The 57,386-nt window shown below is 68.1% G+C and carries 50 protein-coding genes; 20 read left to right on the top strand and 30 right to left on the bottom strand.

Features of this window, described 5'->3' with window-relative positions; genetic code table 11:
• Window positions 1–450: 450 nt before the first annotated feature.
• Window positions 451–1,329 (top strand): cytochrome P450, encoded by an 879-nt coding sequence (locus tag AC07FN_RS11425; RefSeq protein ID WP_478395543.1) that lies wholly within the window; start codon window positions 451–453, stop codon window positions 1,327–1,329.
• A 414-nt stretch (window positions 1,330–1,743) separates the two neighbouring features.
• Window positions 1,744–1,992 carry a hypothetical protein gene (locus tag AC07FN_RS11420; RefSeq protein ID WP_478395542.1) on the top strand — a complete coding sequence of 83 codons (249 nt, stop codon included), beginning with the start codon at window positions 1,744–1,746 and terminating at the stop codon, window positions 1,990–1,992.
• Window positions 1,993–2,098: 106 nt separating this feature from the next.
• Here AC07FN_RS11420 and AC07FN_RS11415 read toward each other — a convergent pair whose 3' ends face one another.
• Window positions 2,099–3,001: a LysR family transcriptional regulator gene (locus AC07FN_RS11415; RefSeq protein ID WP_478395541.1), complete on the bottom strand. Its 903-nt coding sequence runs from the start codon at window positions 2,999–3,001 to the stop codon at window positions 2,099–2,101.
• A 109-nt stretch (window positions 3,002–3,110) separates the two neighbouring features.
• Between AC07FN_RS11415 and kdgD the strand changes: the two genes are divergently transcribed.
• The 8 genes from kdgD (at window position 3,111) to AC07FN_RS11375 (ending at window position 11,448) form a co-directional block, all read left to right on the top strand.
• Window positions 3,111–4,037 (top strand): 5-dehydro-4-deoxyglucarate dehydratase, encoded by a 927-nt coding sequence (kdgD, locus tag AC07FN_RS11410; RefSeq protein ID WP_478395540.1) that lies wholly within the window; start codon window positions 3,111–3,113, stop codon window positions 4,035–4,037.
• A gap of 30 nt (window positions 4,038–4,067) precedes the next feature.
• Window positions 4,068–5,711, top strand: coding sequence for an aldehyde dehydrogenase (NADP(+)) (locus AC07FN_RS11405; RefSeq protein ID WP_478395539.1), 1,644 nt, complete (start codon window positions 4,068–4,070; stop codon window positions 5,709–5,711).
• A 247-nt stretch (window positions 5,712–5,958) separates the two neighbouring features.
• Window positions 5,959–6,810, top strand: coding sequence for an ABC transporter permease (locus tag AC07FN_RS11400; RefSeq protein WP_478395538.1), 852 nt, complete (start codon window positions 5,959–5,961; stop codon window positions 6,808–6,810).
• 21 nt (window positions 6,811–6,831) lie between these two features.
• A complete protein-coding gene (locus tag AC07FN_RS11395) occupies window positions 6,832–7,857 on the top strand; it encodes an ABC transporter substrate-binding protein (RefSeq protein WP_478395537.1) in 1,026 nt (341 codons plus the stop codon).
• A gap of 19 nt (window positions 7,858–7,876) precedes the next feature.
• Entirely contained in the window at window positions 7,877–8,656 is a 780-nt protein-coding gene (locus tag AC07FN_RS11390; protein ID WP_478395536.1) for an ABC transporter ATP-binding protein, read from the top strand.
• A 48-nt stretch (window positions 8,657–8,704) separates the two neighbouring features.
• Complete coding sequence (locus AC07FN_RS11385; RefSeq protein ID WP_478395535.1) at window positions 8,705–10,354, top strand: M24 family metallopeptidase; 1,650 nt, start codon at window positions 8,705–8,707, stop codon at window positions 10,352–10,354.
• A 103-nt stretch (window positions 10,355–10,457) separates the two neighbouring features.
• Window positions 10,458–10,919, top strand: coding sequence for a RidA family protein (locus tag AC07FN_RS11380; protein WP_478395534.1), 462 nt, complete (start codon window positions 10,458–10,460; stop codon window positions 10,917–10,919).
• 298 nt (window positions 10,920–11,217) lie between these two features.
• Window positions 11,218–11,448, top strand: coding sequence for a hypothetical protein (locus AC07FN_RS11375; protein ID WP_358611271.1), 231 nt, complete (start codon window positions 11,218–11,220; stop codon window positions 11,446–11,448).
• Between the two features lie 333 nt (window positions 11,449–11,781).
• Here AC07FN_RS11375 and AC07FN_RS11370 read toward each other — a convergent pair whose 3' ends face one another.
• On the bottom strand, window positions 11,782–12,507 hold the full coding sequence (locus AC07FN_RS11370) for an SDR family NAD(P)-dependent oxidoreductase (RefSeq protein WP_358390250.1): 726 nt from the start codon (window positions 12,505–12,507) through the stop codon (window positions 11,782–11,784).
• Window positions 12,508–12,602: 95 nt separating this feature from the next.
• Here AC07FN_RS11370 and AC07FN_RS11365 point away from each other — a divergent pair, with 95 nt between their 5' ends.
• Window positions 12,603–13,439, top strand: coding sequence for a LysR family transcriptional regulator (locus tag AC07FN_RS11365; RefSeq protein ID WP_478395533.1), 837 nt, complete (start codon window positions 12,603–12,605; stop codon window positions 13,437–13,439).
• A 223-nt stretch (window positions 13,440–13,662) separates the two neighbouring features.
• Here AC07FN_RS11365 and AC07FN_RS11360 read toward each other — a convergent pair whose 3' ends face one another.
• Entirely contained in the window at window positions 13,663–14,436 is a 774-nt protein-coding gene (locus AC07FN_RS11360; RefSeq protein WP_478395532.1) for a tRNA-dependent cyclodipeptide synthase, read from the bottom strand.
• Between the two features lie 51 nt (window positions 14,437–14,487).
• Between AC07FN_RS11360 and AC07FN_RS11355 the strand changes: the two genes are divergently transcribed.
• Window positions 14,488–14,781: a DUF4232 domain-containing protein gene (locus AC07FN_RS11355; RefSeq protein WP_478395531.1), complete on the top strand. Its 294-nt coding sequence runs from the start codon at window positions 14,488–14,490 to the stop codon at window positions 14,779–14,781.
• Between the two features lie 87 nt (window positions 14,782–14,868).
• On the opposite strand, the gene AC07FN_RS11350 is transcribed toward AC07FN_RS11355, so the two are convergent.
• From AC07FN_RS11350 to AC07FN_RS11340, 3 genes are all read right to left on the bottom strand, one after another.
• Window positions 14,869–16,164, bottom strand: a complete 1,296-nt coding sequence (locus tag AC07FN_RS11350; protein WP_478395578.1) for a D-arabinono-1,4-lactone oxidase — start codon at window positions 16,162–16,164, stop codon at window positions 14,869–14,871.
• Between the two features lie 32 nt (window positions 16,165–16,196).
• Window positions 16,197–17,222 (bottom strand): NAD-dependent epimerase/dehydratase family protein, encoded by a 1,026-nt coding sequence (locus tag AC07FN_RS11345; protein ID WP_245761843.1) that lies wholly within the window; start codon window positions 17,220–17,222, stop codon window positions 16,197–16,199.
• An 83-nt stretch (window positions 17,223–17,305) separates the two neighbouring features.
• Window positions 17,306–18,439 (bottom strand): glycosyltransferase family 4 protein, encoded by a 1,134-nt coding sequence (locus tag AC07FN_RS11340; protein ID WP_478395530.1) that lies wholly within the window; start codon window positions 18,437–18,439, stop codon window positions 17,306–17,308.
• A 185-nt stretch (window positions 18,440–18,624) separates the two neighbouring features.
• Between AC07FN_RS11340 and AC07FN_RS11335 the strand changes: the two genes are divergently transcribed.
• Both AC07FN_RS11335 and AC07FN_RS11330 read left to right on the top strand, forming a co-directional pair.
• Window positions 18,625–20,172, top strand: coding sequence for an MFS transporter (locus AC07FN_RS11335; protein WP_478395529.1), 1,548 nt, complete (start codon window positions 18,625–18,627; stop codon window positions 20,170–20,172).
• Window positions 20,173–20,821: 649 nt separating this feature from the next.
• Window positions 20,822–21,550, top strand: a complete 729-nt coding sequence (locus AC07FN_RS11330; protein ID WP_478395528.1) for an alpha/beta hydrolase — start codon at window positions 20,822–20,824, stop codon at window positions 21,548–21,550.
• Window positions 21,551–21,623: 73 nt separating this feature from the next.
• On the opposite strand, the gene AC07FN_RS11325 is transcribed toward AC07FN_RS11330, so the two are convergent.
• The 7 genes from AC07FN_RS11325 to AC07FN_RS11295 all read right to left on the bottom strand — a co-directional run bounded on the left by AC07FN_RS11325 (window position 21,624) and on the right by AC07FN_RS11295 (window position 30,366).
• Window positions 21,624–22,625, bottom strand: a complete 1,002-nt coding sequence (locus AC07FN_RS11325) for a hypothetical protein (RefSeq protein WP_478395527.1) — start codon at window positions 22,623–22,625, stop codon at window positions 21,624–21,626.
• A gap of 27 nt (window positions 22,626–22,652) precedes the next feature.
• A complete protein-coding gene (locus AC07FN_RS11320; RefSeq protein WP_478395526.1) occupies window positions 22,653–23,921 on the bottom strand; it encodes a TRAP transporter large permease subunit in 1,269 nt (422 codons plus the stop codon).
• A 31-nt stretch (window positions 23,922–23,952) separates the two neighbouring features.
• Window positions 23,953–24,606: a hypothetical protein gene (locus AC07FN_RS11315; RefSeq protein WP_478395525.1), complete on the bottom strand. Its 654-nt coding sequence runs from the start codon at window positions 24,604–24,606 to the stop codon at window positions 23,953–23,955.
• Window positions 24,603–26,732 carry a hydantoinase/oxoprolinase family protein gene (locus AC07FN_RS11310; RefSeq protein WP_478395524.1) on the bottom strand — a complete coding sequence of 710 codons (2,130 nt, stop codon included), beginning with the start codon at window positions 26,730–26,732 and terminating at the stop codon, window positions 24,603–24,605. Before AC07FN_RS11310 ends, AC07FN_RS11315 begins: the two co-directional genes overlap by 4 nt.
• 88 nt (window positions 26,733–26,820) lie before the next feature.
• Window positions 26,821–28,449 (bottom strand): FAD-dependent oxidoreductase, encoded by a 1,629-nt coding sequence (locus tag AC07FN_RS11305; protein ID WP_478395523.1) that lies wholly within the window; start codon window positions 28,447–28,449, stop codon window positions 26,821–26,823.
• Window positions 28,450–28,500: 51 nt separating this feature from the next.
• On the bottom strand, window positions 28,501–29,568 hold the full coding sequence (locus tag AC07FN_RS11300) for a LacI family DNA-binding transcriptional regulator (RefSeq protein WP_478395522.1): 1,068 nt from the start codon (window positions 29,566–29,568) through the stop codon (window positions 28,501–28,503).
• A gap of 381 nt (window positions 29,569–29,949) precedes the next feature.
• Window positions 29,950–30,366: a hypothetical protein gene (locus tag AC07FN_RS11295; protein WP_478395521.1), complete on the bottom strand. Its 417-nt coding sequence runs from the start codon at window positions 30,364–30,366 to the stop codon at window positions 29,950–29,952.
• Between the two features lie 189 nt (window positions 30,367–30,555).
• On the opposite strand from AC07FN_RS11295, the gene AC07FN_RS11290 reads away from it, so the two are divergent.
• From AC07FN_RS11290 to AC07FN_RS11280, 3 genes are all read left to right on the top strand, one after another.
• Window positions 30,556–31,212 (top strand): response regulator transcription factor, encoded by a 657-nt coding sequence (locus AC07FN_RS11290; RefSeq protein WP_478395520.1) that lies wholly within the window; start codon window positions 30,556–30,558, stop codon window positions 31,210–31,212.
• Complete coding sequence (locus tag AC07FN_RS11285; RefSeq protein ID WP_478395519.1) at window positions 31,209–32,372, top strand: sensor histidine kinase; 1,164 nt, start codon at window positions 31,209–31,211, stop codon at window positions 32,370–32,372. Before AC07FN_RS11290 ends, AC07FN_RS11285 begins: the two co-directional genes overlap by 4 nt.
• 378 nt (window positions 32,373–32,750) lie before the next feature.
• Window positions 32,751–33,086 (top strand): transposase, encoded by a 336-nt coding sequence (locus AC07FN_RS11280; RefSeq protein WP_478395577.1) that lies wholly within the window; start codon window positions 32,751–32,753, stop codon window positions 33,084–33,086.
• Here AC07FN_RS11280 and AC07FN_RS11275 read toward each other — a convergent pair.
• The 17 genes from AC07FN_RS11275 to mftA all read right to left on the bottom strand — a co-directional run bounded on the left by AC07FN_RS11275 (window position 33,079) and on the right by mftA (window position 53,060).
• The gene (locus AC07FN_RS11275) at window positions 33,079–34,626 is read right to left on the bottom strand and encodes a DUF6924 domain-containing protein (RefSeq protein ID WP_478395518.1); all 1,548 of its coding nucleotides are present in this window, start codon (window positions 34,624–34,626) and stop codon (window positions 33,079–33,081) included. The genes AC07FN_RS11280 and AC07FN_RS11275 overlap by 8 nt on opposite strands.
• Window positions 34,627–34,982: 356 nt before the next feature.
• Window positions 34,983–37,082: an ATP-binding protein gene (locus AC07FN_RS11270; RefSeq protein ID WP_478395517.1), complete on the bottom strand. Its 2,100-nt coding sequence runs from the start codon at window positions 37,080–37,082 to the stop codon at window positions 34,983–34,985.
• Between the two features lie 17 nt (window positions 37,083–37,099).
• Window positions 37,100–39,451 carry an ATP-binding protein gene (locus AC07FN_RS11265; protein WP_478395516.1) on the bottom strand — a complete coding sequence of 784 codons (2,352 nt, stop codon included), beginning with the start codon at window positions 39,449–39,451 and terminating at the stop codon, window positions 37,100–37,102.
• On the bottom strand, window positions 39,403–39,858 hold the full coding sequence (locus AC07FN_RS11260; protein WP_478395515.1) for a hypothetical protein: 456 nt from the start codon (window positions 39,856–39,858) through the stop codon (window positions 39,403–39,405). The genes AC07FN_RS11265 and AC07FN_RS11260 overlap by 49 nt, the downstream gene beginning before the upstream one ends.
• Window positions 39,859–40,274: 416 nt before the next feature.
• Window positions 40,275–40,883, bottom strand: a complete 609-nt coding sequence (locus AC07FN_RS11255) for a GNAT family N-acetyltransferase (protein WP_478395514.1) — start codon at window positions 40,881–40,883, stop codon at window positions 40,275–40,277.
• Between the two features lie 82 nt (window positions 40,884–40,965).
• On the bottom strand, window positions 40,966–42,432 hold the full coding sequence (gene mftF / locus AC07FN_RS11250) for a mycofactocin biosynthesis glycosyltransferase MftF (protein ID WP_478395513.1): 1,467 nt from the start codon (window positions 42,430–42,432) through the stop codon (window positions 40,966–40,968).
• Window positions 42,429–43,208, bottom strand: a complete 780-nt coding sequence (locus tag AC07FN_RS11245) for a mycofactocin-coupled SDR family oxidoreductase (protein ID WP_478395512.1) — start codon at window positions 43,206–43,208, stop codon at window positions 42,429–42,431. The genes mftF and AC07FN_RS11245 overlap by 4 nt, the downstream gene beginning before the upstream one ends.
• Window positions 43,205–43,933 (bottom strand): mycofactocin biosynthesis peptidyl-dipeptidase MftE, encoded by a 729-nt coding sequence (mftE, locus tag AC07FN_RS11240; protein ID WP_132493443.1) that lies wholly within the window; start codon window positions 43,931–43,933, stop codon window positions 43,205–43,207. The genes AC07FN_RS11245 and mftE overlap by 4 nt, the downstream gene beginning before the upstream one ends.
• Window positions 43,930–44,829, bottom strand: a complete 900-nt coding sequence (locus tag AC07FN_RS11235; RefSeq protein WP_478395511.1) for a mycofactocin-associated electron transfer flavoprotein beta subunit — start codon at window positions 44,827–44,829, stop codon at window positions 43,930–43,932. Before AC07FN_RS11235 ends, mftE begins: the two co-directional genes overlap by 4 nt.
• Window positions 44,830–44,937: 108 nt before the next feature.
• Entirely contained in the window at window positions 44,938–45,240 is a 303-nt protein-coding gene (locus tag AC07FN_RS11230; RefSeq protein ID WP_363816748.1) for a ferredoxin family protein, read from the bottom strand.
• Between the two features lie 13 nt (window positions 45,241–45,253).
• The gene (locus AC07FN_RS11225) at window positions 45,254–46,567 is read right to left on the bottom strand and encodes an FAD-dependent oxidoreductase (RefSeq protein ID WP_478395510.1); all 1,314 of its coding nucleotides are present in this window, start codon (window positions 46,565–46,567) and stop codon (window positions 45,254–45,256) included.
• Window positions 46,557–47,510, bottom strand: a complete 954-nt coding sequence (locus AC07FN_RS11220) for a mycofactocin-associated electron transfer flavoprotein alpha subunit (RefSeq protein WP_478395509.1) — start codon at window positions 47,508–47,510, stop codon at window positions 46,557–46,559. Before AC07FN_RS11220 ends, AC07FN_RS11225 begins: the two co-directional genes overlap by 11 nt.
• Window positions 47,507–49,471, bottom strand: a complete 1,965-nt coding sequence (locus AC07FN_RS11215; RefSeq protein ID WP_478395508.1) for a mycofactocin system FadH/OYE family oxidoreductase 2 — start codon at window positions 49,469–49,471, stop codon at window positions 47,507–47,509. The genes AC07FN_RS11220 and AC07FN_RS11215 overlap by 4 nt, the downstream gene beginning before the upstream one ends.
• A complete protein-coding gene (locus tag AC07FN_RS11210; protein WP_478395507.1) occupies window positions 49,468–51,432 on the bottom strand; it encodes a mycofactocin system FadH/OYE family oxidoreductase 1 in 1,965 nt (654 codons plus the stop codon). Before AC07FN_RS11210 ends, AC07FN_RS11215 begins: the two co-directional genes overlap by 4 nt.
• Complete coding sequence (mftC, locus tag AC07FN_RS11205) at window positions 51,429–52,622, bottom strand: mycofactocin radical SAM maturase (RefSeq protein WP_478395506.1); 1,194 nt, start codon at window positions 52,620–52,622, stop codon at window positions 51,429–51,431. The genes AC07FN_RS11210 and mftC overlap by 4 nt, the downstream gene beginning before the upstream one ends.
• Before the next feature lie 14 nt (window positions 52,623–52,636).
• Window positions 52,637–52,963: a mycofactocin biosynthesis chaperone MftB gene (gene mftB, locus AC07FN_RS11200; RefSeq protein ID WP_435876213.1), complete on the bottom strand. Its 327-nt coding sequence runs from the start codon at window positions 52,961–52,963 to the stop codon at window positions 52,637–52,639.
• Window positions 52,953–53,060 (bottom strand): mycofactocin precursor MftA, encoded by a 108-nt coding sequence (mftA, locus tag AC07FN_RS11195; protein ID WP_478395505.1) that lies wholly within the window; start codon window positions 53,058–53,060, stop codon window positions 52,953–52,955. The genes mftB and mftA overlap by 11 nt, the downstream gene beginning before the upstream one ends.
• Window positions 53,061–53,606: 546 nt before the next feature.
• Between mftA and mdo the strand changes: the two genes are divergently transcribed.
• The 3 genes from mdo to AC07FN_RS11180 all read left to right on the top strand — a co-directional run.
• Entirely contained in the window at window positions 53,607–54,899 is a 1,293-nt protein-coding gene (mdo, locus tag AC07FN_RS11190; protein ID WP_132493451.1) for an NDMA-dependent methanol dehydrogenase, read from the top strand.
• Window positions 54,900–54,952: 53 nt separating this feature from the next.
• Entirely contained in the window at window positions 54,953–56,116 is a 1,164-nt protein-coding gene (locus tag AC07FN_RS11185) for an AAA family ATPase (protein WP_478395504.1), read from the top strand.
• Between the two features lie 476 nt (window positions 56,117–56,592).
• Window positions 56,593–57,386 (top strand): PAS domain-containing protein (locus AC07FN_RS11180; protein ID WP_478395503.1); only part of this gene is annotated, 794 nt, incomplete at its 3' end.

The raw sequence follows: 57,386 nt of genomic DNA, 5'->3' as shown, positions 1-57,386 counted from the left end.
CCACTCTCAAGGAGCCCATATAGCACGCTGTGGCGTCATCTCCCCTATCCCATGCTGCCATGACGGAGTGAACAACCGATGCTGCAACACCCATCCGACAGGCCTCCACAATCCGAGCACAGAAACCTTTTTCCTGCAGGGTTCCCCCAGGGCCTCACACAACTCCGTGACCTCCACCAGTTGCTGTCCGAAATACGCAGCACAGGCGCTGTGAACCGGATCTCCGACAGCACCTGGTTTGTAGCCCGGTATCGAGAAACCGTACAGGCCCTCACAGACACTCGGCTCAGCAGCGACCCCTCCAAGGGCAGGTGCCCAGCCGACTCCGACCTACAGCAGCACATTTCGCGCGTCGCGTTCCCCCAGAGTCTGTTCACAACGGATCCGCCCAAGCACACTCGCCTGCGCAAGAGCGTCGCCCGCTACTTGACCCACCGCCAAGCCGAACTCATGCGCCCGTTCATCGACCACACAACGCGCTCACTGATCAGCACCGTCACGAAGCGCGGGGTGGTCGATGCCGTAGCGGAGATCGCGGAACCGATCTCCGCCTTGACTATCGGCAAACTTCTCGGCGTGCCCGAGGCCGATCTAGACAAGATCGCGCGTTGGTCCCATGACCTCATGACCGAGCAACTGGACGATAACGCGCGCTGCGTCAGCGCCAATGGCCATAAAGCGCTGCGCGAATACACCGCCTGGCTCCTGCAGAACCCCGAACAAGCAACGACCGACGGACTAATCGGCAAACTCCTGGCCGCCGATACCAACCGACTACACGCGACCGAGATCCTGACCATGGTGATGCTGCTTCTTGTTGCAGGCCTTGATACCAGCATCAGCCTGATCTCCAGCACCCTCCTGCATCTTCTGTGTCACGCAGACCGCCGCCGACTCCTCTACCAATCTCCGGGCACGATACCCAAAGCGATAGAGGAAATACTGCGCTACGAGGGCCCGGCCCTGGCCCCCGTCCACCGTGTGGCAACCGAAGAACTCACCTTGGGAGACAACACCATCAAAGAGGGCGATCGCGTCTTTCTGTGCCTGGCCAGCGCCAACCGGGACGAGCGACGCTTCACACAACCCGACACTGTCCTTATAGACAGACACCCCAACCTCCACCTCGGGTTCGGCCATGGAATCCACCGGTGTCCCGGCGCCCCGCTCGCCAGATTGTTGACACAGACCGCCGTGACTGCGCTGCTACACGCACCGATCAACATCGAACTTGCAGTCCATCCCCGCGAGTTGCAATGGCGTCAGGGGAAAGTGCGCTGCCTCAGGAGCCTCCCGGTGCGCTTCAAGAGCGCGACCCACAGCGGGTAGCGGACTCCGTCCGTAACTGCCTGCTGTCGTACCGATCTTGGGACAATTTGCAGAAACTGATGCCACACCCCTCGGCCTGGCGAACCTGACGATCCTCGTCCTCGGCGCGCTCGGATAACCGAAGCCACCGCAGCTCAAGCCACCCCCATCCTATTCAACGAGACCGTCCAGACCAGCAAAGCTACCGCTACGCAACGGCGAAACTTCAGGAAATACGGAAGGTGAACTTCCGGCGAACGCTGGAGAAAAATCGTGCATTCGGACTTCAGAGGTCCTGATCCGCTCTCAACGGGGACGGCGAGTTTCGGTGCGGAGGCCGTGAGCCGCAACCTGGACATTCTCACCGAGCGTGAACAAGCGGTACTCCGGGCCGCGACCGTGCTGGTGGCCGGCTGAGGCAGCGTGGGTGGTGCCGTGGTCGAACCGCTGGCGCGAATGGGCGTCACTGAGACGTTGATGCGACTGTGGCTGGCCCTGGTTGAGCAGGGATACGCGGCTCAACCGTTGCTGGGAGAATTCGGCGGACTCGGGATCCCTTCGACCAAAGACACCTCCGGCGACAGTGCCGTGCTGGCGGTCCTGCGTGTCGGCAAGGGAACCAGACCACCGACCACGAGAGTGGCGCGCTGTCCGCTGGCGACGTCGGTGAAGTGGGTCGAATAGCAAACTCACGCTGAACTCAGGCCCCGGGCGCCGCCTGCGGCGGCGCGGGCCGTGCGGCCTGGCAGCCGTTCGCGCGCCGGGGTCCCCACATAGTCGATCGGCTAGATCAGGAGAAGCCTCGGCTGGCCACGTCGATCACCAGGTCCCGGACGGCGCGCAAAGCGGGGTTGTCGTCGTTCGCCCGCCAGGCTGCGACGAGTTCGACCGGCTCGCCGTCGATCCCGACCACCGGGCGCAGCGCGACGCCGTCCAGCCCGAGCGCCTCGGCTGCTTGCGGTACGAGCGCCAAGCCGAGCCCGGCCCGCACCAGGGCCAGGATCGTGTGCACCTGGGTTAGGTGGTGAACGTACCGGGGCACGATTCCTGCGCTGCGGAACACGCCAACCAGCACCTCGTGGAAGTAGCGGGCCTCAGTCGGCGAGTACATGACGAACGGTTGGCCGTCGAGGTCGCGCACGTGCAGCACCCGGCCCGGCGCGGCCAGCGGATGTCCGGCCGGGATCGCGGCCAGCAGGGCCTCGCGGTGCAACGGGAGGTGCTCCAGCTCCCGGCCGGAGACCGGCGGACGGACCAGGCCCAGGTCGAGCTCCCCGGACCGCAGCTCCTCCAGCTGTATTCCGGACACTCGCTCGCGCAGCACCAGGTCGACGCCCGGCAGTCGGGTGCGAATGGCGCCGACGACGGCGTCGAGCACCGAGTGCGCCGACGACGCCGTGAAACCCAGCGCCACCGTCCCGATCTCACCCGCGGGTACCCGACGCACCGACAGCGCCGCCTGCTCGGACAGCCCGAGGATGCGCCGGGCGTCGCTCAGGAATGCCCGTCCGGCAGCGGTGAGCCGGACGGCCCGGCCGGTCCGGTCGAACAGCTCGACGTCCAGCTCGCGCTCCAGCAGCTGGATCCGCCGGGACAGCGGGGGCTGGGTCATCGACAGTCGTTCCGCCGCGCGGCCGTAGTGCAGGGTCTCGGCGACAGCGACGAAGCTCTCCAGCTGGCTCAGCGTAAACACGGATTCATTATAGGTATCAGTCAATGCTGAAACAGTGTTGGACGCGCATCGTTTTGGTTCTTACGGTGGATCCCAATCGCCCTAGCGGATGCCCCCAGGAGGAATGTTGATGCCCGCCTTCACCCCGACCGAGCTCGCCGAGCGCCTCGGCTCCGGGCTGCTTTCGTTCCCGGTCACCCACTTCACCCGGGATCTGGCGTTCGACGAGCCCGCCTACCGGGAGAACATCATCCGCCTCGGCAAGTACGAGGTCGCCGGCCTGTTCGCCGCTGGCGGGACTGGGGAGTTCTTCTCCCTGACCCCGAAGGAGGTCGGCAACGTCGTCCGGGCGGCCGTCGGCAGCGCGCCGGAGGGCACCCCGATCCTCGCTCCGGCCGGGCACGGCACCGCGCAGGCGGTCGAGATGGCCCGCGACGCCGAGGCGGCCGGCGCCGACGGCCTACTGTTGTTCCCGCCCTACCTCACTGAGTCCTCCCCCGACGGCCTCGCCGCTCATGTGCGCGCGGTCTGCGAATCCACGTCGCTGGGCGTGGTGCTCTATAGCCGGGCGAACGCTGTGTACACATCGGAGACGGTGGCCGCGCTTGCTGACGCCTGCCCGAACCTGGTCGGGTTCAAGGACGGTGTCGGTGACCTGGAGGAGATCACGCGGATCCACTCGCGTCTCGGCGACCGCTTGGTGTACATCGGTGGGCTGCCGACGGCGGAGACGTTCGCGCTGCCGTACCTGGAGTTGGGTGTCACGACCTACAGCTCGGCGATCTTCAACTTCCTGCCCGAGTTCGCCCTGACCTTCTACCGCGCGGTGCGGGCAGGAAACAGGGAGACCGTGCGCCGACTGCTTGACAACGTCGTGCTGCCCTACACCGCGATTCGCGACCGAAAGGCGGGTTACGCGGTCAGCATCGTCAAGGCCGGCATGAATCTCATCGGACACCCGGCCGGCCCGGTACGTCCGCCCCTGACCGACCTTGATGACGCCGAAAATGCGCTGTTGGTCGACGTCGTCGAGATGTCACGCACCGCCGCCAGCTGAGCACCGGCTGACATTTCGCTACCGACCGCGATGCAGCTGAAGGAGACACCCGTGCCCGCTCCCCCACAGACCTGCCCGACCGGCGCCATGATGATCGGAGCCGAACCCGTCATCGGCACGGGCGAGGAAGTCCGGTCCGCCGATCCCCGTACTGGCGCGGCTCTCGGCCCCGCCTACCCGGCGGCGTCGGTCGAGCAGGTCGAGCGAGCCTGCGCGCTAGCAGCGCAGGCGTTTCCGGTGTTTCGGGCGACCACCGCCCAGCGACGTGCCGAGTTCCTCGAGTGCATCGCCGATCTGCTCGACGAGCGCCGGGAGGCACTGGTCGAGCGCGCTCACCTCGAGACCGCGCTGCCCCGTCCGCGGCTCACCGGCGAGGTCGGTCGCACCAGCGGTCAGCTGCGCCTGTTCGCCGCGGAGCTGCGGGCCGGGACCTGGCAGGCCGCCCGGATCGATCCGGCACGGCCCGGCCGCGCCCCGCTGCCACGCCCCGATATCCGGCAGCGCCGGATCGCGCTCGGCCCGGTCGCGGTGTTCGGCGCGAGCAATTTTCCGTTGGCCTTCTCCACCGCTGGAGGCGACACGGCGTCGGCGCTGGCCGCGGGGTGCCCGGTCGTTGTCAAGGCGCATCCGGCACATCTGGGTACCGCGGAGCTGGCGGCACGGGCGATCGCCGACGCAGCGGCCGAGACGGGGATGCCTGAGGGCGTGTTCTCCCAGCTCGTCGGCGGCGGGACCGAAATCGGTGCCCGGCTCGTCAGCGATCCGCGGATTCGTGCCGTGGGCTTCACCGGGTCCCGCGGCGGCGGGCTTGCGATCGCGGCCGCAGCTGCGGCGCGGCCAGTGCCGATCCCGGTCTACGCCGAGATGAGCAGCATCAATCCGGTGCTGCTGCTACCCGCAGCGCTCGGATCCCGCGGCGCCGAGCTGGGCGACGCGTTCGCCCGATCCCTGACGCTCGGCGCCGGGCAGTTCTGCACCAACCCTGGCTTGGTGCTTGCCGTCGACGGACCGGGCCTCGACGCGTTCACCAGGGCCGCGGCCGACGCCGTAGCCACCAACGCCGGAGCCACCATGCTCACCACCGGTATCGCCGGCCACTACGCCACCGCCGGTGACACCCTTACCGCCCGGGACGGCGTCGATGAGCTCGCACGCGGCAGCCGACCCGGCGATGCGGCCGGGGGCTGCGCCAGGCTGCTGACCGTAGCCGGCGCCCGTTTCGTCGCCGATCCGAAGCTGCAGGCCGAGGTCTTCGGTGCGACGTCGCTGCTCGTCCGATGCGCAGACACCACCGAGTTGACCGCAGCCGTATGCGCGCTGGAAGGTCAGCTCACCGCCACCGTGCACGCAGATGAGGCCGATTACCCGCTCGCCGCGAAGCTGCTACCGCTCTTAGAGGAGCGGGCCGGTCGCATCCTGTTCGATGGCTGGCCCACCGGAGTCGAGGTGGGACACGCAATGGTGCACGGTGGCCCGTTCCCGGCCACGACAGACCCGCGCAGCACCTCGGTCGGGACACTCGCGATCGAGCGCTTCCTGCGACCCGTCGCCTATCAGGACGTTCCGGCGGGTCTGTTGCCGGCCGAGGTTCGCGACGACAATCCGGTTGGCGTATGGCGTCGACTCGACGGTGAACCCGGTCGAGACGCGCTCGCCGCCGACAGCGCCGATTAACCAGTGTCGGCCATGTGACGGGTTACCCCCGGCCAGATCCGGCCCTCGCCGACCATTCCCGCGACCGCCCGGTCGCAACCCTTCCAATGTTGTGAGGACCTAATGACACCGCGATCGTTCACGTCGTCACTGCCACCTCTCCCCGCCACGGGCCCCCACTGGCGTACACACCCGCAGTCGGCAGTCGTCGATGCTCAACCCGCGGCGCTGTCCGCGCACGGCACGCCTTTCGATGGGAGCTCCCGCCATGGCCACTCCTGAAGTCAGTTCGGACGGCCTGCGCCAGTCCTCGCCCGAGGCAGCGCTCGGTGGGCAGGCAGCACCCCGGCCGAGAAGACCCAGCCGTGACTCGATCGCGGCCGGTGTGAAGGCAGCCGCGGGAATCTTCGGGCTCTTCGCCGTCTGGCAGCTGCTGGTGATCATCTTCAATCCGCCGGAATACCTGCTCGTCGGGCCGATCTCGGCCTTCGCCGAGCTGATCGAGCGGCCCGGGTACTTCGCGAGCAACACCTTCGTCACGCTGCAGGAGGCGCTTGCCGGTTTTGCGCTCGGCACCGCGCTCGGGGTTCTGTGCGGCGCGGCGCTGCACTACTCGACGACCGTGCGCAGTTTCCTCTACCCCGCGCTCATCGCGATCGACACCATCCCCAAGGTCGCGCTCGCACCGCTGTTCATCGTGTGGTTCGGGTTCGGCTTCGAGTCCAAGGCGTTCGTCGCGATGGCCATCGCGTTCTTCCCGCTGGTGATCAACACCTATGACGGCCTGAGCTCGGTACCCCACGAACTGCAGGAGCTCGCACGGATCAACAAGGCGTCGCAGTGGAAGAAGATGACGAAGATCGAGTTCATCTACGCGATCCCATCGATCTTCTCCGGAGCGAAGATCTCCATCTCGCTCGCGGTGGGTGGGGCGGTCGTCGGTGAGTTCATCGCCGGCTCGAAGGGGTTGGGATATGTCATCCTCCTCGCCAACAGCCAGGTCGACCTGCCGTCGATGTTCGCGGCCTTCATCGTGCTCGCCGCCATCGCCCTGGCGTTGTTCTTCATCGTCGACTTCGCGGGACGAAAGCTGGTCCCGTGGAAGAACCACGCGAAGTGACCGCGGGGATCGGAGACTCGAATGCGGAACTCCACTCGTAAGATCGCCGCGATCGTCGGGGCGGTGCTACTCGTGGCCCTGTCGGGCTGCACGAGCGGCAGCGGAAAGAACTCGATGACCCTCATGCTCGACGTGGCGTACCTGCCAAAGCACGCCCCGTTCATCTCGGCCGTCGAGCGGGGCTTCTTCAAAGCGGAAGGCATCGACCTTACGGTCATGCCGGGGTCGGGTTCGACCAACACCGTCACCTCCGTCGACACCGGCAAGGTCGACGCCGGCTGGGCGGACTTCGGCGCCACGGTCACCAGCCAGGGCAGGGGCGCCAAAGTCAAACAGGTCAACCTCCTGCAGGCCAGGTCCGCCTATGCGGTCGTCGCCCTCGCGGGCACCGGAATCAACGGATGGGCCGATCTCCCGGGCAAGACAGTCGCCACCGAGGGCGCGGGTGCGATGACCGCGATGTGGCCGTTCGCGATGAGCAAGCTGGGACTCAAGGAAGGCGATGTCAACGTCGTCCACGCCTCGAGCGGATCGAAGATCCCCGGACTGCTGGCCGGTCAGTGGGACGCCAACCTCGCCCTGTACGTCTCTGACGAGCCCGCCATCGACGCGCTCGACCGGCAGGCCGTGGTGCTGAAGTGGTCCGACCTCGGCATCGACCTCTACGGCAACGGGATCGTCGTCTCCGACGAGAAGCTCAGAACCGATCCCGAGCAGGTGCGGCGGTTCAACCGGGCGATGCAGAAGGGCTTCCTGTGGGCGTGCCAGCACCCGGCCGAGGCCGCGCAGGACTTCCAGAAAGAGGTCTCGGGCTACGAAACCAAGACCATCACCCTCGCCATCGGCGAGCAATGCGCCCTCAACTGGGGCACCGGCGAGTCGGCGAACCAATTCGGCGTCATGGACGACACCGGCGCCCAGAAAATGATCGACGTCGCCCGCCAGTTCCTCGGCCTGAACCCGGCGAGCAACCTCACCCCAGTCGACGTGTACAGCAACGCCTACCTCGAGCCGCTGCACCACAACGAGACCATCCAGGCGCCGTGACGGCCGGACGGAGAGTCACATGAACAACGAGTACGCCATCTCGGTCAACAACGTGGGGAAGACCTACCGATCCCGGGACGGCCAGCACAACACGGTGCTCAAAGGGCTGGACTTCCACGTGAAGCCGGGACAGTTCGTCTCGATCGTCGGCCAGTCGGGAAGCGGGAAGACCACGCTGCTCAAGACGATCTCCGGCCTGCAGGAGCCCACCGAGGGCGAAATCCTGGTCAAGGGGCGGCCGATCCGCGACGGGATCGAGGACATCGCGATGGTGTTCCAAAGCCCCGTGCTCCTGCCGTGGCGCAACAACATCGACAACGTGCTCCTGCCGCTGGAGTTCCGCGGCACCCGCACCGACGAGTCACGCCGCTACGCCCAGGAACTGCTCGAAATGGTCGGGCTGGGCGGCAAAACCGAGCACTACTCCTACGAGCTCAGCGGCGGGATGCAGCAGCGGGTGGCCATCTGCCGTGCGCTGGTCTCCCACCCCGAGCTGCTGCTCATGGACGAGCCCTTCGGCGCACTCGACGCCATGACCCGCGACTCGATGAACTTCGAGATCCAGCGCATCTGGCAGACCACGGGGTGCAGCGTCCTGTTCGTGACACACAGCATCTCCGAGGCGGTCTGGCTCGGGGACCGAGTGGTCGTCGTCGGCGGCCGCCCCGGCCGGATCGTCGCCGACATCGCGATCGACCTCCCTCGGCCCCGGGGCAAGGAGCACCGGTACTCCGCAGCCTTCTCCGACTACACAACGGAAATCGAATCCCACATCGGTGTCATGACCGGAATCAGCTGACCGCCGCCAGCCCGGCCTCCGACCCGAAATCGACATCAGGGAAACCCAATGCTGAGCCTCACCGCAGACGCCTCGCAGGTCGAACGGACCTACGGACTCAATGCACGCAAGAGCCTGCTGTTCTCCGCGATCCGCCTCGACTCCCACCCGCTCGTCGCACCACTGATCGCACGGACCGGCAACGGCCAGTACCTGCTCGTGCGCCAACAAGAGCAGGGCAACGCCCTCTCGGCCGGGGTCCCGAAGGACCAGATCAAGTTCTACGCACCCTGGGTCACGATCGACCCCCGAATCGTCGCCGACACCCCCGCCTCGGCGTCGCTGACCAGCCTGGTGCGGGAACTCGCCGACGGCGCTGCGGTGAGCCTCGCGGCCGACGTCGTCTACAGCCACTACCGCACGCTCTCCGGCTCCGTCGAACTCGTCGTCTCCGACCAGGACCCCACCCCGGTCACCGCATACGAACTCGACCTCGAGGAGGTCCTGACGAGGTTCGCGGCCTGGCGCGAGACGGGCGTCCACACCGCGCGGCGGCTGATCGAGGGCGTCGCACACCTTTCGGGCCTGGCGGAGGAGTTCACCGCCGGCGAGGACAGCCGGTTCTCGGCGCTGAAGACGCTCGTCGCCGACCGCTCCCTCGACGCGCTGCTCCTCGCTGCACCGCCCAACTTCACCGAGGCGACCGGGTTCGCGCAGCCGGACGGAACAGTCGCCCTGTGGCTTGCCGGTTCGGACAGGCTGGTCGTGCTGGCACCCGACGGAGCCTCCGGGGTCTCCGCGTCTCCCGCCGGCCGGTTCCCGTCCATCGGCGCCGCCGTCCAAGCGCTGGCCCGCGGCATGCGGACCGGCGTCGAGGACGAGTGGATCAGCGTCGGTCTTGCCCGCGAGCTCGAGCGCGAGGGAGCGGAACTGATTCCGGTCTCGACAGACCTCGGCCACTGGCGGGACGTCCGCGACCACGAGGACCTCGCGTTCCAGGTCGTCGCCGCCCGGGCGAGCGTGTTCGCCATTGAGGAGGCCCTGGCCTGGGCGGAGAAGGGCCTCGACGCCGGCCGCTCGTTCTCCGAACTCGACATCAACGCCGTGTACCTCGACAAGATCGCCGAATTCCGCACGGTGAACGAGATCCCCTTCGGCATCGAGCCCTACTTCACCAACCTGCACTCGTCCAACCGGATGCTCTTCCCCGGCCCGCCCGTTGACTACCCGATCAACGACGAGACGACCTGCATCCAGCTCGACGCCGGGGTGCGCATCGTCGTCGACGGGGTCACCGTCGCCACCTCCGACATGGCCCGCTCCCTGCCCCGCACCGCGGCGGCGAAGGAGGCGTACAGCTTCTTCTTCGACGTGGTGCGCGAGGGCATCATCGGGCAGCTCAAGCCCGGCGTGGTGTGCGAGGACGTGCACGAGGGAGCCTTGCGCTACCTGGCGCCCCACCTGGACCGGATGGTCGCGATCGGAATGCTCGGAACGGACGTCGACTTCAACGGCGAATACCGCAAGCGCAACGTCGGCCACCTCATGGGCAAGCAGGAGTCGTTCGCCAACGAACTCCGGCCTGGCTACAAGCACGTCCTCGAAGTCGGCTCGTATGGTGCCGCCGAAATCCCGTGGCGCTACGAGAACGCGGCCATCGGCACCGAGGACCTCTGGTACATCGGACGCGACCGGACCTACATCGTGAGCAAACGATGACGCCCGAACAGCCAGATCGTGCGTGCGGAGCGGGTGCAACGCGGGGCCGAGACGCGCGATCCAACCCGCATCGCTTGCCCGGCATATCGAATTGGGATGCAACATGACTGACGTGCAAGAGCGTCTCAAAGCGCTGTCCATCGAGCTCCCTGCGCTCAGTGCGCCCCGCTACGCGTATGAGGCGACCGTACGATGCGGCGATCTCCTCTATGTGTCCGGCCAAATCTCACGGACCGCCTCGGGCGAGATCCTGCAAGGCTGTCTGGGAGACGATGCGACCGTGGCTGACGGAGTGACCGCCGCGAGAACCTCCGCGCTCAATCTACTGGCGCGCATACATGACGCAGTCGGCCTCGGCAACGTACGGCAGGTACTGAAGCTCAATGCCTGGGCCACGAGTTCACGAGACTTCGTGGACCAGCCGACCGTGATCGATGGGGCTTCGCAGCTGTTGCTCGACGTTCTGGGCGACGCGGGTCGCCACGCACGAACCGCCCTGCCAGCCCACGTGCTCCCCCAAGGTGCGCTCGTGGAACTCGACGCCACGATCGCCCTTCGCGGCTAGACCGTAAGAGGTGAGCGTCTCGACGTCTTAGTTGACGAGTGATCGCACAGGAATCGTGCTGGTCAGCACCCAATACGTTGCTCACCGCGAAAAGTCCGGGTCACCACGTGCGAGCTCAACTGGCACGCCCACATCCAAAAATACTCAACTTGCGCCTTTGGGCAACATTCACGGGTCGCGCACGCCCCACCGCCTCGGATGACCTGGTCACGACTTGATGCCGCTGCTTAGGCTCACAGGCACTGCGTCGAATCTCCCCTTTTCGACGCCACCTCCGTCTCGATGCGAATGGAGCTTGATGATGATGATTCGAAAGCTGGCCGCGGCCGCCCTGCTCACCCTGGGGGTCGCCGCCGCCACCCAGGGCGTGGCGTCCGCAGCCACGTGGGTCCCGGCCGGGGTCTACCCGTCGAGCAGTGCCTGCGCCAGCGCGGGCAACGCGGGCTTCCCGCAGGGCCGCTGGGTCGGCTGGCGCTGCGAGAACCTGCACGACGGCCAGTACCAGCTGTGGGTGCAGCCGAAGTACTGATCCGGTGCGTGGTGCGGGGGCGCGTCCGTTGTGGACGCGCCCCCGTTTCGCTGCGGTTTCCAGGGTTCTGAAGGAATCCCGCGGGGACCGCAACGCATGGTGCTGCCATGAGATCAGCGCGTTTTCTCCGCACGGCCGCGATGCTGCCCGTCGTGGTCATGCCGCCACTGGCCGCCGTGAGCCTCGCGGTGGCGAGGAGCCATCTGCAGGCCCACCCAGCCTCACGTTCCCAACGAGGAACCGCCGCACCACGGGATGCCGCACATTCGTTCGCGTCCCGCTGCGCGACACCCATACGAGGTCTTCGACAGCCCAGAGACTTCGTGGGACGTCTCACCAGGACACAATCCCGGCGTCGTCGAACAGCCCTCCGGTCGGGCCGTCGTCCGGCAGCGTGGCGAGCCGAATGGCGATCTTGGCGCCTTCTGCGGGCGTGCTGGTTCCGTGGAAGCCGTTGAGATCGGTCGCGACGTAGCCGGGGCAGGCGTTGTTGATTTTGATGTTGGTGCCGCTCAGCTCCTTGGCGTACTGGATGGTGACCGCGTTGAGGAACGTCTTCGACGGTGAGTAGGCCCCGCTGACCCCGCCGAGGTCGATGCCCGGCGTGGTCTGCAAGGTCAGGGAAGCGACGTGGCTGGACTGGTTCACGATCCGCGGACGCTCGGAGCGGCGCAGGAGCGGCAGCATCGCGTTGATGACCCGGACGACGCCGATCACGTTGGTCTCCACCACCGCCCGCATGCTCTCCGGCGTGACGGTCGAGGGCTCCTCCGGCCATGCCCCAGCGATACCGGCGTTGTTGACCAGCACGTCGAGCCGCCCAGCGCGCTCCTCGATCAGTGCGGCGGCGGCCGAAACGCTCGCGTCGTCGGTCACGTCGAGAAGCACACCGAACGCGTCGACGCCGGCCGCGCGGAGCTTCGCCACGGCATCCTCCCGGCGCTGCTCGTCCCGTGCCCCGATTCCGACGCTCCAGCCCAGCGCGCCGAGCCCGGCCGCGATCTCGTATCCGATTCCCTTGTTCGCGCCGGTGACCAGCGCAATCGTCTGTTCGCTCATGCCTTTGATCGTGGCCGGGCACTGGCGGGGAACCAACACCGTCTGAGTCACGCAACGATACCCAGCTGATATGGATCGGGCGGTAGCCTGAACGGGTGGAGACGCGGGAGTTGCGGTACTTCGTTGCGGTCGCCGAGGAGTTGCACTTCGGCCGGGCCGCCCAGCGCCTGGGCATCGCCCAGCCGCCGCTGTCGCGGACGATCACTCAGCTTGAGCGACGGCTCGGAGTCGCGTTGCTGGAACGCACCAGCCGCAAAGTCTCGCTCACCGAAGCCGGATCAGTGCTGCTGGCCGAAGGCCGGGCGATCCTCGGCGCGCTGGCCGCAGCCGAGCGGCGCACCCAGCGTGCCGCGACGAGTAAGCCCTCGCTCGTCCTGGCCACCAAGGCCGGCGCCTCCGGCGAACTGCTGGCAAAGTTGCTCGACGCGTACGCCGCCGAACCGGGTGCCGTCGCCGTCGACCTGCTGCTCTGCGAATCCCAGCCCCAGCAAACGCTGCATGACGGCCAGGCCGACGTGGCGCTGCTGCATCAACCCTTCGACTCGACGGCCGAACTCGACACCGAAATTCTGAACACCGAGGGACAGGTCGCCATTCTTCCCACCTCGCATCCGCTCGCTGGCAGATCCCACGTCCGGATGGCGGATGTCAGTTCACTGCCGGACCTCCCGCTTGCCCGCTGGCCCGGCCCCGACGGCGCCTACCCCGAGGGCCCCGGCGCGGAAGTACGCAACCAGACGCAGCTCTTCCAGCTGATCGCGCTCGGCCGCACCACCGTGGTCATGCCCGAATCCTGCCGCGCCAACCTGCTCGAAGACCTGGCCGCCGTGCCGGTTCTAGACGCGCCGACCGTGACGACAGTCATCGCCTGGCCGCCACACAGCCGCTCCCGAGCACTCGCCGATCTAGTCCGCGTAGCCACACGCCTCTGAGCCTTCGCTCCCGCAGCCCCGTCCCTCCGTTCGCGGAGTTCCTGTTGTGGCACCGCAATCGCCCGGTGGCATACCGATAATCGTTGCTATCCATACGGATTTTTGTGCTGCGCATGGTTGGCGCACGGTGTTCAGCGGGGCTCTGCTGCTCGCCGGATGCGGCCAGCCGACGTCGCCCCCCGCCCGCCACCCGTGACCGGGCAATCGGCCCTATCGGCGCCGTTCACAGCGCACCTCCGGCACGTGGTCGCGGCAGGGACCCGGCCGCGGCACCGGCGTTAACCATTTCCGAAGAAGCGGACTCGACCACGACCCAGCCTTGCCGAGGCACTGCTTTCACCGCGAACGCGCCGCGGTACAGGTCACGTTCAAACGGTTCGATGCGGTGGTAGCAGAACACAGTCTCGGGCATGCCAAGTATGGCGGGAGCGTTTACGAAAAGCGGGATCTCGGCTAGCAAGTACCGTGCCGCCATGTTCAGCTCTTCCTCCGTGAGACTGCCGTCGGTTCTCCGCCTGCTCCTCGCGACTGACTCAGACTCGGCCAGACAGGCTTTCCTGAAGTCTTCATCCGACCCGAAGACCTCCGCAACCTCGTCCCTCGTGCGCAGGTACTCCTCGTTCTCGTTGAGCCAGGCGAAGTCGATGATCATCTGCTCGGGGGACGCGACGCCGAGCATGGCAAGCGACCCGCTTATCTTCCCGCGCAGCCTTCGTGCCTCGCGTCGCGTCTTCCGTTCTGCTTCCACCGCCGGATAGCCGCGGGCCTGCATCGTGAAAGCGGTGGTCGTGTCAGGGAGGAACACATGCAGCGACTCGAACTCGGTTACCGCCCACCGCAGGAGCTCGTCCAGTCGTGCTTGTTTGAAGTAGCCGTTGAAAAGAGCTGTGCCAACAAGGGCGTGTCGACGCCGCTGGAAAATCCGGGCGCTCTCCTCGGTCGCAGGTTCATGCCGCATCACAGGCTGGCGATCTGCGTTCACACTTCCAGTCGTCATGGGTGTAATCACGTTGTGTGCACCTTTTGTTTGAAAACTGTTTCCAGCGAAGTGCCCGTTCCGAAGGTCAAGATGCCGGGCGGCCCGACGGAGGTCACGCTCAACCCGGGCGAGACCGCGTTCGCCGGCGTGCTCGTCGAGCGCGGCGACAAGGCGGACCCGAACACCGTGGTCGCCACCGGTTTCAGCGTCAGCGCGCCGGGCGTCGACGGCCCGGTGAACGCCAACATCATCGGCACCGACGGCACCAGCACCGAGAACGGCTGTCTCTACGCCGAGTTCCCGCTCAAGTCGATGAAGGCCGGCACCCTGCAACCCACCACCCAAGGCGTCACCGTCTTCTGATCCGGTGAACGTCAGTGAGGAGCACCCGTGACCGGATACTTGGTCCCGGGTGCCCCCGACCGCATCGCCCGCGGGGTCAGCCCGGGGTTATGCACTCGTGCCAGTGAGGACCTGCTCCAAGTAGGGGTTGATCAGGATTCCTTCTGGATCAAGAGATCGGCGGATCCGCTGTACATCATGCCAGCGTGGATAGCGGGGTGCGAGGCTGCGCGCGGTCTGGGAGTGCAGCTTCGCCCAGTGCGGGCGACCATCAAAGTCGCCGAGAACCCTTTCGGCGCAATGAAATATCTTGTCGTGCGGGCTGTGCGCATCGGTCGCCAAGTTGACGTAACCGGTTGGGCGCCCGTAAGCCGGACTGAGCGGGATGTCATTTCCGGGCGCTACCCGAATCTCCAGGGGCAGCGAAACCACCTCGCCGGCCGACGGTAGTGCTCGACGCAATTCTTGCAACGCCTGCCCCAACGCCTCGAGTGGCACGGCGTACTCCATCGCCACCACCCGGACGCGTTGTGGGAACGTGAAAACCCGATGGCTCACGTCGACGAACGACCGAAGCGGCCGGCGCGTCAGGACTTTGGAAGCAAATGGCACGAGCGCGGCATTGCGCCGGTGGGTCTGGAGCACGCCATGCAGCCCGACATGGCCCGCCAGATAGTGATCTCGCCAGGCCTGCCACCGCGACGGGGGCCTGCGCGGCGCCGTCGTGCGCGACATGGCCCGGATGTGCACCGAGTCGCTCCACATCGGCCAGAAGAAGATTGGGTGATCAACGTTCGCGATGAGTTCGGGCAGTTGCCCGATCAGCCGGGCGAAGGGCTCCGTTCTCTCCTCAAGGCCGAGCGAAAATGCCGGTACGCAACGAAATGTGATCGTGGAGATAACCCCCAGTGCGCCCAAGCCCAGACGAGCGGCCGAGAACACGTCTGGTTCGGACGTCGCCGAGCACTCCACGAGTTCCCCGTGTCCTGTGATGAGCCGCATACTCGCGATCTGACTCGACAGGCAGCCATACCGGGTGCCCGAACCGTGCGTCCCCGTCGAGACCAGGCCGGCCGCGGTTTGAACGTTGATGGTCCCCATGTTCTCGAGCGCGAGTCCGTACCGGTCCAACTCGGCGTTGATGCGCCAGAGCGGTGTGCCGGCTTGGACCGTGACCGTCATGCCGACGGGGTCCACCGCGACGACATCGGCGTACTCGTGCAGATCAACGAGGGTGCTATCCGTGCTGACCAGAGGCGCGAAGGAGTGCCCGGATCCGGCGAGGCGCAGCGGCTGACCGGTGGCACATGCGTCTCGCACGTACTGGGCCAACTCGTCCTCACTACGCGGACTGACGCGACGGGCCGGGGTGCATCGGGCGGACCCAGCCCAGTTTGTCCACATCGATCGGGTGTCGGGGCGCTCTGCGATGCCAGTCATGGCAGGAACCTGTGCGAGGCGTAGCCGACCTGCTTGTAAATCCAACTGTAAGTCTCGGCCATTCCCTCCCGCAGCGAGACGGACGGTGCCCAGCCGAGCTGTTCGCGGATCAGCGTGTTGTCGCTGTTTCGTCCCCGCACACCTTGGGCAGCGGAAAGGTTGTAGCGCCGTTTCAGCGAGCTGCCAGCGATTTCCTGGACCAGATCGACGAGTTCGTTGATGGTGACAAGCTCGTCGCTACCCAGGTTGAGCGGCTGGTCGCAGTCGCTGCGCATGATGCGGCGAATGCCCTCGACGCAGTCGTCTATGTAGGTGAAACTCCTGGACTGCTCCCCGTCGCCCCAGATCTCGATCTTGTCGTCGTTGTTGATGACCGCAGCGGCAACTTTCCGGCAGATCGCGGCCGGGGCTTTCTCGCGCCCGCCGTCCCACGTTCCGTGCGGGCCGTAGATGTTGTGGAAGCGGGCTACCCGGGTGCGCAGGCCGAAGTCCTCAGCGAAGTGCCGGCACATGCGCTCGTCGAAGAGCTTCTCCCACCCGTAACCGTCTTCGGGCATCGCCGGATAAGCCATCTCTTCCCGCAATGGTTCGAGATCCGGGGCGGCCTGGTGGGCGGCGGCGTAGACGCAGGCGGAGGAGGAGAAGAAGAACCGGTCCACGCCGGCATCGCGGCTGGCCATGAGCAGGTGCGTGTTGATCAGCACGGACAACATGCAGCGCGCCTTGTTGCCTTCGATGAAGCCGATGCCGCCCATGTCGGCGGCTAGGTTGTAAACCTCGTCCATCCCGTCGACCGCCGCACGTGCCGCGTCGAGAAGCGATAGGTCGGCCACGACGTTTTCCGCGTCGGGATGCACCTGGAACCACTCGTCAACCGGTTTGCAGTCGACCACTCGTACGCGGTAGCCCTCGCTCAGCAGTCGAGCGGCCAAGTGCCCGCCGATGAAACCTCCCCCGCCAGCTACGAGGGCTGAACTCCTGTGGTCACTCATGGCAACCAACTCCCTGGTCAGGATGAACATGTGTAATCGATCTGGACAAGTGGGACTACTTCGACAGGTCGACCGGCCACCCGCATGCCTGTCTGGCGAGTTTCGCTGGGCCGTCAGGGCACGAGAACCTCCTCGAAGCGGGTGGCTATGGGTTCGATCGCAAAAGCGCGGCGGGCGTACTGCTGTCCCGCCTCACCCATGCGCTGACGACGTGCGGAGTCAGCGAGCAGGGCGAACGCTGCCGCCACGTACTCATCCGGGTCATCTGGGTTGACTACGAGCCCAGCTCCAGTTTCCTCCAGCAGCTGCGCGGCACGATTCGTCGAAGGGATGGCGGCGAGCACCGGGCGCCCGGCGCAAAGGTAGGCCAGCACCTTCGAGGGAACCGACATCTGACCCGCTTCTGTGCTGAGCCCAGCGAGCAGCACGTCAGCTGCTGCGAACATGGACGGGACCCGGTCGTAGGGCTGGAAGTCGTACAACCGCAGCCGACGTATTCCCAGTTGGCGCGCCCTTTCCAAGGCAAGGCGGCCAGTTCCCTCGCTGACGACGTACACGACGCCGCTGTTCCGGGCGTCGCAGGCCTTCGCCAGCCGCACCAGCAGGTCTGCGCCGTGGCGATCGTCCAGCGTGCCGGAGTAGAGGAAGATGTGCTCTCCGGAGCTGCGGTCGGACCTCGCCGGTGCCCAGTCGTCGCTGTCGCATTCCATTTCTGCAAGCGGCGCCCAGTTCTCGATCACCGTGATGTTCTCCGACGGCACCCCGCACTGGCGAACGAAAGCCGCGAACGGCTCGGCGATGGCAACAACCGCATCGCTGCTCAGCAAAGTGGCTTTCTCGCACCGTGCGGTGCGTTCCCACTCGTCGTGGTGGCCGGTCTCGCCGCTGGGTGCACGCGCGGAGTAGACATCCTGCAACCAGTACACGAACCGGATCCCCCGCTCAGCGCAGGTTTGCTGGATGTCCCGCTGAACCGGGACCGGGCTATTCCCCGAAATCACCACGTGGGGCGCGAACTCTCTGATGAGTCCGCCGACGTCCTGCCCGTACGTGCCGGGACCCGAACCGCGGTGTCCTTGCCGAGGCATGCCGATGATCGACAGGCGGTCGGAGTCCGTTTCGCCGACCCGCAACTTCCCTTGTCCGACTGCGATCGTCGAGCAGTACACGTGGCGGACACAATGCCCTCGCCGGGCCAGTTCGCGGCTGAGTTCGGCTTGGAAGGGATGTCCCAGGTAATCGTGCACAACTATGCGTGCGGCGCGTTGACTGGCGATGATGACCTCCGGATGCCGTGCGGCCCAGGAGCGCTGCGGTCGGCGTCCTCACTTCCTACTCGGGAGCAGCGCATTGAGCCCAGTGGGTCAGGCAAAAAGTGCACGATTCTCTGCCCTTTTCCACCGGATCTCTGTCGTGCCCGACTCGCGCCGTGTTGTCTGTCTCCCCGACAGGGCCGGACAGTGTGATGTCACGGTCAGCACCGAGGCTCGTGAGCGGATCGAGGCGCGGTGCGCGTTCGCCATCCCATGAAAATGCACGCCTGAGGACTCGGACAGCCATGATCGACGCCCGCCACCGGAATACCGCATTCCTGGTTGCCGGCTGCTTCTTCATGGAGAACCTGGACGGCACGATCGTCACCACGGCCGCCCCGAGCATCGGCGAGTCGCTCGGTGTCCCACCGACCGCAGTCGGCCTGGTGATGACGGCCTATCTGCTCACCCTCTCCGTGCTGATCCCGCTGAGCGCCTGGCTGACCAGCAGATTGGGTGTCCGGCTGGTATTCCTGGCCGCCATAGCGATCTTCACGCTGGCCTCGCTCGGTTGCGCGGCGAGCGGCAGCCTTCCGGTGCTGGTGGCCATGCGGGTGGTGCAGGGCGTCGGCGGCGCGATGATGGTGCCGGTCGGGCGAATGGTGGTGCTGTCCAGGACGGATAAACCGGACCTGTTGCGGGTGATGGCCTACATCGTGTGGCCCGGTCTGCTGGCACCGGTCGTCGCACCGCTGGCCGGCGCACTGATCACCACGTATGCGTCCTGGCAGTGGCTGTTCCTGATCAACGTGCCACTAGGTGTGTTCGCCTTTGCCGTGGCCTGGAAGCTGATCGGGGAAGCCGACAGCGGCACCGCCCGGAGGCCGCTGGACTGGCTCGGCCTGCTGCTCACCTGCGGCGCGCTCGGCGGGATCACCTATGCCGCGCACCTGATTTCGGACACGGACGCAGGCTGGCCGGTAACCGCCACTCTGACCGCGCTGTGCCTCGCCGTGCTCGCCGTTGCCGGCTGGCACCTGCTGCGCACCCCGAGCCCGTTGGTCACCCTGCACACGCTGCGCGTGCCGACCTTCCGGCTCTCCCAGTCCAGTGGGTTCCTGTTCTGGATCGTGGTCGGAGCCGCACCGTTCTTGTTTTCGCTGATGTGCCAGGAGGTGTTCGGCTACAGCGCGACCAGCTCGGGCGCATTGGTGCTGTTCATCTTCGTCGGTAATCTGGCGATCAAACCGGCGACCACTCCGCTGCTCAACCGCTTCGGCTTCCGGCCGGTGCTGCTCGCCGCCACGATCACCCTCGCTCTGTGCATGACCGGTCTCGGTTTCACCACCTCGTCCACCCCGTGGCCGATGCTCGCCGGGCTGGCCCTGCTGTCCGGGGTCGCCCGCTCGGTAGGGCTGACCGCTTACGCCACGATCGGGCTCAGCGATGTCCCGCCCGAGCAGATGCGCGATGCCAACACGCTGGCCGCCACCACGCAGCAGCTGTCTACCGGGCTGGCTATCGCGGTGGCCACGGTGACCCTGCGGCTCGGCGAGCCCTTGGGTGAGCTGGTATTCGGTGTCCGCGCCGGAGCCGCCTACACCGTGGCCTTCACCCTGCTCGGGCTGACCGCGCTGATCGCCACCGCCGGGGCGTTACGCCTCCACCCCCATGCCGGCAACGCCGTGCGCACAATCCGCCCGCCGCGCCCTGCAGGTGTCGGCTGAAGCAGGGATTCCCCAATTTTAGGCAAAATCGGGAACCCCTACCGCCGGACGAGGCGGCGGCACTGGGGTGCCCCGGCCTTCCATCGGATTCGCCCTTCCCACCGTTGATATTCGGCCGCTCTCGTCTCCGGACGCCGAGAGGTAGCGTTTTTTCAGCCTGGTCGGCCCGCAGCCGCGGGTCGTGAAGCTGCAACGTCGACGGGCTGTCGCATGCGCCGCAGGCGCATAGCCCACCTACGACACCCGCGCTGGCGCGGGTTCACTGCGCCCGTGCCCCTGGGGCACTCCTGGGCGAGGACGGCCCCTCCGCCGTGTATTGGACATACATCAGGAGGGGCACCCACAGACCAGGAAGCCTCTGTAACTCCCGCAGGGGGCCGCCACCCGCACCGCCACGCAGAACGAGGATGGAAAAACTCAATACTAGTCCTGTTGGACAAAAAATCGACCAGGGGCTTGATCCACGCGGCAGGTGTCATTCAGTCTCGGTGCCTGATCCGCGTTTTCGGCAGGGAGGTACTGCAGTGGCAGCGAGGCTCAGCGTACGACAGGCGGGCATCGCCCGGATCGCGACCACAGAAGACTTCTCCATCCTTGCCTGCACGAGGGTGGTCGCTGCGGCCAGTCCAATCCGGGCCCGGGTTCACCTGTGATCACCACGTCCGACGGTGTCCGCCTTGAGGCTGTGTGGCATCAGGGCGGTGCGGATGCTGTGGTACTGGCACACGGAATCACCGCCGACCTCGGCGAGCAAGGACTGTTCCCGATTCTGGCGGATCGGCTTGCGACTGCGGGGTTCTCGGTGCTGCGGTTCTCTTTCCGTGGGCACGGCCGCAGCGAGGGCAGGCCACGCGACATGACGATCGCGGGAGAGCGGTTGGATTTGCGGGCGGCCGTGGAGGCGGCGGGGCACCCGGTGTCGGTGGTGGCGTCGAGCTTCGGCGCGGTGAGCACCACGCTCTCCTTGAGCGAGTTGCCCATCGACTCGGTTGTGCTGTGGCAGCCGGTGCTCGATCTACGTCGGACTTTCCTGCAACCGGAGCTGCCGCGCGGGCGGCAGCTCTACGGCGACTCGACCTCCTTGCGGCAGCAGGGTTTCCTCGACATCGAGGGACGGTTCGAACTGGGCGCGCGGCTCTTCGAGGAGTTCGCGGAGCTCGACCCGCGAGCTGCCTTTCTCGCGAGCGACATACCGGCGCTCGTCGTGCATGGCGATGCGGATGAGCACGTCTCCTACGAGGTGGCCCATGAAGTGGCAGCCCGGCGGCTGCGCACGGACTGGCACCGCGTTCAAGGCGGCGGACATGGCTTCCGGGACATGGGGAGCGAAGTCATCGACGTGACAGTGTCGTGGCTTCTCGGCCAGGCTGCCCAGTAAGAACCGGAACCTGATCGGCAACTCCGCTTGACGAAATGTCGTCAAGCGGAGTTGCCCGCCATGCGGGCTGCAGTCAACCGCGGGCCATGGCGATAACGCCGGACAACCGCTCCCCGGCCTCGTAGATCATGTACGGCACTCCCCTGTCCGTCCCGAAGGACGGCGCGGCCGCGCGGCCGTTTTCCGGCGCGGCGGAACGCGAGTCGTAGAAGACACCGAGGTGGTTGCGCCGGGAGAAGTCGTTGCCGACCTCCGTGATGAGGATGTTGCCGCCGCTCTCCTTGTCGCTGTTGTAGACGACGTACGTGCTGCCGTTCTTGTGCAGCAAGTGCGGGCCGCCGACGTTGACCGCGCCGACCTTGGCGTGGTCGATCAGCGGCTCGTGGTCGAAGGTCCAGTTCCGGCCCTCGGGCGACCAGCCCCAGCAGATGTCGCGGTGGTTGGCGGTGGTGTTGCGCATGAAGACCATCACGTAGCGGGCACCCCGGGAGGGCAGGTGGTGGCGGAAGACCCTGGCATAGGAGGTCTCGGTGGTGCCCGCGGGCATCATCGAGGTGGTCAGCACGGCTTTGTCATAGGTGAAGTGGATGCCGTCTTTCGAGCGTGCGAGGCGAGTCGTGTTGTTGTCGCCGTGGAAGTACAGCCACATCTCCCGGGCCTCGCGGTGCCACAGCACGTGCGGGGACGAGACGTGCTTGACGCTGTAGTGCGGCTGCCACTCGTTGGCGACGATCGGGTTGTGCGGGTACTCGGTGAACGGGCCCTCCAGCGAATCGGCGTAGGCCAGGCAGATGCCACCAGGGGCGTCGTGTGGGGCGTAGTAGAGGTAGTAGCGGCCGATCCGGTTGCTCAGCAGGTCGTAGACGCCGCGGACGCAAGGGAAGATGATTTCGCCGGTGGGGTTGTACTTGAGCTGCTCCGGCCTGAGAAGGGTACGCCCGTAGCGGTAGTCGGGGAAGCCGCCGGGGGCAGCGGATGCGGGCAGGGCGGCGGATGCGGGCAGGGCGCCGCCAACTGCGAGCAGGGCGCCGCCCGCCGTCGCGGTGCGCAGGAAACTACGACGGTCCAGTTCCATGAAGGAGACTCCATTTCGGACGGTGAGTTAGAGGTAGGTGGCGGCGGTGACGCACAAGCCGCCGAGCGCGACGCACCACACGTAGGGCAGGGTGCGCAGCATCACCCGCTGCGGGCTGACGCCGGCGTACTGCGCCGCCCACACCGTCTGGGTGCTCGTCGGGTCGGAAACGCCGAAGACCTGGTTGTACGAGGCGGTCAGGCCCAGCACGGCGACCGCCGGGTAGATGCCCGCCGCGATCAGCACACCCGCGATCCCGGCGCCGAGGCCGAAGACGTTGAGCGGCCCCCGGTACAGGCACAGCGGCACCAGCAGCGTGAAGACCAGCACGAAGACGACCGGGTGCCCCGGGGCGACGGCCCCGACCAGCGGGTTGAGCGCCTCGATCGCGCCAGGCAGCTTGACCGCCGCAAGCAGGATGCCGATGGCGACGAACAGCACGATGGGTGGAGCAGCGACCTCGAAGGCGGCGTAGAGCGTACGCAGCATCCGCTGGTTCATCTCGGCCGGGCGTGTCGTCGTCACCAGCGCGTAGAGCACACCGGCGAGCATCGACGGGATGATCGCGAGGTCGAAGCCGAGCGCCAGGACCAGCGGGATGGCAGGGGCGAGCAGCGCGTACCAGGGCGCGTCGCCCATGCGGCGGGCGCGCCCGCGCCCACGGCGCTCCGGCCGATCCACGCCCGAGGTCAGCGACCAGGAGTGCTCCACCCCCTTCCGCCGGGTCTCCACGAGCACGAACAGAACTGCGAACAGCAGGGCGAAGGGGAACAGCTTGACCATGAAGCCGCGCACGGTGTCGATCGGCAGTTCCAGGGCGGTGGCGAAGAACTGCCAGACTGGCAGCTCGAACGGCACGCCGACCGCGATCCCCATGAGGATGGTCCCGGCCGCGGTCGTCTTGGGCACCCCTACGGCGATCATCGCGGGGATGCCGACGATGCCCGCCATCATCGCGGCGGGAGCCGAGCCGGTGACCGTACCGACGAGCGCGGAGACGGCCAGCACTCCGAGCGCGACGATGGTCGGGTGGTCGCCGCCGAACTCGACGATCTTGCGGACGAGGGTCGCGGCAATGCCGGTTTCCTCCATGAGCTTGCCCAGCCACGAGCCGATCAGCACGGCGAGCATGGTGGAGGCCAGCGCCACCGAGCCCTTCTGGAACACGGTGTCGATGATGCTGCCGTCGCCGGTGAACGGGGCGCCCGCGGCGATCGCGATGCCCACCCCGAGCAGGACGAGAGCAAAAGCGGTGGGCAGCTTGCGGGCGAGCATCAGCCCTACGCCGGCAAGCATGAGCACAAGGATGACGACTCCCATGTGAGCCTCAGTCCTCTCCGAGGGCCAGGACCGCGCCGGTCAGCGCGGCGGTGAGCAGGATCGGGGTCCGGCCCAGGCCGACGGCGGCGCCGGCGTACCCGTGCGCGGCGACCTCATCGGCACCCGCGACGTGGCCGAGGATGCGGAAGCGGCCGAGGCGCAGGGAGATGTGCCCCAGGCGGTGGCGAAGCGCTCGGCGGACTGCAGTGTCGTGCAGGCGCGCGTGCGCCTCTTCGTGGGCCAGCGCGGTCGCGCGCAACGAGCCGGGCGGAAACCACGCCTGCCAACCGAGGAACACGACCAGTTCCTCGCCGAGTGCGAGCGCGTCGACGTAAAGCTCCACAGTGGACACTGGACGGGACCGGTAGCGGGCCATCAGCCGGCGGTCCAGCCCGCCGTCGCGCTCGATCACCCTCGGCGGGTCCTCAAGCCCGGCGCCGGAGCGGGCGAGTTCGGCACCGAACCCGGTGGACACCTCCGCCCAGCGGGCCAGCAGTGCCGAGTCGCGCGCCTCGTGAGTGGGAGTGCCGGCCAGCAGCCGGGCGGCGAGTTCGGCGTCGGTGAGCGCTGCCAGCCGCTCGCACTCCGCGGCCAGCGAATCCCGGCGTGCGGCGGACAAATCGGCCAGGTGCGAGCCGCGGGGCGCGGTTCGGGCGGTCATGAGCGTACCTCCAGCACCGCCACCACCGGCTCGTCAGCCGTGCGCGAGCGCAGCTCGCTGCGGGCCAGGGCCAGCAGCGGCCCCGCCTCGAGCACGCCGGAGAGATCGGCTATCCGCGAGCCGAGCAGCAGGCGCAGCGACGGCGCTCGGACACCGCCATCCCCGTAGGTCGTGGTCTCGCGGATCAGCTCCGCCAGCAGCTCCGGCGCCTGCCCCACGGTAGTCGTGGCAACACGGGCGTTGGCGGCGTGCAGGCGCACGACGCCGTCGGCGTCGAGGACGCGCACTGGGTGGTGCGGTTTCCGGAAGCGGCGACGTTGCAAGGTTCCGTAGACGGTGTGGGCGTCGGTGGCGGCAAGCACCTCGACCTTCTGCGGATCAGCCTTGAGGCTGGCCGCGGCGATGGAGAGGAGTTCGCTGTCGTCGGCGCGGCGGGCGCGGTCCTGAGTGCGCAGTTCGGTGGCGCCGGTGGCGATGGCCCGCACGGTGCTGGTCTGCGGGTCGACGGTCACTTCCACTTCGACCGCGCCGGGTGCGGCCCCCTGCGCGACGACGGCCGCTTCGGCTTCGTTGCGCACGCCGAGGATGTGTTCCTGGGTGGCGCCGGGGATGATCCGTTCGATCTGCTCCCGGACCAGCGCGAGAGCCACACCGACCGGGCTGATCACTTCGTTGTGCTTGGCGATCCGGCCGGTCAGCCCGGTGCTGGCAGCCAGGTGCGGGGTGACGGCGGCCGCGCCCCCTCCCCCACCGACGAGGACGGCGGTGTCGCGGTCGAGGCGGTAGTCGCGGACCACCGCGTCCACGACGGTGTGAACCTGCTTTACCCCCGCATCCAAGACCCGCATCGCGGCACCCGCCACGTCGGTGTCCAATGCCTCGGCAAGCGGTGCCAACGCAGTGTGAGCCACCTCCGGTTCGCACGCGGCGAAGTCGCCTTCTGGGACCCGGCCCAGCGCGTTGGCCGCGCAGGTCATGGTGATGGCGAAGCGGCCGCCCGCGGCTTCGAGGACCACGTAGTCGCCCGGGTCGCCGTCCAACGGGCTGATGGCGACGAGCTTCGCGTCCCGCAAATCCTCTGGAGTCGCATAGCAGGCGTACGGCAACCCGGCGATGTGGGCGCTGCGCGGCCCGACCGCGCGCACCACGCCACCGGCGAGCCGCACCATCGAGCCGCCGCCGACACCGACGGTGCGGACGTCCAATGCGGACAGGTACGAGGACTTGCCCAGGATGGTGGCATGCTGGACCGCGACCTTGCCGCGGCGGATGACGCTGATGTCGGTGGAGGTGCCACCCGTTTCCAGGAACACGCCATCGCTGACCCGCTCCTGCATCAGAGCACCGGCCACTCCGGCGGCGGGGCCCGAGAGCACGGTCAGCAGCGGACGCCGCCGCATCTCCTCCAGCGACATCACCCCGCCATCGCAACGCATCACCATCAGCGGGGCGGTCATGCCGGACGCGGCGATGCTCGAGTCGACCAGGTCCGCGGTGGCCAGCATCTTCGGCAGGATGGCCGCGTTGACCACAGCGGTGCGGGTGCGCTTGCGCAGCCCGTACAGCGACGTGATCTCGTTCGCGGCGGTCATGGGCAGCCCGTAGGAGCCCGCGACCGCCAGCACCGCCTGTTCGCCGTCGGGCAGGTCGACGCTGAACGGCTCGCTGGCGACCAGCACTTCGGCTCCGGCGGCGGTGACCTGCTCGACGGCGGCGCGGACCCCCGCGGGATCGTCGGGATCCCGGACGTGCGCGTAGTGCAACGGCAGCCGTTTACCCGGGGTGAGTTCGAGGTTTCCGAGGGCGGCGAGGCGCTTGGTGGAGACCGCGCCCGGGCCGGTGCCGATGCCGAGCAGCCCGACCGGGGCCACATCGCCCTCGAGCAGGGCGTTAGTCGCCTGAGTGGTGCCGTGCGCGAGAAAAGCGACGTCCTCGGGGACGCAGCCGACGTCTTCGAGCAGCCGATTCAGCGCCGCCACGATGCCGTGCGCGACGCCGTCGGGATGGTGGTGGGTGGTGGGGACCTTGACCTGGGCGACGAGCGCCAGCGTGGCCGAGTCGACCGCCACGGCGTCGGTGAAGGTTCCACCCACATCGATGCCGACGCGGATGCGGTGCCGGGTCATAGGGACACCTCCTTGTGTCGTACGCAGGTCGAGCGAATGACGCGGGTGGGGTGCTTCCGGGCGGAAAGAACTGTCCCGACCGGTCTTTTCAGTAGCCGCGGACGTCGGGCCAGTGACGCTGGACACCTGCCCTGTCGAGCACGCGGGCGAACTCCTCGAACCTCTTCTCCTCCTCCTGCACCTGGTGCGGCCGCACGCCCTCGTCCAGGCAGTGCGCGGCGAGCGCGCCCGCGACCTCGCCGACGTTCCACTCCACGGGGTGCAGGCGGAAGCAGCCGTTGGTGATGTGGGTGGTGCCGATGTTCTTGCCAGCAGGCAACAAATTGCGGATGCGGCGCGGCAGCAACGCACCCAGCGGAATCTCGAACGGCACCGACCCGATGTCGATGTAGTTGTCGCCGCCGGTGGACGGGTGCAGGTCGATGCGGTAGCCACCGATACCGACGGAGTCGGCGTGGCGGGTGCCGCCGTAGGGGCCGACCAGCTCGATGGCGACGTCGCGCTCGGTAACGGTGGTGACGGCCTTGATCCGGCGGGATTCGCGGATGTAGGCGGCCTTGGCCAGACCGTCCGCGGTGCCGGTGACGTCGGGCCGGAGCTTCAGGCCGGGGAAACCCGTTCCCCCGTCTGGACGCGGCGCCTCGGTCTGCAACCAGTACAGGACGGAAAGGGACAACTGCCGGGCTTCGGCGAGCGCCTGCCGGGCGGTCTCCTCGCCGGCCCCGAGCAGCGGCTTGAGCCAGTAGTCGTTGAGCGGCCAGTTGACCAGGGTGATGTCGGAGTCGAAGGCCCCGGGCCGGTGCAAGTTGCGGGCGAGGATACGCCGGAATGCCCAGAGCTCCTTGTCGCCCGCGTCCGCGCTCTGGTCGGCGTCGACGTCGAGCGGATCATCGTCCGGGTTCGGCTGGAACGTGCGCGGCACGGCTTCGAGGGTGCGCGGGTCCGGGGCGAGGAAGCCGATCAGCGGACCGGGCCAGAAGTCCGGCCGGTAGGAGCGCCAGAATTCGTAGTTGGCGGGCTGGTCGATGGTGTGGTCCTCGCCGTCATAATGCGAGAGCGCGAAGCAGACGGTGATGCCCTGCTGGTTGAGGGGATCGGCGATCTCGGGGGCGTGCGGCTCGGCGTGTTCGCTGCGCGCCTCGGCGCCGATCGCGTGCTCGACACCGGCCAGCTCCAGCAGATCGCCTGTCTCGGTGGCGTCGATGATGTACGGTGCCGCGATGGTCTGGCGGGTGCCGTCACGGACGTCCTCGACGGTGACTGCCCGGACCACATCGCCTTCGGTCTCGGCGGCGACGGGCCGGTGCTCGGTGAGCACGGTCAGCCGCCCGGCGGCGCGGTGCGGCGCGAGCATCGCCTCGATCACGGCGAGCGCGACACGCGGCTCGTGGCAGAGCTTGCTGACCCGCCCGGCGCCGGGGTTGAGGCGCACCAGGTCTCTGGCCTGCGCCCGCAGCGGGTACCACTGGCGGTAGTGGGCGCGGATGCCCTCGCGCAGCGCCCGGTAGGAGGCGGTGACGCCGAACTGCTCGACCCACGGGTGTTCGTCGGGCGGCACGGCCTGGGCGGTGAGCTGGCCACCGACCCAGTCGGTCTCCTCGGTCAGAACGGCAGTCCGCCCTGCCCGGCAGACTGCCAGGGCGGCAGCCACACCGCCGAGTCCGCCGCCCACGATCAGGACTTCGGTCTCCGCAGGGGTAGCGATGGGAGTGGGCATGTGTGGTGCTGCCTCCTCGGGCACGTGTGATGTGTCGGATGTGGTTGCGGCTCAAGGCCGCACGGTCGCCCGGCCGGCCGTGCGACCCGGGCGGAAGGTGCAGGCCACCCGGGGCTCGGCGGCCTCCTCGCCGGCTAGCAGCGCGGTGGCCATCCGCACCGCGGCCGATCCGAGCTCGGCGCGGGGAACGTCGAAGCCGGTGGGCTGCGGTCGTCCGGCGAGGTCGGCCGGCGGAGAACCGAGCAGTGCCAGGGAGACCTCGCCCGGCACGTCGAGCCCGGCGCCCTCGACGGCTGCGAGCAATTGCCGCCACGCGGCGCCCGTGTCCGTCTCCTCGGCGACGAACGCGGTGACCCCCTCGGCAATCCGGGCTCGCACCCAGGTCGGCGTGATGTCGGCGCCGGGCCGGGCGGTGCGCACGACCGCGCCGGCCGAACCGCCCCGCTCGGCGAGCGCCATGCGGAATCCGCGCTCGCGATCGGCGGAGGCTGGAGCGTCATCGGCCTCGCGGACCAGTACGATCCGCCGGTGCCCGAGACCGGCCAGATGGCGCACGACCTCGGCGCTGGCGCTGACGTAGTCGACACCCACCCAAGCCAGGCCCTCGAGCTCGTCGCGGCGTCCGATGTGCACGGCCGGGTAGTCGTCCTCCACCAAGCGGCGCAGTTCGCCTTCCGGGATGTGCCGGCCGAGAAACAGGCAACCGTCGGCCATCCGCACCCGCTGCAGCGCGCCGGGCGCGACGTCTTGCGCGGCTCCCGAGCTGGATCCGGTGAACAGCACCAGGTCGTAGCCGCGGGCCACTGCCTCCCGCTCGACGCCGACCAAGATCGGGTAGTAGGAGTGCTCGACGTCGACCGGGAAGGTCGCGGTGAAGCTGAAGACGCCGAGCAGGTTGTTACGGGCCCTGGCCATCCGCCGGGCTGCCGGATCGGGCACGTAACCGAGTTCGCGGGCGGCGGCGAGCACCCGGGCCCGGGTGTCCTTGTGCAGCGCGATGCCCTGCTTGTTGCCGCCGAGCACCAACGACACCGTCGTCTGCGACACCCCGGCCAGTCGGGCGACCTCCGCCTGCCTCGGCCTTGCTCTGCGCCCTGGTGTGGATGCCTTTCCCGCCATGATTGCTCCTGAGTAATACGCATTAGCCGTTGACTGCGTCAGACGATCTGGCTGTGAATGCGGATTAGCGAGCACACTGCGCGAAGTTTCCGGCACCGTCAAGAGCTGCCGACGACTAATATCCAGCTAATTTAGGGAATTCCGGTGGGCGGCGGCCTCTTCGGGGCGGGGCGCGGCGGGCCGTGCTCGGGCAGATCCAGCCGACCCTCCACCACGGACGCCACCGTGGTGCACGCTGCACCACGGTGGCGAAGGGGCCAGGTCGGCGATGCCGCTGCGGGGTTGCCCACGGACCGGGTCGGATCAGCTTGCCGCGATGAGCCGGATGAGTTGTTGCCGGGCGGTCGGGGCCCGCCCGGCAACAACTGACCTATCCGCGTGTCATGCCGCCGGCAGGGGCGGAACGCCCGGCTCTCCGGCGGGCACGCAGTCGATGGGGTCGCCGGCCGGAACACCCGGCTCACCGGCGGGGTCGCCGGCGGGGATGCCGGCAGTGGGCAGCGTCGGTGCCGGCACGCCGTCCGGCGTGCAGTCGACAGGCGGAACGCCTGGGTCTCCAGCCGGCACGCAGTCGATGGGGTCGCCGGCCGGAACACCCGGCTCACCGGCGGGGACACCAGAGGTGGACAGGGTCGGCACGGTCGGCGCCGGCACGCCGTCCGGCGTGCAGGTGATGGGCAGGGTCGGCGCGGGGCTCTCAGTAGCGCCTCCGGCGAGAGCGGCTGCCGACGTGGTGACGAGACCGGCAACGGCCAGGCCGGCCAGCGTGAGTGACTGCACGATTCGAATTGCCTTCATGTGAAAATCTCCGAATGTGTTGCGGTTTATTCCGAATGTCCATCGGAACGAGCACTAGCGTGTCCGATCTGGCGTCAGTGGAGCGTCAGGCGGCGCCTTATCTTTTCTTTAGAGCGGAAAGTGCAGACCGTGTTGCCCGTATGTACTTTTCGCTCGCCGAGGGCGCGCGCGGTGGGATATAGAAGCACTATGCGCGTGCTGGTGGCCGAGGACGAGAAAATGATGGCGGACGCGGTGGGTGAGGGTTTGCGGGATAGCGGGCTCGCCGTGGACGTCGTCTATGACGGTGCCGCCGCGCTTGATCGATGCGTCAGCACCGACTACGACGTAGTTGTACTCGACCGCGGACTACCGCTGGTGCACGGTGACGAAGTGTGCCGCTCGCTCATCGCGGAGCGTCGCGAGACCCGGATCCTGCTGCTCACCGCTGCGTCCGAGGTCGCCGACCGAGTCGCCGGACTCGAACTGGGTGCGGATGACTATCTGCCCAAACCGTTCGCCTTCACCGAACTCGTCGCCAGGGTGCGCTCGCTGGGACGGCGAAGCAGGCCGGCTGTACCGCCGATACTGCAACGCGCAGGCATCGCCTTGGACCCGGCAAGGCACCGGGTCACGCGTCACGATCACCCGGTTTCCCTGAGCAAGAAGGAATTCACCGTCCTCGAAGAGTTGCTACGTGCGGATGGTGCGGTCGTTTCGGCTGAGAAACTGCTGGAAACGGCATGGGACGAGAACATCGATCCCTTTACCAACGTCGTGCGCGTAACCATGGCAACACTGCGGCGCAAGCTGGGCGACCCGTCACCTGTCGAGACCGTTTCCGGTGTTGGGTACCGGATCCCGTGAAACGCTGGCCGCTGCGGGTCAAGCTGACCCTCGCGTACGTGATGCTGACAGCGGTCACGGGCGCGATACTGCTCGGCCTGATCCTGCTGATGACGCAGCCGGTAATCCCGGTGGGTACCGCGAGCGAACCCTCGGTTCCTGCCTCGTCGCCATCGGATGTCGCCCCTGAGCTTCCGGTGACGCCGGCTGCCCCAGGAGACCCGGAACTCGTCGACGCTGGAGAACCGGAACTCGTCGACGTTGCAGGCACCGTGACCTATTCGTCCGTACTCGAAAGCGGTGTCGTCGCCCTGGTGGTCGTCATGGCGGTGGCCGCTGTCCTCGGGTGGTTGACGGCCCGGCGTGCGCTGCGCCCGATCCGGTCCATCACGAGCGCAGCTCAACGGGCCGCTGACCAGGAGTTGAGCACCCGCATCCGGCTGTCCGGGCCCAACGACGAGATCAAGGAACTCGCCGATGCCTTCGACCACATGCTGGCGCGGCTGGAACGATCGTTCGCCAGCCAGCGCAGATTCCTCGCGAACGCCGCTCACGAGCTGAAAACCCCCGTAGCGGCGCAGCGAGCGGTCACCGAGGTGGCGATGACCCGACCTGACGCCGGAATCGGGACCAAGGAATTGGGCCGCAAACTCCTCGCCAGCCTGGACCATCAACAGCGCGTACTCACCGGCCTGTTCGCGTTGGCCCAGAACGCTGAAACCGTCGAGAGGAAAGACACCGTCAACCTGGCCGACCTCACCGACGACATCCTGCACGAGCGAATCGCCCGCAACGACGAACAGATCAAGCCCACCTCGGAACTCGACGTGGCCAAGGTCCGTGGTGACGCCGCCCTGCTCGAGCAACTGATCCGCAACCTCATCGACAACGCTTTCGTCCACAATGAACCCTGCGGCTGGGTATCAGTACGCACCATCGGCACGACGACCGAATCCGTCCTGGAAATCGCGAACGGCGGCAACCACATCGACACCACCAAGGCCGGCCAGTTGTTCGAACCGTTCAGGCGGTTGTGCTTCAACAGGGCAGACCCACCCCCGGGCAGCGGCCTCGGCCTCTCGGTAGTGCGAGCGATCGCCGAAGCACATGGCGGTTCCGTCACTGCTCGGCCACGTGACGAGGGCGGGCTCGTGGTCCGGGTTTGCTTGCCGGCTGCATGACACATCTGCGCGATGGAGGACCCAGTGAGGTCTTTCCATCCTCGTTCTGCGTGGCGGTGCGGGTGGCGGCCCCCCTGCGGGAGTTACAGCGCCCGCCTGGACTGTGGGTGCCCTGACTGATGTATGTCCAATACGCGGCGTCAGGGCCGTCCTCGCCGGGAGGAACCCCAGAGGGGTGGGCTCCGTGAACCCGCGGCGGTGCCAGCTGCGTAGGTGGGCTATGCGCCTGCGGCGCATGCGACTGCTTTCGGGATACGGTCCGTTGGCTGTCGCGGCTGCGGTCACCAGCCAAGATGAAAACCGCTCAGTTGATCAGGAACGCAGCCCTTGATTGAACATTCTTCTCAACACAGAAAGAAGATCGATCCAAGGGCTGCGATGGGTAGTGTGCACGATGGCGATCGTGAGGGTGCGTTCGGGGAGTTGGTCAGGTTCCGCCAAGAGTTCTACGAGTGCCTGACCGCTCGGGCGGATGCGTTGTTCGAGCTGGGCGAGGCGGTGTTGTGTACCGACGGCCCGATCCGGTCTTTGGTGGGGCTATCGTTGGCGCCGGAGCACCGGGGGCACGGCGCTTTGTACGATGCGATGAACTCCGGCCGCACCCCGCGCGGCTTGCACGGATCGACCAGAGTGCCCAGCATCTTCACCAGCTTGTGTTCCGGCAGTTGTCGCCGAGCAACTATCGCCGCGGACCGTTCAATACCCATTAGGTAACGGGGGAATCTGGTTCGTGGCAGAAGTCCCGGAATACACCGTCGGGGTCGACGGAGTCGCTGAAGTCTTCCCAGCCCATGTTGTCGATCGAGAGTTGGATTTCGACGTCTACCAGGGCATTCGGGATGGCGCGAAAGAACCGTGGTTGTTCGCGTGCGACCTCCATGACGAGCACGGGGTGTTCTGGGGAGGCGAGTGTGACCGCGTCGGCAACCAAGACCCGCACCTGAGTGGTGTGTGGCAGCAGTGTGGCGAGTTCTTCGCCTGTCCAGCCTTCGAACTCGAGCCGGTCGACCAGTGTGACGTCGAGGACGACGTCGCCATCGTGGTACTCGCGGTGCGTGGTGATGTCGCGCCAGGCGGTCTCCCAGGCTTGGTCGTCGGAGAAGTCTGTGCGCACGATCGGGGTGGAAGCGGCGTTGAGCAGTATCTCGAGGGCGGCGTGCGGAACCGCACGTGGGAGGCGGGTGCCCGAAGGCGACACCAACTCCGCCTCAGCAGGAAGCGGGTGGAACTCCTCCAGTCGGCGCATGCACCTGTCGGCCAACTTTCCGGGCAACGGCGCGGTCGGCACATCCGTCGACTCCCGCACTATGCGGGTGCCCCGGTAGGCGATGGGGGTGTGGCCTGTGCCTTGGCGGTAGCCGACGAAACCGCTGCCGTCGGCGAAGAACCGGACGGCTTCGAGTTGCAGGTCCGGGGAGCCGTTGTTGTCGGTGATGTCGAGGCGGTAGTGGTCATAGGATCCTGGCTCGGGGATCCGGTAGGTCCTGGACTGGTGCCGGTCGGCGAACGACTGGCCGGTGCGGGTGTCGAGGGTCCGCCACACGTTCCCGTCGGTTGAGCCGGACAGTGTCCATGCCGCCGGGTCACGATCAGGGGCGTCATCGGCGGAGGTGAGAACGTACCGATCAACCGCGACCGGCTGGGACAGCTGGAATTCAAGGGACGCACGGTTGTTTGGTGCGAACCACTTGCTGGTCGATCCTTCTGCGAGGTTCACGGCGACCTCACCCGCGTCGGGGTGCTCGGCACTGGTCCACACGACGGCCACCAGGTCGGTGACATCTGCTTTGCCAGAAGGACTTTCCGAACGCAAGGCGACCGAATAGGCGTTTCCTAACCGGTCACGCCAGGCCACCCACCGAAGGGGCGCCTCGCCACCGTCGTCGATCAGCAACCGTAGCCGTCCCGCCGGATGCCCACCACCAGCGTCCTTGACCTCCGTGTCGAACTCGTACCCACGAGCACCGTCAGCGCCCTCCGAGTAGTCTCGCTGGCCGTCGAGTTCGCCCCGCATCTCCACCACACCGCCGTCGGCGGTGCGGCGATGGCCGTAACACCACGCCATATCCGGAGAGAAGCCGACTGCGGACTGCGCACCGTCCTCCGTACCCCAGGACAGCTGCTCCAGCCCCGCGATCCCCCCGCCGGCCACGTGCACCAGCAGCCGTGATCGCGGCAGCCACTCCGCGCGGTCCCACGCGCGCTGCCGCAGACGAAAGATGAACACAGACCCGTCATCCGACACCGGCCGCACAAAGCCTCCTCGCCCACCACAGCACCAAAGACGGATGCTGGCGACACACGACGAGACGACGGTAGCCGCCTCGCCACTCCCGGCTCGCCGCATCCAAGGACAACTGCCTCGATTTACCTCAGCGGACGGCCAAAGGGGCAGCGATGTGGCGCCCCCGTGGCTCGGCTACGACGCCGACGGAAGCCCCATGAGCCGCGAAGCCACCGTGGCGGCCAACGCGGCCGGATACCTCGTCGGCCCTTAAGGAAAGTCCAAGCAGGACAAGGAAGCCTGGGGCGGGTACTGGCCGGCAGAAAGGCCCGGGGCGTTCTTCAAGCCGGCCGAACGCCCCTCTGTGCCCTGACGAGCTGTAGCGCTCAGGCGACTGGATGCTCGCTTTCCTGAAGCGCGTAGGCCACGGCCTGGTCAAGGGTGAGCTTGCATCCGTCATCGAAGGCAACGTCGAATTCATGCGAGCCGAGGCTCCCACGGGCGTGTTCCGCGCTGACCTGATGCCGGGAAACGTAGGGCTGGAAACCGAACAACGGCATGCCTATCTCTTGCCACATGGTGTGGCTCGCGCCCAGCAGCCGCGCGGCGCGTTCGGCGTCCTGATCCGTCGCGGACCAGGCGAGCAGGTCGATGGACAGGGCAACGCCCACCAGGTCATCGAGCTCGTGCTTGATCCGCAGGCATTCCCGAGCGTAGGAACCGGCCTGCTGGGCATCGCCGTCAGTCCACGCGGCAACCCCCAGGACCCACAGCGCCCAGGAGTGGGACCAGGGCGCGCGGTACTCCTCACGCATCGCCAGACACTCCTCGCAGAGAAGACGAGCTCGCCGACTGTCACCGAGGAGCAACATGGTGTTGGCCAGGATGGGGCGGCTCACCACGGTGACCGCGCTAGGCCGGCCGCGGGTCTTCTCCAGTTCCAGGGCTTCTTCCAAGTACGCCACCGCAAGCCGCTGGTTGTCGCGCATGTGCTCGGCGTAGCCGGACACGCACAGCGCGGAGGCCAGTTCGGATTCCTCTCCCATGCGGCGTGCCAGGTCACGACCTTCAGCCAGCATCCTTAGTGCAGGGGCGACATCGCCCTGGATGGTGGCGATCCAACCGTTCGCCCACAGCGCCTTGGCTCGCGCCGGGCTCGGCTCCGTTGCGAGTGCCAGCAGGTGATCGAGCCAGTAACGGCCCTCCTTGACCCAGCCGCCTGCGACCCAGCAGAACCACAGCGCTCCGGCCAGCCTCAGTCCGGCCGACGCCTCACGGGGCTCGGTCAGGCAGAACTCCAGCGCAGTTCGCAGGTTGGCGTGCTCGGCGCGCATGCGTTCGAACCAGGACACCTGTTCGGGACCGAACCATCTGCGCTCGGCCTGGTCGGTCAACCGGCGGTAGTGGTCCCGGTGCCGCCGGCGCACGAGTTCGTCCTCTCCGAATTCGTGCAGGCGCAGATTCCCGTACTGACGGGTCGGGGCGAGCAACCGGTATCGCGTGCGTCCGGCATGGACCTGTCGACTCAGAACAGACTTGTCCACCAGGCCGGCCACCAGCCCGATGACGTCCTCAGGCAGCAGCACCTCGTCGGTGCAGACCGCCTCAGCGCTCTCCAGGTCGAAATCCCCGGCGAACACCGAGGACCGTGCCCACAGTCTCCGCTCGGCCGCGGAACACAGTTCGAAGCTCCAATCGAAGGTCGCCCGCAGCGTCCGGTGGTGGCTCACCACCTGGGGCGACGGCGCGGGCAACGAACGCTTGCCGGGCGACTCGGGCCACTGGTCCAGGATCGCGAGGATCTCCTCGACCGCCAGCGTCCGCATCCATGTCGCCGCCAACTCGATCGCCAGTGGAAGACCCTCCAACCGGCGGCAGATCCCGGTCACCTGCTCGCTGTTGGCGGCGGTGACGGAAAAGCCCGGTAGCACGCGCGCGGCACGCGCGGCGAGCAGTTGCACCGATGCGCAGTCCGACACCACTGCGGCCGACAGTGGCTCCTCGGGAACCGGTAGTGGGGAGAGCGTCACCACGTGCTCGCCGTCGGCGCCGAGCACCTGGCGGCTGGTGATCAGGATTCGCAACCCTGGTGCCCCCCGCAGCAGCGTGTTCACCAGCGCCGCGCAGTCGTCCACGAGGTGCTCGCAGTTGTCCAGCACCAACAGCAGCCGTCGGGGCGCCAGGTACTTGGTGAGTGCGTCGCTCGGCCGCCGCACCGACCGGTCCCCAACGCCGAGGGCATCCATCACGGTGTGTGGCAACAGCGCACCGTCGTCCAGATCGGCCAAGCCCACCAGCCAGACGCCATCGGGGAACCTCCGCCGTACCTGCGCGGCGACGCGCACACCCAGGCGTGTCTTGCCCACGCCCGGAGCGCCGGTGATGGTCAGCAATCTCGCGCGGGACAGGATCCGTTTGCTGTCGGCCACTTCCTGTTGACGACCAACGAAGCTGCTGGCTTCGTCCGGTAGGTTCCCAGCACCCATGCTCGTCACCTTCCAGCTCATCCGCCGGTGTCCCGGCTGTGCTCGGCGGCTGCCCGTTCGGCCATCCAGGCCGCGACCTGGGTCCGCGAGTTGAGGCCGAGCTTGGTGAAGATGTGCTCCACGTGCGCGTCGACGGTGCGTTTCGCGATGACCAGCTTGGTGGCGATCTCCCTGTTCGACAGCCCCGCGGTGATCAGTTCGGCGATCTCGCGCTCGCGCCGTGTCAGCAGTGAGCGCAACGCGGGCGTGGCAGGACCCTGCGCCTTGGATTTCTCGCCCAGCGCATAGGCAACGGCCTCATCGAGGGTGACTCGTCGGCCGGCCTGGTAGGCGTTGTCGAACGCCTCGTCGCAGAGGGACGCGCGCGATCTGGTCTCGGCCTCATCGTGCCAGCCGAGGTAGTAGGTGAATCCGAACAGGTACTCACCGAGCGGCTCGAAGAGCTTGCGACTGACTCCGAACAGCTTGGCGGCACGCTCCGGCTTGCCTCCGGCCGCCGCGGCCCAGCCCAGAACCTCGACGCACAGGGCGATGCTGATCGGATCTCGCAGGACCCGCTCGATCCGCAGGGACTCGCGCACGTGCTCGGCCGCCATCCGCCGCTCCCCCTGAGCCCATCGGGTGAGGCTGAGGACCCAGAGCGTGCGGGACAGACTCCAACGCTCACCGCGGGAGTCGCACATCGCCCGGCACTCCTCGCAGAGCGCGACCGCGCGATCCAGGTCGCCGCGGGTGCAGACCGCCAGGGCGAGGTAGAACATCGTGGTCGCCAGGGCGGTGTCGGGTTCACCGGTATCCCGTTGCTGGGCGAGGGCTTCCTCCAGCAGCTCGACACCTCGAACGTGGTCACCGTGCATCAGCTCCGCCAGCCCAGTCATCTGGAGTCCGCGCACCCATGCCGTCTGATCTCCCAGTTGCCGCGCGAGGTCCTGGCATTCCGCCAGCATGGCCAGGGCCGCGTCGACGTCCCCTTGCCGGGTGGCGATGTAGCCGTTGGCCCACAGCGCTTTGACCCGCGCCGCGCTCGGCTCCTGGTCATCCGCCAAGGCGCGATCCAGCCAGTGCCGCCCCTCGGTGAGGAAGCCGCACGCGATCCAGTAGAACCACAGCGCCGCCGCCATGCGGAGCCCGGCCCGCGCCTGCCCGGGCTCGGTGACGCAGAGTTCCAGCGCGGCCTGAATGTTCGGATGCTCCGCGCGCAGGCGAGCCAGCCAGTCGAGCTGGCGGGGACCGAACCAGTCAGCCTCGGCCTCCTCGGCCAGATGCAGATAGTAATCCCGGTGCCGCAGGCGTAGCGATCTCTCATCGCCGGATTCACGCAGTCGCCAAAGCCCGTACTGCCGCAATGTTTCGAGCACCCTGTAGTGAACGGTGGAACCGGTTTCGTCGCGCGTCAGCACGGACTGGTCCATGAGCCCTTCCACACACCCCAGGACTTCGTGCCTGGCCAGGATCTCGTCCGTGCAGACCGCCTCGGCCGCGTCCAGGGTGAACACGTCGACGAACACCGACATCCGTCGCCACAGTGTTTGCTGCTGCCTCGAGCACAGATCGAAGCTCCAGTCAAACGTCGCACGCAGCGTCCGGTGGTGGGACGGCTCGGTGCGCCTGCCGCCTGCGGGCAACTGGAAGCGATCGTCGAGCCTGCGCTCGATCTGCTCCATCGACAGCGCACGTATCTGCACGGCAGCCAACTCGATCGCGAGTGGCAGCCCTTCCAGGCGCCGGCACAACCGAGCCGCCGTCGCCAGGTTGCCCGGTTTGACCGCAAACCCCGGAAGCACCGCCTTGGCCCGCTGCTCGAACAGCGCGAGCGCCTCGAACCGGACTTCCTGCAGCGAGAGCTGCTCGTCCGTATCACCCACTTCCCAAATCATCAGCGGTGGTACCGGCCAGATGCGCTCCCCCTCTACACCGAGGGATCCGCGGCTGGTGGCCAGGATCCGAAGCTCAGGTGCCGCCGGTAACAACCTGCACACCAGCTCACCGCACTCGTTCACCACGTGTTCGCAGTTGTCGAGCACCAGCAGCAGCTGCTTGTCAGACAGGTACTCCGCCAGCACGATCTCGGGCTCACGCCTGGACTGCTCACGCAACCCGAACTCCGCTGCGACTGTGGATGCCAGCAACGAGGGCTCCTGCAACCGGGCGAGTTCAACCAGCCACACCCCGTCCCGGAACGCCCGCTGCAGCCCTCTCGCCACGCGCAACGCCAGTCGAGACTTGCCTACCCCGCCCACTCCGGTCAGTGTCGTCAGCCGTGACGACGACACCATGGCCCTGACCTTGGCTATCTCCTGTCGCCGCCCCACGAAACTTGTCACATCGGCAGGAAGCCCCCCTTGCCTCCCCCGCGACGACGCGCCCATGGCACCACTCTACGACTGCCGCCTGACGAGGGCTCCACCTCGAACCGAGCCCTCTGGACAGGACGCAGGACTGCCTGGCAACCGCTGGAGGACTCACCTGCCTCATTGGTCTCAGCGCTGACCGGGCGGTAGAAGCATCGGCAGTCAGGGATGGCGTGGAGTCCGGACTCCAGAATCTTTTTCGTCAGACCTGCCAGCACCGAATTCTCCCCGGTCAGCTGCAGCCCCTGCGCCCGGGCGGTGGCGACCAACTGCCCGACGATCTGATCGTCGATCACTGGCACCCATTGGCTCCAATTGGTTCCCAGCGGACGCTTGTGGTGTTCGGTGTCGACCCGGGTCGTGATGCCCGTCTCGACGATCGTGCGGGTGGCTTCGACCGAGGCGTGGGTCCACAGGATGCGCATCGGGGCGGTGTCCCCTGATTTTGACGGGCTGAAAGCATGACGGGCATGGCCGCAAGGAACGGCCATGCCCGTGCTGCCATCCTCTCATCGAGCGGATCTGGGGCCAATTCGCCGCGCTGCTGCCGGAAAAACCAGAGTTCAGCCGCTGACCGTGCCGGTGGGATCGGTGGTGTTGGCTGTGGTTGTCGGCGATTCGGTTCGGGTGGTCGCCCGGAGGAGATCAGTCAGGCAGCCGCCCGCGGCGCTTGGGATCGGTTCGATCGGCTCGGCTATGGGTGCAGCCTCGCGGCGCTGGTGGTCGACGGTCCGCCGCCGATCGCCCCGGACGAACCCTGTACGTCGCTGCGGCATCGAGCCCTCCCCGGAAACGACGGTCCCGCCCCCGCGTCCGGGGACTCTGCGGGAAAGTATGTCGATCACAACCTGGTGTAGGCCTCGATGTCCTGCTCGAACTCGGTGATGGCTTCGGCAGTCAGCGTCGGCCGGGTGTCGGAGATCGCCCGCAGGTAGTCCTTCGTCGTAGCCAGCCCGCCGTCGTCGTGCAGCACGTCGCGCTCGAAGGCCGCCTGGGCGCCTTGGCGCGCGGCGAACTCGATGTCGGCCGGGTCGAGGTCCTCGACCTTCTCGAAGTAGGTCAGGTCGGTGCGCGGCCGGTAGCCGGAGTTGACCATCGCCCGAAACCCCGCGGCCCCCTCGGGGACCAGGCTCGCGATGCGGTGCACCCCCTGCCCGCGCAGCTTCTTCTCCAGCTCGGTCAGCAGCGCGCTGCCGATGCCGCGGTTGCGCCACCGGGCGTCGAGGGCGAACAGCGCCAACCAGGCCCGCTCGCCCTCCACCTTCGCCGCTGCCATGCCCACGACGTCCTGCTCCACCACTGCCACCATCGCCGGATGACCGGCCCGCGCGATCGAGACCACCTCGGCAGCGGAGAACACCGGCTCTCCACCCTCCCTGCTCTGGTCCCAGATGTGGATCGCCTGGTCCAGATCGTCGTCGTGAAAATCGCGCACCCGCCACGATGGCATGGCACACCTCCCGGATTTCGCTTCGCACAGCAGGAAAAATCGCCTGCGAGCTGGGATATTGCGGGGAAACCAACCGCCGCGCCTAGGGCCCGAAATGAGCCAGCCCACGCTCGGATCGTTCTCGGAATCGATGCCGAAAGCGTCCACACCGGAATCCTGCGATCTTCGGGACCAGCGGCGCGGGCGTGCACTGCCTCACCGCACCCCACCAGACTCCGGCCCCGTAGGCGAGATCGTCGAGCCTGCGCAAGGCGACGAAGGTGACCGGGTCCACTCGCGAACCCCTCCGGCTGCGCTCCACCAGTGCGTCCACAGTAGAGCCGAGGATCAGCAATCGCCGTGCCCGCCGACTGCTGATCGCCAACGCGAGCGCGAGAGGCCAGTGATGTCGGACACCGGCACGCAGCAGTTGGACCGCGGTGGAGAACAACCCCGCCAGGGTCAGCAGGCCTGCCGCTCGCACTGGGGTGTCGGCGTCGGGCATCCGCCGGGCCAGGCGCACTCCGGCCACGGTGGACAGCCCCAGGGCAGCGGCGACGGCGGCAGGCCTGCGGGTCAGCAGCAATCCGACGGCCAGCAGGGACCAGCCCGTCACGTGCATCGGTGGCACCTGGCCCGGATGCCTCCGGGCCAGCAACGCCGCACCCGAGCCGTAGAAGGCGCGCCGAGCAACCCACCGCACCAGGCCGGTGCGGTGGTCGTGAGCCACTTGCGCGGCGGGCACGTACCGGAGCCGCCACCCCGCGCGGTGCAGGCGCATGCACAGGTCGACGTCCTCGGCGACCCGGAGTTCTTCGGCGAAACCACCGGGAGCCGCCGAACGCCGCAGGACGATTGCCGCACTCGGCACGTACGCCACTTTGGACATCGGAATCACAGGAGCTTCAGCGGCTCCCAGGTCCAGGGGTGAGCAGGTCCGTTCGAATGCGCCGATACGGGTCTCCCGCTCTTCCGGTAGGGCAACGATCCTCGGCGCGACGAGGCCGACGCAGGGATCGTCGAACTGCGCGAGCAGCGGCGGTAGCCAACCAGACAACGGGACGGTGTCGGAGTCGCAGAAGGTTACGAATTCCTGCGCCGTCGCGCGCAGGCCCGCGTTGCGAGCCGCCGCCGGCCCACGGCTGGTCTCGTGCCGGACGACCTCGGCGTCGTGCTCGCTCGCCACCGCCCGGACCGCCTCGCCATCGCGGGACCCATCGTCGACGACCACCACCGGCACATCGGCGGTCGCCGGGTCGGTCCGCACCGCGCGCAACACCCTGGCCAGCATGTCCACCCGATCTCGCACGGGGATCACGATGGCGACCGATCGCGGTTGTGGGGGCGCGGGGCGGGGATGGACCACGCCCGCGTCGAGCAGTACGCGGGCGAGGCGGGCCGAGGTGGTGTCCCGGACAGTGAACGCCCCGCCACCGAGCAGGTCGGCCGCGCGGCGGTTCAGCCGCAGCAGGCGGGCGGGGCTTCCCCCGAACACCAGCGTCCCGTCTCGCGAGATCCTGGTCGCCTTGTCCAACTCGACGGCGAAGCCCGTTGGCAGCGCGGTGCTCATCCCATGAACCCCCCGTCGGCGTGCAGAACGGTTCCGTTGATCGCGCTCGCCTCCGGCGAACATGCCCACGCCACCGCCGCCGCCACCTCCTCCGGTTCCAGCAACCGGTTGACGAGTTGATGCCTAGCCAGATCGTCCATATTGGACAGGCCGTACAGGGCCGCGGTGGCACGAAGCATGTCCGTGCGAGTGGATCCGGGGGAAACCGCCACCGCGCCGATCCCGGTTCCCTGCAGATCGGCCGCCAGCCCCCGCACCAGTCCCAGGACCGCGTGTTTGGCCGCGCAATACGCTCCCAGGCGCCACAAGCCGGTGTGCGCCGCGGCGGAGGCGAGCGCGACGAACCGGCCACGACGCGGCTCCGGTGCGCCCAACATCGCGGGAACTGCGGCTCTGGCCAGGTTCAGCAAGCCGACCACGTCAGTGGCGAACAGCGCGTTCCACTGCTGGTCGGTGGTCTCCCACAGCGGTTGGCCGCCCAGGACCACGGCTGCGGCGCCTACCGCCGCGTCCAGGCGTCCGTGCCGGTGGAGTGCTTGCTCCACGGCGGCGTCGAGGACGCCCTGCTCGCGGACGTCGCCCGGCACGGCCGTCACGGTCCCGCTCTCCAGGCTCCGGAGCTGATCGGCGGTACCCAGCGGATACGGCACGGCCGGATCGTCCTCGCAGAGATCGACCGCGAAGACGTTCCACCCGTCGTCGCTGAGCCGACGCACAACGGCGGCGCCGATCCCACGTGCAGCGCCGGTGACCACGGCGGTCGGACGGCCGGTCATGACATGACCCCCGCCGGTGCCCGGACGAGGCGTCCTCGCCGCACGGTCCAGGACCGCACGGCGGCGCTGAGCCGGGTGGACATCTCGTTGAGCAGATTCTCGCCCTCGGCCGCCGATGCCCCACTGGGATCCCCCAACACGCCGTTGGAGCTGACGGCGCGAACCGATGTCCGCACCAGTTCGCCCATGAGCTCCTCGACCGGCTCGGTGCGTCCGGCGCGAGCGCGGTCGCCCCGTACGGCGAGCGGCCGAAGCGCCATGAGCATCGAGGTTTCGGTCCGCCCCGCGTGGGCGTCTCCACGTCCGACCGCGCACGGCCACCAGGCGACGTCGCGCCGCTCGCGACGCAGTTGCGCGACGGCCTCGGCCAGCGTCGCATTGTTGCCGCCGTGCCCGTTGACGATCAGCATCCGCCCGCACCACCGCGAGAGTGAGCGGCCGAGTTCGACCAGGAGCAGGTGCACTGCTTCGCACCCGATCGAGACGGTGCCGGGGAAACCCTCGTGCTCACCGCTTGCGGTGTAGGGCTGGGTCGGGGCCAGCAGGACGTCGGTGTCCGCGCCGAGTTCGCGCACCGCCTGCCACGCCACCGCAGTTGCGATGGAGCTGTCGGTGTCCACCGGGAGGTGCAACCCGTGCTGCTCGCACGAGCCGAGCGGAACGACGACGAGCGGGCGGCGGCCCTTGAGGTCCGGCCACGACTGCTCTGCGAGCAAGAGGCTCATGGCCGGCTCCCGTCGCTCTCCGACAGGTAGCCGCGCTCGCGGAGGTAGCCGAGCAGTTCGTCCACGGCCTCTGACGCGGGAAGCGGGCCCACGACGCGCACGGAGGTGCTCGCCTGGAACGCGCCGGTGAGTTCGACGAGCCGCTCCTGCGGCCGGTTCCCGGCCGGTGGTTCGATCGCGTGCGTGCGCGGGCGGCGCGGACCTTGCGCCAGCATCCTCGGCGACGCCGTTGCGGCGCTCGACTCCTTCACCACGGCGATTTCCCCGGATCGAGACGACAGCACCGCCGGCAGCGACGCCCGTCGCAAGCGAACTCCCGCGGCTTCCACTGAAACCACGGCTGGGCAGTTCACCTGCAACACCTCCCGCCGACCGTGGTCGAGACGGCGGTGCACCAGCAGGTCGCCCACCTCGCCGGGTTCCAGGCGCACCACGCCCAGGGCCTGAGCCGCCCCGAACTCCGCCGCGAGGAACCCCGGCACCGTCCCGGTTCCACGATCGACCGAGCGGTCACCGCACAACGTGAGGGCAGGCACGCCGTACCGCCGGCGCACGGCCGCCGCCAGGGACCTGGCCACCTGCCGCCCGTTGCCGACCAGCGCCGAGGCATCCGGAGCCGCGGCGTCGACGCGCAGCGCCTCGGCTGCTCCGGCGGCCAGTGCCGCTCGCAGCGCCGCGTCTGCTTCTGGTGGCCCGCAGGTGACCGCCACGACGCGGCCGGACCACTGGCCCGCCAGGCGCAAGGCGTGTTCCAGCGCGGCCTCGTCGGCGGCCGACACTCCGGTGTCGTGCACCCCGACCTGAACCGAGCCGGTGAGCGGGTCGACCGACGCCCGCAGCCAAGACCACTTCAGCGCGGCGACGATCACCGGACCGCCGGATCCAACCATGTCCATCAGGTCGCTCCTCGGAGCTGGTCTTCGACAGAAACTCTTCCAACGGACCAAGCCGCTTTTCCGCCGCGCGAGGTTCCGCCGCCGCGAGCGGAGTTCGAAGGCATGCGCTCAGCCGTTGCGGAACACGACGCCGTCACCGCCGTCGGGATAGGTCCAGGTGATCGCGCCCGACTCATTGCAGACCATGTAGCAGGTCCCGCACTCGAAGCACTGCTCGTAGTTGAACAGGATTCCGCCGTCGCCGGTCGGCACGAACAGCTTGGCCGGGCACGAGTGCACGCACGCCTTCGTCGTGCACGATCGGCACGCCTCGGAGTCGACGGTGATGTGCGCCCGCTCGGAAACCCGGAACTCCACGCCGTCCATCCGCTCTTCGAACGACGTCGGCGGGTAGCGGTCGGTACCCGTCATCGGTCACTTCCCTTCATCGAAAGGCCCGCATACCCGCCAGCGCGTCGCGGGCGAGGTCGGTGAGCTTGATCCCCCGTCGCCGCGCGGTCCTGCGCAGCAATGCACCCATCCGGGGCTTCGGTTCCGGGTTGTCCACTGTGAACAGATGCTGCAGGAAGTCGCAGACCAAGCCCGGATATTCGTGCTGAACACGTGGCGAGAGCACGAACCCCGGCGCCCGCCGGAGGCGCCGGTGGTCGGCCAGGACGAAGGTGTCGGCCAACCGCTGGCGGTACTGCGCCAGCCCCGCCACCGTCACGTCCCCTCGATCGAGCGCACGTGCGGCCGTTCGACCGGCGACCAGGCCGGAGCCGATCGCGAAGTTGACGCCCTCCAGCCAGATGCCCGCCGCCAGGCACATCCCGGCCGCGTCCCCGGCGAGCAGCAGCCCGTCGGTGGCCAGCCTGGGCATGTGGTCGTAGCCACCTTCGGGGATCAGGTGCGCGGAGTACTCCTTCAGCTCACTGCCCCGCAGCATCGGCGCTATCGATGGATGCGCCTTGAGCTCGGCGAGCAGTTCCTCAGGCCTGCGGCCGGACCTCGCCAGGTCGGACAGCGCAAGCACGAGCCCGATGCTGACGGTTTCCTTGTTGGTATAGAGGAAACCGCCGCCAGCGATCGGGCCGGTGCAGCCGACCATCTCGATGTCCAGTCCGTCATCCGGGCCAAGGCCGAACCGGTCCTCGAGGACGCCGCGCGGCAGCGCGAGGGTCTCCTTCACACCGAGCGTGTGGTGCTCGGCGTCGGCCGCCGGCAGCAGGCCGGCGCTCTTGGCCAGGAACGAGTTCACGCCATCGCAGGCGATCACCACCGGCGCACGCAGATCGCCGTCGGGCCGGTCGGTGCGGACACCGACGATCCGCCCGGTGTCCTCGCGGAGCAGTTCGGTCGCCACTGTGGAGGTGATCAGCTCGGCACCCGCCCCCACCGCCTTGCCCGCGAGCCAGGAATCGAAGTCCGCGCGGTAGGTGGTCATGCCGTTGTGCGGCGGCCCGCTCCAGTCCTGGCTGCGGAAGTCCACCGATATCGACTGCGTCGGGGTGAGCATCATCGTGCTGCGGCGGGTGATCCACCGCTGCACCGGCACCTCGCTCCACCACTGCTCGGCGACCTCGTCGAGGATGCGGCCGTAGACCACACCGCCGTAGACGTTCTTCGATCCTGGGAACGGACCGCGTTCCAGCAGCGCAACCCGGCGACCCGCGCGGGCCAGTTCCAGCGCCGCGGCGGAGCCAGCCGGTCCCGCACCCACTACCACCGCGTCGAACTGCGTCTCGTCAACCGGCACGGTGCCTCCCTCCCGCGAACGACTGCTCCGCCACCCCGAGCCTGCGGGCCAGTTCCCGCAGCACCTCGGGCGCGTCGGCGACGATGCCCAGATCGGCCATGGCGGTCATCGGGCACGACGGATCGGTGTTGATGCTCACGACGCAGTCGGGGTCGCCGAGCCCGCCGGTGTGCTGCGTGGCCCCGGAAATTCCGAACGCGACGTACAGCCGCGGGTCGACGACGACCCCGGTGGTGCCGATCTGGCGGGAGTAGTCCAGCCAGCCCGCGTCGGTGACGACCCTGGTCGCCCCGACCGAGGCGCCCAGGACTCGGGCCACCTCGCCCAGCAGCCGCATCGCCTCGGTTCCGGACTCCCCCGGTGGCACCAATCCCGCACCTCCGGCGAAGATCCGCGGCGCCTCACCGAGATCCATCGTGGACGGATCGGGCGGGAGAGTTTCGACCAGCCGCGCGTCGTGCCGGACCCGCTCCGGCACGACACGCGGCTCGATGCGCGGACGCTGCCGTCGCGCTTCGGCGCTCCGCGCATTCGGCGCGAGCGTGACGACCACGGGCCGGTCCACCGCGACGCGCAGTGCGACGCGATCGTCCAAGCGCGCCAGTTCCACTTCGTCGTCGCCGCATCGGGTCGCCCAAGCCAGCAGCGGCCGGTCCAGCTCCACCGCCAGCCGCGGGGCAAGGTCGCGGCCGTCAGGTGATGCCGGCAGCACCACGATCCGGTGGTCGTCCAGCTCCGGCGCGATGCTCGCGGCGAGGCCGCCCATCTCGGCCGGGCTGCTCTCGGCGATCACGACGCGGTCCGCGCTGAGCCCTTCGGCTGCTGCGCGTGCGCCGCTGCCGACCACCAGGGCCGTACCTCCGGCTTCTGCCACTGCTTCGTCTGCCCCGAGCGGCAGCGTGCCGTCGCGCACGACGATTACGGCGATCTTGTGCTGGCTCACAGCGCCACCCCCACTCGATGGCCCTCCACCACGGCGGCGTGCGCTCGGCGGGGGGCGATGCAGTCGCCGACGCGGTGCACGTCGAACGGGCTGCCGCGGAGTTCGTGCCACAGCTGGTCGTTCGGCGCCTGATGCGTCGCGCAGACGACCCAGTCGCACCGGCGCTCGCGCATCTGGCCGGTCGGGTGGTGCAGCAGTTGCAGGACAACGCCCCCGTCGTCCTGCCGACCGCAGCCCATCACCACCAGGTCGGTGGACTGGGTGATCCCATGCCGGTGGGCGCGGACGTTGAACGACTCCATGTCAAGGGTGATGCCCAGGTCTTGCCCGACGACCATGCCCGCGGTGACCAGCTCGACCGCACAGCCGCGCTCGGCCAGCAGCTCCGCGGTGGAGGTCGACTGGTGGAAGCCGAGGTCGTCGACGACGACCACGTCGCCATCGGGTTCGGCCCGTCCTTCCAGCACGTCGCGGACGTCCACCACCCGTTCGCAACCACCAGCCCAGTGCGGAGCCTGCGGACGGGCACCGGTGGCCAGCACGACCACGTCGGGGCTCTCAGCCCGGATCAGCGTCGCGTCGGCGCGCACCCCGGTGCGGATCTCGACCCCGTGCCGCTCGCACTCGGCAGCGAGGTTCCGCACCACATCGAGGAATTCCGCCCGGCTCGGCACGCTCGCCGCGACCGATACCTGGCCTCCGGTGCGCGGTTGTTCCTCCAGCACCGTGACCCGGTGTCCGCGCCGCGCGGCGACGGCCGCGGCCTGCAGACCGGCGGGACCGCCCCCGACCACCAGCACCCGTCTGCCGCGGACGGCCGGAGTCGGCAACGCGGTCGATTCCTTGCCAGCACGGGGGTTCTCGATGCAGCCGAGCCACCGGTTCAACCCCATCCGCCCCACGCACTCCTGGTTGCACGACAGGCAGGTGCGGATGTCAGTGGCCGCTCCGGCCCGCGCCTTGGCCGCGAAGTCGGGGTCAGCGATCTGCCCGCGCACCACGCCGACGAGGTCGCAGTGACCTTCCTCCAGCGCCCGCTCGGCCTGCTGCGGGTCCTTGAACCGCCCGACGCCCACCACCGGCAGGTTCACCCTGCGGCGCAGCGCGTTCGGGATGAACAGCGAGTATCCCGGCGGGACGTGCATCGATGCCTCGATCATGTACAGCGTCGAGGTGGCGACGCCGATCGAGGTGTTGATGTAGTCGACCTTCCCGGTCGCCTCGACTGCGGTGGCGATCTCCACCGCTTCGTCGATGGTCGTGCCGCCCTCGATCAGCTCGTCCCCGCAGATGCGCACCCCCAGCGCCCGGTCGGGGCCGATCGACTCGCGTACCGCGTGGATGATCTCGCGCAGCAGCCTCATTCGGTTGGGCAGGCTGCCGCCGTAGGCGTCGGTGCGCTTGTTCGTCGCCGGGGACAGGAATCCGCGCACGAGCGACGAGTGCGAGCACTGGAGCTCGACGCCGTCGAAGCCGCCTTCAGCGCAATGCGCGGCGACCGTGCCGTACCCGGCGACGACCTCGTTGATCTCGTGCTTCTCCAGCGCCTTGGGCACCTCGCGGAACATCGGGTCGGGTACCGCCGACGGCGCCCACACCGGCAGGCGTGAGTACATCGACGAGGCTTGACCGCCGTTGTGGTTGATTTGCGCGAAGATCGGCGTCCCGTGCGCGTGCACGGCCTCGGTGATGCGTCGGTAGCCGGGGATGACCGACCGGTGGAAACCGTGGATGAGCTTCTCGTACGGCCAGTCCGTCGGGTGGGTCGAGTGCTCCTCGGTGATCACCAGCCCGGCGCCGCCCGCCGCCCGCGCCGCGTAGTAGGCAGCGTGCTGCTCGGTCGGATGCCCATCTTCGGCGTAGTTGGTCAGGTGCGCTGAGAACACGATGCGGTTGCGCGCGACCACAGGACCGATCCGCAGCGGCGAGAACAGATAGCGGTAGCGTCCTTGACCACTCATGGGCCGCTCCTCGCGGGCGCCGGCGGTCCGGCTTCGGTGATGACGGGCATGCTGCCGACGCGCACGGCTGTCCGACGGCCTTCCAGCACCGCTTCGAGGACAGTGCGCGGCGCAACGCAGTCGCCGGCCCGGGGCGTGCCCTGCCGGTACAGCGACTCCTCTGGCAATCTATGTCCACAATGGATCACCACGGCGCACTCGACGGTGCGTCGCTCGGCGGTCCAGCAGTCCTCCAGCACGGCGCGACCATCGCCGACCTCCCGCAGCAGGCTGCGCAGTTCCCGGTGGACGCCGACGCGCTGGAGACGCGCGTTCGCGTCGGCCAGGTCCCCGGTGATCGCCAGCTTCGTGCCCGCAACCTGGTCCTGGGTGACCAGGGAGGTCCTCCGGCCGCGTTCGGCGAGCAGCTCGGCCAGCCCCACCCCTACCGCGTCGCCGATCGGGTCCAAGACCAGCACTGGTCCGGTCGGGAGGTCGTCGATGCGGAGCAGCGCATCGGCTGCGTCGAGCACGGTGGTGCCCGGCCGGATGTCGTAGTTCCTCGGCCCTGGCACCGATCCGGTGGTCAGCACCACCTCGATGCCCTCTGCCTGCGCACTCCAGAGGTGCGCCTGGTCCACCTCAGCGCCAAGGCGGACCGCGATGCCGAGCCGGTCGAGTTCCCCTTCCCACCACCGGATCGCGTCGGTGAACCGGTGCCTGCCGGGAAGCATCGCCGCCAGCCTTGCGGCGCCACCCAGGCGCTGCTGGCGCTCGGCCAACTCCACGGCGTGGCCGCGCTCGGCCAGAATCCGCGCCGCCTCCATCCCGGCGGGCCCACCGCCGACGACGAGCACGCGCTTGGGCGCCGGATCGGTGCCCGGCGGTGGAAGGTCGACGGGTTCGTACCCGCTCCCCGGTTCGACTACCGAGGAGATCACCGGATTCCGGTTGTCCCGCACCATGCACGCCTGGTTGCACAGCACGCACGGGCGCACCCGCTCGGGCATCCCCGCACGAACCTTGCGCACCAGATCGGGATCGGCGATCTGCGCGCGCGTCATCTCGACCAGGTCGGCCACACCGTCGTCGAGGGCCCACTGGGCGCGATCCGGATCCACAATGGAGCCTTGCAGCACCGTTGGCGTGCCGTGCGGCCGGACTTGGCGGCAGAGTTCGACGTTGAACCCCGGTTCGGTGTGCCCGTCGGGCCGGGTCGCCGACGCCGAGAACACAGATCCGCGCACCACGACGAGGTAGTCCACCAGCGGCGCCAACCGCGTCGCCTGCTCGGCGGCGGTCTCGGGTGTCACCCCCGCCCAGGGCGCCAGCTCGTCGCAGCTCAACCGGAGACCGAGCAGCGCGTCGCCGATCCGTTCCCGAACGGCGCGCAGCACCTCTTCGGTCAGCAGCAGCCCGTCCTCGCCGTAGCCGTCGGTCCGGTGGTTGGTCAGGCCCGAGTGGAACTGCCGCAGCAGCGAATGCTGCCCGGCATTGACCTCCACCCCGTCCAGGCCGCTGCGCACCCCGAGCGCCGCGGCATCGCCGAAACCGGCCACGAGGGCTTCGATCTCGCGCTCTTCAACCTCCATCGGCATCTCACGGCTGGCCGGGTCGGGGAACCGGGAAGGGGCCCACAGCGGCGCCTGGGAGAACGCCGACGACCCCTGTAGACCCGCGTGCCCGAGCCCGGCGAGGACCAGCGAGCCGTGCGGGTGGCAGGATTGCGCCACCCGCGCCCACCCCTCGGCGCACTCGGCGGCCAGCGGCGCGCGCTCGTAGGGCCAATCGGACGGGTGCACGCTGGCGATCTCGGTGACGATCACACCCGCGCCGCCGCGCGCACGCCGCTCGTAGTAAGCCGCGTGCCGGTCCGAGATCGCCCGCTTGCGACCGAGGTTGGTCTCGTGCGGCCCGAACAGGACCCGGCTCGGTGCCCGATGGCGGCCCAGTTCGACGGGCGTGACCAGCGACCGGCTCATGTCAGCCCCGCCAGCGGGCTCGCGTCGCAGGCGCGGTCGGGTCGGCGGGCCGACGGCAGCCCGAGCATGACCTGCTGCTGACGCGCGCTGGGCCGGGAGTGGTCCTGCGCCGGCCGCGGCGAGGCGCCCGGTTCGACCGCCGCCAGCGCGGCCGCGCCGTGACCCTTGACGCACTCCGGATCCGGGCCGTCCAGCGGCAACCCGGTGAAGAACTTCGCCGCCATGCACCCGCCCTGGCAGGCGTCGTACGCGGCACATGACGTGCACGCGCCTCCCGTCTGCGGACGGCGCAAATCCTGGAACAACGCGGAATCGCGCCACACCGCACCGAACCCGGCCTCGCGGATGTTGCCGGCGAGGAAAGCGTCGTGGATGGCGAAAGGGCAGGCGTAGACGTCGCCGACCGGGTCGATCAAGCAGACCACCCGGCCCGCCCCGCACAGGTTCAGACCCGGCAGGGGATCCGAACCCAGCGCGTTGAGGTGGAAGAACGAGTCCCCGGTCAGCACCCGCTCGCCGTGGTCGAGCAGCCACCGGTAGATCTGCATCTGCTGCTCGGCGGTCGGGTGCAGTTCGTCCCACACATCGGCCCCGCGCCCGGACGGCCGCAGCCTGGTGATCCGCAGCTGCGCGTCGAAGAAGTCGGCGATCCGCTCGAACTCGTCGAGCTGGTCGACGTTCTGCCGCGTCATCACCACGGAGATCTTGAAGCCGCGCATTCCGGCTGCGGCGAGGTTCTGCATCGCCCGCATCGCGGTGTCGTAGGACCCTGGCCCGCGCACCGCGTCGTTGACCTCGGCGGTGGCGCCGTCCAGCGAGATCTGCACGTCGACGTAGTCGGTCGCGGCGAGCTGCCTCGCGCGCTCGGGGGTGATCCGGAAACCGTTGGTGGAGAACTTGATCCCGACGTGGTGGGCAACGGCGTAGTCGACCAGTTCCCAGAAGTCCGGGCGCACGGTCGGTTCGCCGCCGCCGACGTTGACGTAGAAGACCTGCATCCGCTCCAGCTCGTCGATGACGCGCTTGATCTCGTCGGTGCTCAGCTCGTCGGGGTCGCGGCGCCCCGATGACGACAAGCAGTGCGCGCAGGACAGGTTGCAGGCGTAGGTCCACTCCCAGGTCAGGCAGATCGGCGAGTCGAGTCCGTGCTTGAACTGTTCGACCAGTGGTGGGACTGCGGCAGTGGGCATGGGAAACTCCCGGGTCAGGCGCGGACGATCATGTCCGCGCGGGCCAGCGACGCGAGCGCGCTGAGGTATCCGCGCTCCTCGTGCCGGGCGACGCCGTGGGCGGACAGCGCCGCCCGCGCGGACCGGTGCTTGTGCAGGCCTTGGACCACGGTCACCAGCAGCGGCGTCTTGAGGAACGACAACCGGCGGTTGCCGAAGTGGTAGGCCAGTGCGCCGAAGGGCTCCGGGCGTAGCGCCACGTTCGGGCTCAGCGCGTAGGGGCCATCCGGTTCGAAGGCGGGGTGGTCCCGCGCCTCCGGGGGCAGTGATCGGCCCCCGGAGACGCGGCGCTCAGTAGACACCGCACATCCCGTCGATCGACACCTCTTCGACGAGGAGTTCCTCGACCTCATCGGAGCCGAGGTCGTGCTCGGGCAGCTCGGCGGTCTGGTCGGACATGGCGACTTCCCCTCTCTGCCAGGCGGTCTCGCCGTGGTCGAACCGAAGCTAGCCCCCGGTTCCCAGCGGGTTCGCCGTGCTGACGGTCCGTCCCGGCCCATCCGGTCGGACAGGTGCGGACTGGACTCCGGGGCGGTGGTGCTGTGCTCGGTGCACCAGGCGGGCGCCGGGCGGAGAGAGAAGCTGGCGGAGCCTCGGCGGCCCGGGTACACCAGATTGGCTGGACCACCCCGGAACCGCGGCGCTAGCGGCCAGCGGGCGTCGTGCGCGATGTGAGGACTTCACCGAGCAATGCGACGCGGTGGTAGCACCGGCGATCCGACGGAGGTGGTACGCGCGGCCACCGACTTCGTCGAACGCCTGTCCTGACCCGCACCTGTCCGATCGGACAGGTGCCGCACTGCTTGGACGGCCGGTCTTGGGTGTCCACATCGGGGGTTTGCAGTCCTGCGCCTAGCCGCCGGCCGGCGCGACGACCTAGCGTCCCCACCAATCCGCGCCGTGACCCACGTCACGAGCGGAAGTCAGCTGGAGAGGAGACGCCGCATGAAGGTCGAGGAGCTGCTCAAGCCGTTCCCGCTCAAGGAGTTCCACCCGTTCCCGCGGGCCCTGATGGGCCCCGGGGCGCACGAGATGATCGGCCCGGAGGCGATCAAGCTCGGCTTCACCAAGCCGCTGGTGATGACCTCCGGCCTGCGCGGCACCGACATCGTGCACAACATCGTCGAGTCGCTGAAGTACCACGGCCTGGAGCCGGTGCTCTACGACCAGGTCGAGTCCAACCCCAAGGACTACAACGTCATGGACTCGGTGACGCTGTACCAGGAGAACCGCTGCGACAGCTTCATCTCCATCGGCGGCGGTTCCTCGCACGACGCCTGCAAGGGAGCCCGGGTGTCAGTGGCCCACGACGGCCGCAACGTCAACGACTTCGAGGGCTTCAACAAGTCGGAGAACCCGAACAACCCGCCGCACATCGCGGTGTCCACGACCGCGGGCACCGGCTCGGAGACATCCTGGGCCTACGTCATCACCGACACCACCACCGACCCGGAGAACCCGCACAAGTACGTCGCCTTCGACGACGCCTCGGTCACGAGCCTCGCCATCGACGATCCAGTGCTGTACTACGACTGCCCCGTCGACTACACGGCGCAGTGCGGTTTCGACGTCCTCGCGCACGCCTCGGAGCCCTACGTCTCGCGGCTGAACTTCCAGCCATCGCTGGGCAACGCGCTGCACGCGATCAAGCTCACCGCGCAGCACCTGCGCGAGGCGACGTGGAACGGCCAGGACCTGGCCGGGCGCGAGGGCATGATGTACGCGCAGTACATCGCCGCGCAGGCGTTCAACTCCGGTGGTCTCGGGATCATCCACTCGATCTCGCACGCCGTGAGCGCGTTCTACGACACCCACCACGGGCTCAACAACGCGATCGCACTGCCGCGCGTGTGGGCCTTCAACATGCCGGTCGCCTACAAACGCTTCGCCGACATCGCCAGGGCCATGGGCATCGACACCCATGGGATGACCGATGTGCAGGCCGCGGACGCGGCGCTGGCTGCGGCGATCCGGCTGCTGCGCGACGTCGGCATCGCGGAGCGCTTCGTCGACGTCAAGAAGGACACCTACTCCAAGAACCGGCTCGGCGAGGGGCCGACGAAGTACTACGAGCGACGCAAGGAGATCAAGGGCGACGCCGAAGACGTCGACGCCATCACCCGGCACGTGCTCGGTGACGCCTGCACTCCGGGCAACGCCAAGGAATGCACGTTCGACACGGTCCGCCCGGTCGTCGAGCACTGCATGACCGGCGACCTGGACGACCTGCTCAGCTGACCCGGCGTGGGGTGGCGGGCGAGCCCGCCGCCCCACCCAGAATCGGAGGAACCGTGCACGACACCACCGAAGCCCCGTTCGAGTCGGTGCAGGAGGTCCTGGACCGGTTCGCCGAGGGCGGCTACCTCGCCGACCAGCGCCTGGCGACCACCGTTTTCCTCAGCACCCGGCTGGAGAAACCACTGCTGCTCGAAGGACCCGCCGGCGTCGGCAAGACCGAACTGGCCAAGGCGCTGGCGACCGCGACCGGCAGGCGGCTGCTCCGGCTCCAGTGCTACGAGGGGCAGGACGAGACCAAGGCCCTCTACGAATGGGACTACGGAAAGCAGCTGCTCTACACCCAGATGCTGCGGGACAAGATCGGTGAGCTCGTCGCCGAGGCTCCGGACCTGCACACCGCGGTCGACGCGATCGGCGACCAGGACAGCGCCTTCTTCTCCGAGCGGTTCCTGGCCAGCCGGCCGCTGCTGGACGCGGTGCGCGGCGAGCAGCCCGCCGTGCTGCTCATCGACGAGGTCGACCGGGCCGACGAGGCGCTCGAAGCCGTTCTGCTGGAATGCCTCGGCGAGTACCAGGTCTCGGTTCCCGAGATCGGCACCTACCGCGCCGCGACGCCCCCGTACGTCGTGCTGACGTCCAACAACACCCGCGATCTGTCGGCGGCACTCAAACGCAGGTGCCTGCACCTCTTCCTGGACTACCCGGACGTCCAGCGGGAGCTGGAGATCATCCGCTCCAAGAACACCGGGCTGCCCGACGCCCTGGCCGCCCAACTCGCCGAGATCGTGCGCGACATCCGCGGACTTCCGTTGCGGAAGGCCCCCAGCATCTCGGAGACGATCGACTGGGCGCGCACGCTGGCCGTGCTCGGCGTCGACGAACTGGGGCCCGCCCTGCTGGCGGACACGGCGAACGTCGTCCTCAAGTACGAGCGGGATCTCGACCGAGCGCGGGAACTGATTCCCCAGCTGCGGGACCCCAATCGCGATGTGCCCGAGCGCCTGCACGGCCACGGGCATGGCCACGGGCACGGGCACGGGCATGGGCACGGGCACGACGGCGCGGAGGTGGACCAGTACGACGAAGGCAAGCGGGTCCGGGCCGCCATGGACCAGCCGGGCAGGCACGACGACGGCTACTACGGCGCGAGGACCAGCGGCCCGTTGCAGCGCTCCGGTGCGAACCGTTCGTCCGACGCGCGCAAGCTTCCCTTCTGAGCAGCCTATGGGGCGAAGTCAAGTGGCGGTGTTTCCGGTTTTGGGTGTGCGGCAGCGTCCCCGCGTGGGTAATCGAGATTCCGGAGAGAAGCCTTCGAGTCGTTACGAGAAACCCGTAATCGAGGAGGAAGTGGTGTGCGGTATTACTGAGCTTTTTTCATCCTGGCTGATCCGTCGCCGCGATGCCCGACGCCGCACGTCGACGGGGTGTCGCATGCGCCGCCAGGCGCATAGCCCACCTACGCAGCTTGCACCGCCGCGGGTTCTCAGCGTTCGCCTGGCGAGGACGGCCCAACCGCCGTGTATTGGACATACATCAGGTTGGGCACCCGGAGTCCAGGCGGGCGCTGTAACTCCCGCAGGGGGGCCGCCACCTGCACCGCCACGCAAAAAGAGGTTGGAAAAGGCTCACTGGGACAACGTTGTGAATTCTCCGACCTCGTCATACGCCTCATATCCCGACGGAGTTTCCGACCATGCATTCGCCACGTGAGTTCGACTATCACGTCAGGCTTGCCGGAGACTTGATGAATCTTGCGCTTGAACAGCGCCGCTGGGATGACACCGCGCAGGCTCAATGCGCAGCGCACGGCCCCACCTTGCCCGATTCACCGGCAGCCCGCGCAGGCCCACCTGTTCCGACGACGCCGGACAGGGCGGGCGGTGTGGAGTGGCATGCGGTTTTCGATCAGGCGCCCGTTCCCACCGCGGTGCTTGATGTGCAGGGCCGCCCCCAGTACGTCAACCCGGCGCTCTGCAATCTACTGGGCCACGGAGCCGCAGACCTACTGCAGCCGCGCCCGCACGACACCTTGTGTCCAGGCCACGCGGTCCTGCAGAACGCCGTTGTCCGGGACACCCTCGCGCGCGGACACGCTGTGGCGGAAACGTGGTACCACAAGCCCGACGGCCAGACGATCTGGGTGCGGCTCTCAGGTTCGGTCATCAACGATACCGTCAGCCGCCCGTGCTCCGTCCTATTGCAGGCAGAGGACGTCACCACCCGCCGTAGCTGCGAAACCCTGTGGGACCAGTGCTTCGCCACGGCGCCGATCGGGATGGCCCTGCTGGATCTGCAGGGGTATTGGACATCGGTGAACGACACATTATGCGACCTGCTGGGTTACCGTCGCGATGAAATTCTCGCAATGCACTTTTCCGACCTGACCTACCCTGGCGATGAAGAGCAGGGCGACACCGCCCTCGCCGATCTGCGTGCGGGCCGCACAAAGACCGTCAGCACGGAAAAACGCTACCGGCACAAGGACGG

The sequence above is a fragment of the Saccharopolyspora sp. NPDC045941 genome, assembly GCF_056431445.1.
This window is presented reverse-complemented; position numbering and strand designations above follow the sequence as displayed.

Excerpts from the sequence above, each read along its gene's own strand:
- AC07FN_RS11395 (WP_478395537.1), top strand. The coding sequence starts at position 6,832 with ATGCGGAACTCCACTCGTAAGATCGCCGCGATCGTCGGGGCGGTGCTA.
- AC07FN_RS11260 (WP_478395515.1), bottom strand. The coding sequence starts at position 39,858 with ATGCGCATCCTGTGGACCCACGCCTCGGTCGAAGCCACCCGCACGATC.
- AC07FN_RS11290 (WP_478395520.1), top strand. The coding sequence starts at position 30,556 with ATGCGCGTGCTGGTGGCCGAGGACGAGAAAATGATGGCGGACGCGGTG.
- mftF (WP_478395513.1), bottom strand. The coding sequence starts at position 42,432 with ATGAGCACCGCGCTGCCAACGGGCTTCGCCGTCGAGTTGGACAAGGCG.
- mftE (WP_132493443.1), bottom strand. The coding sequence starts at position 43,933 with ATGAGCCTCTTGCTCGCAGAGCAGTCGTGGCCGGACCTCAAGGGCCGC.
- AC07FN_RS11380 (WP_478395534.1), top strand. The coding sequence starts at position 10,458 with ATGACTGACGTGCAAGAGCGTCTCAAAGCGCTGTCCATCGAGCTCCCT.
- mftA (WP_478395505.1), bottom strand. The coding sequence starts at position 53,060 with ATGTCCGACCAGACCGCCGAGCTGCCCGAGCACGACCTCGGCTCCGAT.
- AC07FN_RS11350 (WP_478395578.1), bottom strand. The coding sequence starts at position 16,164 with ATGTGGACAAACTGGGCTGGGTCCGCCCGATGCACCCCGGCCCGTCGC.
- AC07FN_RS11390 (WP_478395536.1), top strand. The coding sequence starts at position 7,877 with ATGAACAACGAGTACGCCATCTCGGTCAACAACGTGGGGAAGACCTAC.
- AC07FN_RS11425 (WP_478395543.1), top strand. The coding sequence starts at position 451 with ATGCGCCCGTTCATCGACCACACAACGCGCTCACTGATCAGCACCGTC.
- AC07FN_RS11255 (WP_478395514.1), bottom strand. The coding sequence starts at position 40,883 with ATGCCATCGTGGCGGGTGCGCGATTTTCACGACGACGATCTGGACCAG.
- AC07FN_RS11345 (WP_245761843.1), bottom strand. The coding sequence starts at position 17,222 with ATGTTCATCCTGACCAGGGAGTTGGTTGCCATGAGTGACCACAGGAGT.
- AC07FN_RS11215 (WP_478395508.1), bottom strand. The coding sequence starts at position 49,471 with ATGAGTGGTCAAGGACGCTACCGCTATCTGTTCTCGCCGCTGCGGATC.
- AC07FN_RS11315 (WP_478395525.1), bottom strand. The coding sequence starts at position 24,606 with ATGACCGCCCGAACCGCGCCCCGCGGCTCGCACCTGGCCGATTTGTCC.
- AC07FN_RS11310 (WP_478395524.1), bottom strand. The coding sequence starts at position 26,732 with ATGACCCGGCACCGCATCCGCGTCGGCATCGATGTGGGTGGAACCTTC.
- mftC (WP_478395506.1), bottom strand. The coding sequence starts at position 52,622 with ATGCCCACTGCCGCAGTCCCACCACTGGTCGAACAGTTCAAGCACGGA.
- AC07FN_RS11230 (WP_363816748.1), bottom strand. The coding sequence starts at position 45,240 with ATGACGGGTACCGACCGCTACCCGCCGACGTCGTTCGAAGAGCGGATG.
- AC07FN_RS11265 (WP_478395516.1), bottom strand. The coding sequence starts at position 39,451 with ATGGGCGCGTCGTCGCGGGGGAGGCAAGGGGGGCTTCCTGCCGATGTG.
- AC07FN_RS11210 (WP_478395507.1), bottom strand. The coding sequence starts at position 51,432 with ATGAGCCGGTCGCTGGTCACGCCCGTCGAACTGGGCCGCCATCGGGCA.
- AC07FN_RS11235 (WP_478395511.1), bottom strand. The coding sequence starts at position 44,829 with ATGGACATGGTTGGATCCGGCGGTCCGGTGATCGTCGCCGCGCTGAAG.
- AC07FN_RS11295 (WP_478395521.1), bottom strand. The coding sequence starts at position 30,366 with ATGAAGGCAATTCGAATCGTGCAGTCACTCACGCTGGCCGGCCTGGCC.
- AC07FN_RS11325 (WP_478395527.1), bottom strand. The coding sequence starts at position 22,625 with ATGGAACTGGACCGTCGTAGTTTCCTGCGCACCGCGACGGCGGGCGGC.
- kdgD (WP_478395540.1), top strand. The coding sequence starts at position 3,111 with ATGCCCGCCTTCACCCCGACCGAGCTCGCCGAGCGCCTCGGCTCCGGG.
- AC07FN_RS11305 (WP_478395523.1), bottom strand. The coding sequence starts at position 28,449 with ATGCCCACTCCCATCGCTACCCCTGCGGAGACCGAAGTCCTGATCGTG.
- mdo (WP_132493451.1), top strand. The coding sequence starts at position 53,607 with ATGAAGGTCGAGGAGCTGCTCAAGCCGTTCCCGCTCAAGGAGTTCCAC.
- AC07FN_RS11385 (WP_478395535.1), top strand. The coding sequence starts at position 8,705 with ATGCTGAGCCTCACCGCAGACGCCTCGCAGGTCGAACGGACCTACGGA.
- AC07FN_RS11400 (WP_478395538.1), top strand. The coding sequence starts at position 5,959 with ATGGCCACTCCTGAAGTCAGTTCGGACGGCCTGCGCCAGTCCTCGCCC.
- AC07FN_RS11245 (WP_478395512.1), bottom strand. The coding sequence starts at position 43,208 with ATGACCGGCCGTCCGACCGCCGTGGTCACCGGCGCTGCACGTGGGATC.
- AC07FN_RS11405 (WP_478395539.1), top strand. The coding sequence starts at position 4,068 with ATGCAGCTGAAGGAGACACCCGTGCCCGCTCCCCCACAGACCTGCCCG.
- AC07FN_RS11270 (WP_478395517.1), bottom strand. The coding sequence starts at position 37,082 with ATGGGTGCTGGGAACCTACCGGACGAAGCCAGCAGCTTCGTTGGTCGT.
- AC07FN_RS11300 (WP_478395522.1), bottom strand. The coding sequence starts at position 29,568 with ATGGCGGGAAAGGCATCCACACCAGGGCGCAGAGCAAGGCCGAGGCAG.
- AC07FN_RS11375 (WP_358611271.1), top strand. The coding sequence starts at position 11,218 with ATGATGATGATTCGAAAGCTGGCCGCGGCCGCCCTGCTCACCCTGGGG.
- AC07FN_RS11280 (WP_478395577.1), top strand. The coding sequence starts at position 32,751 with ATGGGTAGTGTGCACGATGGCGATCGTGAGGGTGCGTTCGGGGAGTTG.
- AC07FN_RS11360 (WP_478395532.1), bottom strand. The coding sequence starts at position 14,436 with ATGACGACTGGAAGTGTGAACGCAGATCGCCAGCCTGTGATGCGGCAT.
- AC07FN_RS11320 (WP_478395526.1), bottom strand. The coding sequence starts at position 23,921 with ATGCTTGCCGGCGTAGGGCTGATGCTCGCCCGCAAGCTGCCCACCGCT.
- AC07FN_RS11370 (WP_358390250.1), bottom strand. The coding sequence starts at position 12,507 with ATGAGCGAACAGACGATTGCGCTGGTCACCGGCGCGAACAAGGGAATC.